Source organism: Maricaulis sp. (assembly GCF_039978735.1).
GTDB lineage: Bacteria > Pseudomonadota > Alphaproteobacteria > Caulobacterales > Maricaulaceae > Maricaulis.
In genome coordinates this window covers 1-57671 of the sequence record NZ_JBDWAS010000052.1, presented here as the reverse complement: position 1 = coordinate 57671, position 57671 = coordinate 1, and the positions used below count along the sequence as shown (strand labels likewise).

The window sequence follows — 57671 nt, the reverse complement described above, 5'->3', positions numbered from 1 at the left end:
CGCCTTCATGCCGCCCACCCTGATCAACAAGCTGGCCTCCAGTGGCGAGGCCCGCCCGGACCGCTTCCCGGCCCTGCGCCAGCTGATCTACAGCGCCGCGCCCATGCCGCCGGCCCAGATCGAGGCGGCACAGGCCGCCTTCGGCCCGCACATCGCAGCGCTCTATGGCCAGGTCGAGGCCCCGATGGCGATCACCGCCATGACGGCCTCGGACATGCAACCCGGCCTGCGGCTGCAAAGCGCCGGCCGGCCCTGCCCTTCAACGCAGGTCCGCATCAAGGATCCCGGCCCGGACGGGACCGGCGCCATCCAGGCGCGCGGTCCGCTGGTCGCCACCCGCTATCTGACGGGCGAAAACTTCCCCCTCGACGAGGGCTGGCTGGACACGGGCGATCGCGGCTTCCTGGACGAGGAGGGCTTCCTGCACATTCGCGGCCGCAGCCGCGAGATGATCATCACGGGCGGGTTCAACATCTATCCGGCGGAGATCGAACGCGTGCTCGCCGGTCTTGCCGGTGTGCAGGAAGTCTGTGTTTTCGGCGTGGCCGACGATTATTGGGGCGAGCGGATCGAGGCGGCCATCGTCGCGGATCCGCATGTCAGCGACACGGCTCTTGGCGACGCCGTGCGGGCCGCCATCGGCGCCGTTGCCGTGCCCAAGGCGTGGCACCGCACCGACGCCCTGCCGCGCAATGCGGTCGGCAAGGTCGTCCGGCGCGAGGTCGCGGAACGGTTCAGCGCGGCCGCGGCGTGATCATCATGCTCGCCGAGGCGCGCGCATGGACCCGGCCTTCGCCCGTCATCATCTCGCACTCGGCCACGGCCATGCGCCGCCCCTTGTGGACGATACGCGCCTCGACGGTGAGCGGCCCCGCATCCAGCGGCGCGGCCCGCAGATAGCGGATCTGCAAATCGGTGGTCGCGAACTGCTCGTCGGACCCGACGAGTGACAGGAGCGCGCAACCGGTCGCGGCGTCCGCCAGGCCCGCCATGACACCGCCATGCACGCCCGCCATCAGGTTTGCGTGCCGGGCGGACACGGGACACTCCAGACGCACCGTTCCTTCGCCGAACGCGACCACCTGGAAGCCCAGAAGACCCGCAAAGCCGGGCGCCAGCCCCTCATCGATCCAGCGGCGCAGGATTTCCGCGCCATCCAGACCGTTGCGCACGGCCAGGTCGAGGCTCATTGAGCCGCCTCCGCCGGGCGCGGCTCGCGGAATTGCACGATCCGGAAACGCTGGGCGACAAAGGCGAGGTCGGCCAGACAGGCATTGCCGGCCGGGTTGAGCCCGGTGACGTGATAGTCCGAATAGGCTGCCGCGAAATTGATCGGCATGCGCTGGTCCATATTGATCCACAGCGAAGCACCGGCATCGGTGAAGGCGTCCTGCGCGCGCTCGATGAAGTCGCGATCCGAGGAATAGAGATAGGAGGAGATGGCACCGCGCGTGCGCGCCAGTTCGGCGGCATGGGCCAGCGCCGCATCACGGTCCGGCTCGCGGATCAGGAAACAGACCGGCGCAAACAGCTCCTCACCGAACAGCTCGGTCTGCGAGGCCTCGACCTCGACGACCAGCGGGGTCGCGGTGCGCGCATCCGGGAAGTCCGGATGCGCATAGGCGCGGCTTTCCAGCACCACCCTGCCGCCCGCCGCGAGAACGCGGCTGCGGACATCCGCCAGGATATCGAGCGATTGCTGCGCCTGGACCGCACCGCACAGGGCGGCGGCCCGCGCCGGATCCGCCGTACGCGCCGCGATCGTGTCGGCCAGCGCCTGCCCGAAAGCTTCGAAACTCATCGAACTGCCGTCCGGCAATCCAACGCCATCGGCGGGAATATGGACGTTTTGCGGGCTGGTGCACATCTGCGCCGAGAAGCCGCAGAACCCGTTCGCCAGCCCGCCAATCATGCCGTCGGGATCGGCGAGCGACTCGACCACGACACCATTGCAGCCGGCGGTTTCGGTATAGACCAGCCGGTCGCGGCAATTCTGCTCGATCCACAGGCCGAAACGCTGGCTGCCGGTATAGTCGATAATGGCGCAGTCGGGATGCTCCAGCAGGGCGATGGTGACGGGCGCTTCGCGCTCGTCCGCCGCCATCAGCACCATGTCGGGGTCGAGACCGGCCCTGACCAGTGTCTCGCGCATCCGCGTCACCGCCATAGCGACCGGCAGGATGCCGTTCGGGTGCGGCTTCAGGATGACAGGATTGCCCGTCATCAGATTGGCGAACACGGCCGGATAGGCGTTCCAGAGCGGGAAGGTGGCGCAGCACACCACGACCGCAACGCCGCGGCCGCGCGTGCGGTAGGCCTTGTCCAGCGACACCACGCCGCTCCGCCCGAAGGACTTGCTCCAGCCCGCGCTGGCCGGCACATCCCGCAGCGCCTTGTAGGCATAGACCAGGGCCTCGACGCCCCGGTCGAGCGCGTTCGCGCCGCTGCCGGAGAACGCCATCAGATAGGCCTGCCCGGCCGTATGCATGGTGGCATGGGCATTGGCAAAGGCTTGTTCTTCCAACGCAAAGGCCATTTCGAAGCAGATCCCCGCCCGCTCCTCCGCATCCAGCGCCTGCCAGCCCTTCATCGCCCGACGCGCCGCGACGAACAGCACATCCGGGTCGCAATCGGGATAGTCGATCCCCAGCGGCTGGCCGGTATAGGGCGACACTTCATGGCCGATCCGCCCGGTCTCGCCGGGCTGGTCGAGATCATAGGGTTTGCCCAGCAAGGCCTGGAAGCGCGCCAGCCCCTCCTCGGCCCGGCCCGGCGCGTGCAGCTTGCCGCTGGGCGACTCGACAAAGGGGCTCCAATAGGCCCGGCTGGCACACGCGGCCAGCCCGGCTTCAAGATGTGCCTTGTGCTGTTCGTAGAGAGCCCGTGCGGAGGGAGACGCCATCATTCATGTCCTTGCAGCCGGACGACGGAACTCCGCCGCCCAAGTGAGTATGGTTTTGCAAGTAACATATACGCAGAGAGGTCCGGCCCGCAAGGCGGCCCCAGCTCACAGCTTCAGGGCGGGAAAACAGCCACCACTCACCCGATAAGGCGGGAAAGTCCCCAGGCCACGGCGAACCAGAAACTGCCACAGCTGAGCAGGATGAAGGCAAGTGTCCGACGAGCCGACCAACGGGGGGCCAGGCCGACCGTGTCGCTCCAGCGCGTTTCCAGTTCTTCGACCAGCGCCCGGGCCGGCGAAGCAGCCGCTGACATGGCCTCGATATCCGCGTGAAGACGTCGCGCATCCCGGACCGCTCGATCCGGCTCCACGCCGCGATGGGCTTTCTTCAGCGGATGGGACATGACGCAGGCCTTCCTGATGACGCTGCCTATCCTCGACCCCATCCCTTTAACAATTCACTGACACGCCGGGACTGGCCGAACGATTTCGCAAAAACGAATCGCAGAGTTAATGCTAGTTTAATTGGAAACTCTGTCCAGAGACTCTCGACTGATCTGACGTGAAGACAAGATATCGCGCACGGAAAAAAGTATTCAGAACATCGTCTTGGGCCTGAGCTTGCGCTTTACATGGTCCCGGCACGTCGGCCGCTCATGAGCTCGTCGAGCACGCCCCGATAGGCCCGGACCACAACCGCTTCATCGTATTCCGTTTCCATCTTGGCGCGTCCGGCCCGACCCAGCTCGGTGCGCGCGTCGTGGGACATGGCCGCAAATCGCAGACAGGCCTCGGCCAGGCTTTGCGCACTGCGGACCTCGCAAAGGAAGCCCGTATGCTCATGTGCAACGACCGAGCGGCAGCCTGGAACATCCGTTGCAATCAAGGGCCGCCCCATCGCCGCAGCTTCGATCAGGGTCCGCGGCGCCCCTTCGCGATAGGAGGGAAGAACCACGCAATGCGCCTCGGAGATTGCGGGTCGTACATCCGGCATGGTCCCCAGATATGTGATTGCGCCGTCCGCTTCCCAGGCCGCGACGGTGTCGCGGTCGATCGCTGAACGGTTCTGGGACGCCACCGCGCCGAGGACGCGGAACTCCGCCTCGGGGATTTGCTGCCGGACGAGGCGGGCGGCGTCGACATATTCGACGACCCCCTTGTCACGCAAAAGCCGCGCGATCATCAGGAATACCGGACCGATCCTGGACGACGGCAGGCCGGTGGGGGCAAAGTGCTGCAGATTGATACCCGATCCAGGCAGCAACCGCGCCTGCTCCGCACGAGCCAGCCGGCGCGAAAGGAAAAGGTCTCGATCGTCTTCATTCTGAAAAAAGACGACAGGCAAGCCGCCGAAAGCTTGCCGATAGAGCGTTTCAGCAATTCGTTGAAGCAGGCCGCCTGAAAGAAAGGCCGTACCGAGCCCGGTCACGTTGGGAACGAAAGGTATCCCGACCTCACGCGCCGCCATCGCGCCGAAGATATTGTTCTTGATGGTGTAGCTGAGCACGATGTCCGGCCGCAGCCGGCCAAATACCGAGGACAGGCGCCGGAACAGGGCGAAGTCGTCCAGCGGATTGAGCCCCTTGACGCTCATCTCCAGCGGCTCGAAGCGGCACCCCATTTGCGCCATGGCGCCGACACTGTCGTCGGGTGGGGCCAGCACTGTGACCTTATGCCCCTCGGCCAGCAACATCTCGATCACCGGCCGCCGGAAGTTCAGGACATTCCAGGCCGCGTTGACCGTTACAAGTATGTGCATCGCTGCGCCCCGCCCCAGTCCTGCCAAGCAGACGGGTCGTTTCTAGCGGGCAAAGCGACGAATTGAAATCTTTGCGACGCCCGCAGGCTTACTTTCCGCCACCGGTCTCGAAGTCAGATGGGTTCGCGCGTCGCTTGCCCGGCCGCGGTCGCAATGTTTGCATCCTGACTGGTGAGGATCTGTCCCGGCGCGATAACCCTCGCCCACTGCAGCAGGTTCTCGCCCTGCTGAAGGCTCAGCCAGCGGTACGGTGTTTCCCCGGCGGGAAGCAGATAGGGTGAGTTGTTATCGAGCACATAGTCAGCATCGGGCATCCGGAGCATCAGAACGGCATGCATACCGGTTGACCGGGACCATCCGGTGACCAGAGCCAGACGCGACGCAGGAACGCCGAGTTCCAGCAGGGCCTGACGCTTTTCGAGCGCGTAGTCTTCACAATCGCCATAGCTGACTTGCGCTTCGCTGATCGGAAGAACCCAGGCTTCGTCGGCATCCCACTGATCGCGGTCGCTGCGATAGGTAATCGCGACATTCACTCGTGCATTGACAGCATGTGCCACCGCCAGGAGTTCTTCGTCAGTCATGGCGAAAACGTCGTCGTCCTTGCCGCTCGGCGATGTCTTGGCGGCATCGTCGCCGCTTTCGCCTTCATCCGAAGCAAGGCCGCAGATATCCAGCCGGCCGATGCAGAACTCGAAAACTCCTTGTGGCGGAGCGACCAGCTCGGCGGTGGTCAGACGGGGGGCTCCTGCCGTGTGCGCCGAACAGGCAGCGGCCGAAAGACCGGCGAGCGCCGCGACAAGCGTCGGAAGAATGCGACGGCTCGGCTTGTTATTGTTGTTGTCGGCGAATTGCTGACCGCGCATCTGAAACCTCCCGTGGAAGAACACAGGAAGATTGACGCAGTCGCGATAATATATAGAAAATAGAAGTAGTTAATACTTGTTAGGGTAAACGCATGTATAACATGTATACTTAAGTATTTAATCTATTTATATTGTATCAATGCGGGATTTTTGAATTTTGTATCGTTGCTAAAGCATTAATTCGAGACACAGCCTGGATCGGCGCTCGAGCATTCGCGGACACATAGGCGCGCACTTCCCGCCGGGCCGCTGAACCGCCGTATGAAGTACTGGCCGAAGACTGGAATCAGGATGTCGAGAGGAACTCGACGCCGGCGCTATCGATCACTGCCGCCGTAAGGATACCCGTCTGGTAGGCGCCGGTATCGACACCGATGCGCCGCGCATCGCGGTGCGGCACCGACTCGGGTGTGTGACCATGCACGATAACCCGCTCCAACCGTCGCGAGTCCTCAAGAAACGACTCGCGGATCCACAGCAGGTCTTTTTCCTCCTGGACATCGAGAGGACGCGCCGGGTCGACCCCGGCATGAACAAACATGTAGCCACCGCGGTCGGCGCTGAGCTCCAGCGCGCTCAGGAATTCGGTGTGGGCGCCCGGCAATGCCGCGGCAAATGCCTGGCTGGCCGCTGCCCAGGCAGCGTCATCGCCCTTGAGGAGGGGCGGTCTGACACCGTATGACATCAGCGTTTCACCACCACCATACTGGAACCAGGCCGGACCGGCCGACGGATCCTTCAGGAAATCCATCAGCGTGGCTTCGTGGTTGCCTTTCAGGAAGGTCCAGCGAAGGCGGCTGCGCTCAGGCTTGCTCACGAGCGTTTCGACTACAGCACGCGAATCCGGTCCGCGATCGACATAGTCTCCGAGGAATACGAGTTCCGCAAAGCGATCGCCATTATGGGCCGATATACGGGCGAGCAGACGGTCGAGAAGATCCTTGCGACCGTGTATGTCGCCAATGGCATAGATCGGCCATTCGGGCGGCTCTACCGGCCGTTTTCGCGACAGGATCGATTTCAGCCAGTTCATGGCAGCAGACCTTGCGATACTTCGGCAGTCTGGAACGAGGACCTAGTCCGTATAGTAGTTCCTGTAGGAACGATAGTAGTCCCCGCCGACGTCATATCCGTAGCGCGCCTGGGCTTCGATATTCACATTGTTGAGCACAATCCCGAGAATATCGGCCTTCGACGCGCGCAACTCGTTGATCGCCTTGCGCACGATGCCAACGCCACTCTTCTTCCAGCGCGCCGCAACGATCACGCTGTCGGCAAGAGCCGAGATCGCGCGCGTGTCGGAAACGGCGAGCACCGGCGGCGTATCCAGAAGCACCAGGTCGTAACGCTCCCGAAGTTGCAGAAGAAGCGTCTCGAACGCCTGGGACCCGAATACGTCACGGGGCGTGAACGTCGTCTGGGCGAGGGGCAGCACGTCAAGATCCGTCTTCTCGTCGCGCCGCACCGTTGCAGCGATATCCGCAGAACCGCTCAGCAGCTCAAGCAGCCCGGCCTCGGGGTCGGCATCGAGAACCCCCTTCGTGAGCAGGCGGCGGCGAAGATCGCAGTCGACGACAATGGTCGAACTACCGGCCATTGCGGACACTCGGCCGAGGCACAGGGTTGTCGTGGTCTTGCCGTCGCCCGGCAGGGCCGAAGTAATCGCAACCACCTTGGTCGGCCGATCCAGGCCCGAGAGCCGGATCGCCGAGCGGATGGTCCGGAAGCTTTCGGCAAAGCCTGACATCGGTTTGTCGAGGAGATAGTTCGCGGGTTCTGCACGCCGGCGCGCCAGGCGCCCGATCAGACCGGGCTGCACGCGCGGAACGGAGGCCACATGCGGCAGCGCGAAGTGCCGTTCGATATCCGTCTCCGTTCGCAGACCGCCGTCGAGGAGTTCCAGCACGGCGACCGTGCCGACGCCGGCAATCCCCGCAAGGACGAGGCCGATGAGAAGATTGCGGGAATGGTTCGGTCCACTCGGGCTGCGCGGCAGCGGCGCTTCCGCGATCAAGCGGGCGTCCGCCTCGGTCAGGCTTTCCGCTTCATTGGTCTGGCGAAACCGCGTCAGGAAGGATTCAAACAGCGCGCGCGCCGCCTCAGCTTCACGCTCGAGCTCCCGCAAGCGAACGATCGCAGCGTTGTTCTCCGCCAGTTCGCCACGGGCGGAGCGAAGGCTCTGTTCAAGCGACCGGACCCGCTCCTGGGCGCCATCAACCTCGTTCTGCAGGTTCGACAGGATACGGGTGATACCGTCATCCAGCTGCGCCTCGATATCCGCCAGCTCCCGGTTCGCCGTCACGATCTGCGGGTGCCGGGGGCCATAGCGAGAACTGAGTTCCGCAAGCCGCGAGGAAATTTCCGAACGCTGAATCCGCAGAGCCTGGATCACTTCGGAATTGATGATGGCGCCGATCGTGTCGGGACTTACGCCACGATCAAGCTGTGCCCTTACACTATCAAGCCGCGACCGGGCCTCGGTCAGTTCAGCCCGCTGCACGGCGAGCTGATTGTTAATGTCGGCGACCTGCTGTTCAGCAAGCGTCGACCCGTCTGCATTGATCAGGTTTTGCTCTTCGCGGAAACGCGCGACGGCTTGCTCGTGCGTTCTGACTTCGGTGCGAAGCGCTTCGACACGCTCACTGAGCCATGCGTTGGCACGTTCGGTCGCCTCAAATTTCGCTTCCAGCTGCGTCTCGAGATAGGCGTCCGCATAGGCGTTCGCGACGTCACGCGCCAAGGCTGGAGCCTCGGCGGTGAAGGATATTGCGAGAATATAGGTGCCCCGGACACGCTCAACCGCGCCACGGGACAGGACCGCGTTTACAACAACTTCCCGGACGACTTCGGGATCCGGCTCGGTGGCAGCGTTTCTCGCACTGACCTGACCCGGAAGAAGAGAGCGCAACGTATCGCGCACGGACTTCCTGAAGGCATCGACACCTTCCGGCTCTCGCAAAAAGGGATTGAGTTCCGGAACGTTCACCAGATCAAGACGATCAACAACGTTTTCCGCAAGAGAGCGGCTGCGTAGAACCTCGATCTCGGTACTCACAGCGGAGGCATCGCCGGACAATCCCGACACCACCGCTTCAATGTCGATAACCTGGCTCTGCCGGACATTCAGCAGAATGTTCGACGTCGCCGTGTAGTAGGCCGTCTGCTGCGATGTGTAGAGCGTGGCAGCCACAAACACCACGGCCGCGGTAGCCAGAAACACCCAGAAGCGCCGGCGCGCGATATTCAGCAGCTCGCGAATATCGATGCCATCATCATTCTGGGACGTGTTCGAAAGTTCGGACATCGACATTCCACCCTTGCCGCCGAGCATAATCGTGCAGATTTGACCCGGCCCCGCAAGAACGGGGCCGGGTCAAATCACGCATGAATGTGCCGATTAGGGGCGCAGGACGAGCCGGACGCCAAAGACGTTGCGCTTGAAATCGCGGATGCCGGCAGAACCACCGGAGTCCTGCTCTTCATAGCTGTAGTCGGCGCGCAGCCCCACATTGGCATTGACCAGATAGGTGACGCCCGCGTTGAAACCGGTGCGCTGATCGGTACGATCGAGACCGTTGAAGCTAGATTCAGACCAGTAGACCGCTGCCGAAACGACAGTATCACGGCGCAGCTCATGGTCGACACTGGCGACAACCGAAGTGTCGAAGGTGCCCGACGCGACGTCAACCGCAGACTCGCGGATTTCACGGGTCGCCGAAAGGCCGAGCGTGGTCAGCTGGGTGGGGAACCACTCAACTGCGGCGTTAATGCTGAGCCCGCTCTCGCTGTCAAAGCTGGCACTGTCGTAATCCTGCTCGGTATAACCCACCGCCACTTCACCGCGCGCCGTACCGCGGATGTCGAAATCAGCACCGAGGTCAACGGTATAGCCGGACGAGTCTCGTTGCTCGACGACAACCGGCGGAGCCAGATCGTATTCGCGATTGTTCACCGCAGCCCGCACGAAGACCGATGTATCGGGGCTTACCGCGTAATCGCCACGAACGGCATAGACGAGGGATTCGTGATCGCGGAAATCGACGTCGAGCGGAGCACCGCCGAACAGGGTCGTATCTTCGTAGTCGATCGGCGTGAAGTCGACCTGGGCATTGGCCCGCCAGCGACCGTATTCCCGCGTCGCACCCAGGAACGCGTTATAGGTGCTGTACTCGACCGGTTCTGCGGCCTGCCCGGACGCTCCGGCAGACGTGCGAGGCTCCGTCTCGTCAGCAAAGCTGATGCCCGCCTCGAAATAGGTTCCGCGGACAACGTCAAGCCGCCCGCTCACGCCAGCCTGCCAGTCGAACGTGCTTTCGTCGGAAAAGTCCTGATATTCGCGCTGAGTAACGCCGAAGTTCGCATCGAGGCTGTGGCGCGACCACGTCGTTGTCACATCGAGCGCAGCAGCAGCCGACAGAATGGTGTCGGACTCCTCATTGGCAGCGGTGGCAAAAACATTGTCATCATGCTCCAAGCCCAGCGTCAGCTGCGGCTGGAAGATGAAAGCGCCATTCTGGAACCCGTTACCACCGTATTCGGGGCGGGCGCGCTCAAGCACGCTGATATTGTTGTCGCGCGAGAACATCCCCCCGGCGGCGCCCTCCTGAGCGTGAACGGGCGCGCTGACGGCAGCGGATGCGATGACTGTGCCAAGGCACAAGGCCAGTTTGGGAAAATTCATAACCGATTCCATGCCCTTTTGCGCAGCATATCCCCGCGTCGCTACACCCGTGTGACAGGGTGTGACTGAACGCAAAGACGGGTGCACACCCCTTGTTAGTAGTCCGAGTTTCCGCCGCTTCCGCCGCCCGGAACGCTGGAGCCGCCCAGTGCGCCATTCCCGCCTCCGCCGGCGACCGGCGGCTGCACACCTTGATCGTTCGCCACAGCCGTGATCGCAGCAATCAGCGTCTCGTCGTCAGCATTGTCGGTTGCCAAGATCGCAAGCGCTGCCGCCAAAATCAGCGGATCGGGCTCATATTCCTCAATGACTTCCTGAAGCGCCGCCTCGATATCTTCCTGGCTGGCATCTTCCGGAAGCTCGTCGACCGCTTCCTGGAACGCCGCGGCGAGGACATCGGCCGTCAGTTCGGCCGAGGCCGCCTCGACCGCAGAGTCCTGCGCCCAAGCGAAACCGGCCGCAGGAACAGTCAGCACGGCGCCGACAGCCATGATCGACGTCAGAATGAATTTTCCGTGAGACATGGTGCGCCCCCTATAAACACTACTGACTTCTTAATACCGCAGGATTGCAATCCGGTCCAACGCAAATCCCCTGATATACCGTCTTTTTCGCGATCGGAGATGCCTAAGGGACTCACATGTCACCGATTGGCAACACGGATGTCCCAGTCCGCCTGAATTGCGGGCGGTGCAATACGCGCCTCCCGACGTGCCGCCGCGCGGACATCTTCGGGCAAAAACCCCCACACCGTCGCAACGAAATCCAGCCGCCAGCGTATGACAGAGCGGTCAGCGTAAGGCATGACGAAATAGGATTGCCGCAGCGCATCAATCACCGCGGCGGGGTCTCCAGGTTGCGACAAAAGCCGTGCCATCGAAAGCTTCGCCCAGACCAGCCCGTCTCTTGGCTCCATTTCGACGGATCGTTCATAGGCCACCGCTGCGACCGAGGCCCGCCGCAACTGCATGGCCAGCGCGCGATCGCCGATTGCTGTGTAGAGCCGGGCGGAGCCTCGCACCGGCAGGACATCGCCATAGGCGGCCAAAAATTCCGTGTCGTCGAGGTTCGCAATCGACAGGGCTTGCGCGCGGTCGAGAAATGCCGATCCAGAAAGCAATGCGCCGGCCGCAAATACGGCTGAAAAGGCGATGGCAGTCCAGCGCCCCCCTGCGCGCGACGCTCGCCCGCCGCCGGTCGCCAGACCAGCACCAACCCCCAACACCCACGCGAAAAGCCACATGAAACCGGGTATCTCGAGGGCGAAATCCACCATGCCATGGCCCAGGACAAACAGCACCCCGACAGCTACTGCGCGGATCAGCGGTCTCTGACTGCGGCGGCGGTCGAGCCCCCTCAGTATGTCGCGTCCGATCAGCCCCGCAGTCACGGCGAGGCCGGCAAACCCGGCCAAACCCGCCTGCAGGATCCATTGCAAACCGACATTGTGGGCCGCATTCTGGTACATGATGGTCGCCGCATTGTCAGCGCGTGCGGATTTTGCGTTGATGAATTCGAAGCCTCCAAGGCCGTGGCCGAAAACCGGTGCGTCGCCGATTGCACGGATATAAGCATCAAACATCACGACCCGAGCGTTGCCGCCCGCATTGTCGATACCCGCGAAGAGACGCTCGGACACAACACTCCCCGACAGCCAGAAAACAGCAACGAGCACGCTCGCGACGAGCAGCCCCAATGGCGACAAGACACCTCTCCGGTCGCCCCGGCGCCATGCGGCAATAAAGGTCCACGCCAGCAACACCAGGGCTGACACGGCAAATGCGGACAGGGCTCCGCGAGACCCCGTCATCAGCATGCAGGTCAGGCAGATTATGAGCGTTACCAGCGGCAGGACGAGCGATTTCGCCCGGACGCCCCGCGCCAGCGCCTCAAGAGCGCCGCCGATCGCAAGAATTGAGAACAGTCCGAAAAACGTGCCGGCCGTATTAGGCGAGAGGAAAGGCGTCGCGAGACGGTGTGACGGATTTGGCCTGTCCAACCAGAGGATTTTTTCAGGCGTGATGACCGTGTCGTAAAACGCAATCACACCCAGCAGGAGTCCGACGAAGAGGGTCGCATTCCACAGAACCGTGGCCCGCTCCGGCGCGCGGGCGCCGGCCTGGGCGATTGCAAAGACGCCGGTGGCAGCGAAGAGACTCGCGTATTCGGCCGCCCCGGTTGATGCCCATCCGCGGACCACCGCCAGCGCATACAACAGCCCGACCAGGCAAACCATCAACCAGACAAGCCGGGATGGTCGCACCGCAGGACGAAGGCAGGCACCAGCCGTTGCCACCAGTATCAGGGAGGAAACAAGCAGCCCCGCCGCAGGCTCGTCGGCGCCAAGCATGGCGGCGGCCAGCAGGAAAAGCCCAAGGACGGCGCCCCAGGGGAACAGGACATCTAGCGGCCGGCCCGGCACTGGCTAGAAGAACCGCTCACCGATTCTCACGGTATCGCCGGGCAGCACGCGCAGATCAGCCGTCAACGGAACAGCGACTTCCGTATCGGTTCCAGCGCGCTTGACGTAGACCGTCCGCGTATTGGCGCGATAGGTAAAACCGCCTGCGCGAGCGACAAGATTGAGAATGGTAAGCCCTTCGGAGTAGGGGTATTCGCCAGAGCTGTTGACTTCACCGAGAATAAAAATCGGCCGGTAGTTTAGGATCTCCGCACTGACCCGCGGATCGTTGAGATACCCGTCGCTCAGCGCCGTTGTGACGGCGTTTCGGAATTCGTCAAGTGTCAAGCCGCCGGCGCGCACCTGGCCGACCAGCGGCATGGACACCGTACCGTCCGAACCGACGACAAACTCGCCGGACAGGCTACTCTCACCGAACACGTTGACACGAACCTCGTCGCCCGGCGCCAGATGATAGGCGCGGTCAGTATCGAGACTCTCGACACCGACGTCCGGCACGGCCCCCTGCGAGCCGGCAATCGGCCCGCCGGGCGTCCCCGCACACGCGGCGAGAGCGCTCGCAAGAATGGCACAAGCCAGCACGTAGATGAGTTTCATGGTCAGGCGTCCCCGCATTGTTTTGCTTATGGCACAGCGGTCAGAGCACATCCTTGCGAAGCACGACGTACTTGACCGTATCTGCGAGAATCCGGGCATCAAGCCGCCAGGACCAACGCGCGCCATAAAGGGCATCATAGCGGACTTTACGTTGCGCACTCAATCGGTTCCGTCCGCGGACCTGCGCCAGACCGGTCACGCCCGGCCGCGGGACCAGGGCGGCTGGACGCGTCAGCCGCGCATGAGCGGCCGGGTCGTTCACAAGCAGGGGGCGGGGGCCGACGAGGCTCATCTGCCCTACAAGCACGCAATAGAGCTGGGGAAGTTCGTCCAGGCTGCTGCTGCGTAGAAAGGCGCCGATCGGCGTCAGGAGAACATCCGCATTTTCGATGCTCTCCCGCGCCTGAACGGGAGCATCGATACGCATGGTGCGAAATTTCGGCATGGCGAAAACTTCAGCACCGCGACCGATGCGCTGAGACCAGAACAGGCTGGGACCGGGGCTCGTTGCGCGCACCAAAACGGCCAAAACCAGAAGCAAGGGAGACAGAAAAACCAGGGCGCCAGCCGAACCGGCAACATCAAACGCGCGCTTCCAGACGCCGCCCACGGATGGTAACGCAGCGCCGGGCAAGCCGGGTGCAAATCTGGATCTGAAACCCGCAAAGCGTCGATCGACGGCTTGGGGTTTTTCACCACCCATGAACATAATTTTTCCTTCGCCCCTGCACAAAACTAGGGTGTCCGATGAACGCACGTGCGTCAACCAAAGGCACCGGATTAACCGCACTACACCAGAGAATTTCAGAAAACTGATACAATACAGACACAGAATCCACACTCAAAAGCTATTTCAATTCTCTATCGGTTTGATGTGGCAGCGCAGCATTCTCAGACCTAGAACTGCCTCATCGCGACAACCTGTTATTGCAATGGCCGTGCCGCTTCAGGGAGGGCGCCTTCTCTGCCAGGGCGGCACAGGCCGCCGAGATGTCGACTCTTCGGTAACACGGCATTAAATACAGATAGCTAGCCGGTCCTGCTTTTTTAAAGCCCCCCAAGACCGGGCGCCTTGTCCCGCTTTCCGGGTCCAGTCTCAACGCGAACCCCACTCGCCGCCTCTCGCCGGAAACCAGGATGGCACACCAGACCGGAGCAAACATGCCCAGCACCGGACATATCGTCACCGTCGTCGGGGCCCGCCCAAACCTGATGAAGCTGGCGCCACTCGTCAGAGCCTTCAAAGGGCAAGCCTCAATGATCCGGCACAGCATCGTGCATTCGGGACAGCACAGCGATCCGGCGATGGATTCCGCGCTTTTCGAAGCGCTCAATATCCCCGCCCCGGCATGGCATCTCGGCGCTTGCACCTGGGAGGGGCGGGCAAACCGTCTGGCGGGCTTCATCGACGGGCTGAGCGAGGCGTTTTCCGACTTGTCCCCGGACTGGGTGGTCAGCATCGGGGACGTTGACACAGCCCTTGCCGCAGCACTGGCAGCAAAAATGCGATCCATTCCGCTGGCACACATCGAGGCCGGGGCGAGATCCGGAAACCTGGCAATGCCGGAAGAACAGAACCGGCGCCTGATCGATGCGGTCGCGGATCTTTACTTCGCCGTGGACCAACGGGATCGCGACAATCTCGTCCGGGAGGGCATATCGCCCGACGTCGTTCATGTGGTCGGTTCACTGATGGCCGATTGTGCCCTGCAGAAGATTGAACAAGCGCGCACGCGTGGCACTGCCCGGGCTCTCGGTCTTCAGCTGCAAGGCTATCTGACCCTCACCCTTCACAGACCCGAGAACGTCGACTCTGCGGAGACACTCTCCGGTCTGCTCGAGGCCATCGCGAGCGGCGCTGGCGATCTTCCCATTCTCTTCCCTGTCCACCCCCGGACCCGTCCGACACTTGAGCTTGTGCTGTCCTTGCGTCCGGGCTGGGCCGGGCAGCTGATCTTCCGGGAACCCGCCGGCTATCTCGATATGCTGGATCTGATTTCCGGATCGCGTGTGGTTGTGACCGACAGCGGCGGGCTGCAGGAAGAATGCGGTGTCCTTGCCTGCCCCTGTGTCGTCGTACGCGACCATGTCGAACGGCCCGAAATGCTGGAACTCCCGAGCCAGTACAAGGGAAGCACCAATCCGGAGCAGCTCGCCCGCGCGATCCGGAAGGCGATGACGCAGCCGGCGGAAAGCCGGCCCCATCTCCAGCCCTTCGCGGCGTTGGACGGCAGGGCTGCCGAACGGATTGCCGGTATATTCCGGACGTTGTTCGAAGGCCGCTGAAGTGATGGAACCCGTTCGCTGACAATCAGATTTCACGAAAAGTAGACAAATTGCATCTGGCAAGCGGTGGCGGATTGTGCGCATTACCTCCGCAACTGGCGCGATTTTTGCGTCTGCAGCACAAAACTGCACCTGTGTGACGTTGCCTACTGGAGCTTCAACCACCCGATGACGCGCGTATTGATCACAGGCACGGCCGGCTTCATCGGCTTCCATCTGGCGAAGCTCCTGCTCGAAGAGGGCGTGGAGGTGTGCGGCTATGACGGGATGACCGATTACTACGATGTTGCGCTGAAGCGGAACCGGCATTCGATGCTTGGCGAGCACGACGGCTTCTGCGCAACAGAAGCCTTGCTGGAGGACCGTGATGCGCTGGACCAGACAGCTGACGCGTTCCGCCCAGACGTGATTGTGCATCTGGCTGCACAGGCCGGTGTTCGCTACAGCCTCGAAAATCCGCGTGCCTATGTCGACTCTAATGTCGTGGGCACGCTGAATGTGATGGAGGCCGCGCGGCGGCTCGAGGTGCGGCATCTCCTGATGGCGTCAACGTCATCGGTCTACGGTGCCAATACGGACATGCCGTTTGGCGAATGCCAGAAAGCCGATACCCAGCTGACCATCTATGCTGCGACCAAGAAGGCGAACGAGAGCATGGGCCATGCCTATGCCCATCTGTGGAACCTGCCGACCACCATGTTCCGCTTCTTTACCGTCTACGGTCCCTGGGGCCGGCCGGACCTGGCGCTTTTCAAGTTTGTCGACGCCATCCTCGATGACCGCCCGATCGACATCTACAATCATGGCGAGATGTATCGCGACTTCACCTATGTGGACGATCTGGTGCGCGCCATCCGGATGCTCATCGATGTCCCGCCGGTACGCCCCGAGACGGAAGCGTCAATCGAGCCAGGAGACAGCCTGTCTCCCGTTGCACCCTACCGCGTCGTGAATATCGGAAACTCGGACAAGGTCCGCCTTCTCGACTTCATCGATGCCATCGAGGCCAGCCTCGGCAAACCGGCGATCCGCAACTACATGCCGATGCAGATGGGGGACGTGCCGGCGACTTGGGCCGATGCCAGCCTGCTGCAACGGCTTACCGGCTACCGGCCGCAAACAGACTTCCGCGACGGCATCGACAGATTCGTTCGCTGGTTCAGGGACTATTACGGCAAGTAGCTTGCCTTTTGGGGGACAGGTTCATGTCAGTACAATCAGAGACGATCGCCGTTATCGGTCTGGGCTATGTCGGCCTGCCGCTGGCCGTGGAGTTCGGAAAGCACCGGCCGACAGTGGGCTTTGATATCAAGGCCGACCGGATTGCCGAACTGCGCGCGGGTCACGATCATACACGCGAAGTCGATGCGGAAGAACTGGCGCAGGCCCGTCATCTGCGTTTCGCCAGCGACGTCGCCGATATCGCGAACGCCTCGATCTACATCGTCACTGTTCCCACGCCGATCGACGATCACAAGCGCCCCGACCTGACACCGCTCATCAAGGCCTCCGAGACCGTGGGCCGCGTCCTCAAGCCGGGCGACCTGGTGATCTATGAAAGCACCGTCTATCCAGGCGCGACCGAAGAAGAGTGCGTTCCGGTCCTGGAACGGGTTTCCGGCCTGTCCTTCAACAAGGACTTCTTCTGCGGCTATTCACCGGAAAGGATCAATCCGGGCGACAAGGCCCATCGCCTGACGACAATCCTGAAGGTTACCTCCGGCTCGACACCGGACATCGCCGACCGGGTCGACGCACTCTACGCATCGATCATCACGGCGGGGACCTACAAGGCCGAGAGCATTCGCGTCGCCGAGGCGGCCAAGGTGATCGAGAACACCCAGCGGGATCTCAACATCGCGCTGATCAACGAACTCGCCATCATCTTCAACCGGCTCGGGATCGATACCGAGGCGGTCCTCAAGGCGGCCGGAACCAAGTGGAACTTCCTCAACTTCCGCCCTGGCCTGGTCGGCGGTCACTGTATCGGCGTCGATCCCTATTACCTGACCTACAAGGCGGAAAGCCTGAACTATCATCCCCAGGTCATCCTGGCAGGACGGCGGATCAATGACGGCATGGGCGCCTATGTCGCCGGCCAGATGATCAAGGCGATGCTGAACCGCCGGATCCAGGTGAACGGATCGCGTGTTCTGGTGCTGGGCCTGGCTTTCAAGGAAAACTGTCCGGACCTGCGCAATACGCGTGTCGTCGATGTGGTGCAGGAATTGCGTGACTATGGCGTCAATGTCGACGTCCACGACCCGTGGGTCGACCCGGCCGAAGCCCGGGAAGAATACGGGCTGGAGATTGTGACCGAACTGCAGGAGGGGGTTTATGACGGGATTGTCCTGGCCGTCGCCCACCAGGGCTATCGCGATGGCGGGGAAGCCCCCCTGCGGGCGCTCGGCACGCCGTCCCATGTCTTCTTCGACCTCAAATCGGTCTTCCCGCCTGCGGCATCCGATCTCAGGCTGTAGGTCGATGCGGCGGCAGATCCCATACCCCACGCGCCACCGCAGGGACGGTTGGACGCAGCCATGAGCCGGAAACATATCCTCCTGACCGGCGGCGCGGGGTATATCGGCTCGCATTGCGCCGCCGAACTCCTAGAGCACGGCCATGAAGTCGTCATCCTCGACAATTTCTCGAACGCGCGCCGGGATGTCGTGGACCGTATCGGCCAGGCCGCCGGACGCCCCGCTCCCCGTGTCGTCGAAGCGGATATCCGCGACAGGACTGCGATCCATGATCTGATGGAGCGCTCGCAATTCGATGCCGTGATGCATTTCGCCGGGCTCAAATCGGTGTCTGACAGCGTCTCGCGTCCGGCCGAGTATTTCGACGTGAATGTCGGCGGTCTGGTCACCGTAATTCAGGCCATGAAATCCAATGGTGTTCGCAAACTGGTCTTCTCGTCGTCGGCGACGGTGTATGATCTGGGCGCCGGCCAGGGCGCGATCCGCGAAGATGCCCCGTTCGGCCCCAACAATCCTTACGGCCAGAGCAAGCTGATGGCGGAACAGGTCCTGCAGGCCCAGGAAGCGGCGGCCCCGGACTGGTCGGTCGGCATCCTGCGCTATTTCAATCCGGCGGGCGCCCATCCCTCGGGCCTGATCGGCGAATGTCCGGCAGACCCGCCCGACAATCTTCTGCCCTATATCGCTCAGGTCGCGGCAGGGCAGCGGCAGTATCTGGGCATATTCGGCGACGACTGGGATACGCCCGACGGGACCGGTGTGCGCGACTATGTCCACATAACCGACCTGGCACGGGGACATCTGGCCTCACTGGACGCACTCGAGCGTGACGGACACGGGCATGTCGTCAATCTCGGCACGGGCCGCGGCCTGTCGGTACAGGACGTCCGCCGCGCCTATGAACACGCCTGCGGCCGCGAGATACCCTTCCGTATCCTGCCGCGGCGGCCCGGCGATGTTGCCAGCTGCTATTGCGACACGCAGCGTGCACGGGACGTGCTCGGCTTCGAGGCCAGGCAGGATGTCGATGCCATCTGCGCGTCGAGCTGGAAGTGGGTCCGCCATCTGTATCCGGAGGTGTCCCCGTCATGACGCCACCGGATACACCCGATGTCGGATACTTCCAGTCCCTGCGGATCGTCTGGCATCACCTGACCGGGCGCCGCCGGCGCCAGCTCGCGCTTCTGGGCGGGCTGACAATCGTGGCGACCTTCGCCGAAATGCTGTCGATCGCCGCGATCCTGCCCTTCCTGTCGCTGCTCGCCGCGCCCCAGCGCGTGATGGAGAGCCCCTACACGCGGCCCCTGCTTGAAGCGCTGAACATCGCCGGACCGCAGGATCTGCTCCTGCCCCTGACGGCCTTCTTCGTTGTCGCCGCCGCCGTCTCCGGCGCCCTGCGGCTGACAATGTCCTGGGCCCAGGCCCGCCTGTCGCACGCAATCGGCATCGATCTGTCGGTCGAAATCTACGAGCGGACGCTGTACCAGCCCTATTCTGTGCACGCCGCCAACAATACCAGCCGCGTCCTGACGGTTGTGAGCAACAAGAGTCTCAAACTGGTCATCGGCATCATCCTGCCGACGCTGAATCTGATCGCCGGAGCGTCGCTCTTCCTGGCCATCACCCTCGTCCTTCTCGCTTTCGCGCCCGGCCTCGCCCTGTCCCTGATCGGAAGTCTCGGCGTGATCTATGGCCTGGTTCTGTTGCTGCTGCGGGCCCGCGTCCGTGCCAATGGCGACCTGATCGCCCGGGAAATGTCGCGGTCGATGCAGGTCTTGCAGGAAGGCCTGGGCGGCATCCGGGATGTCCTGCTCGACGGTTCCCAGCCGATGCATGTCCGCCGGCTGGCGGCATCCATCACGCCGATGCGGCGCGCGACGGCCGACAATACCTTTCTCGGCGCGGCGCCCCGGTTCGTGATCGAGACGATCGGGCTGATCGTCCTTGCCGGCGTCGCCTTCATGATCGCCCAGCGGCCCGGCGGCATCGAGGCGGCCCTGCCTGTCTTGGGCACGATCGCCCTGGCCGCCCAGCGCCTCCTGCCTGTCGCCCAGCAGGCTTATTCTGCCTGGACGCTGATCCGCGGGTCCCGCAAGGCGGTGTCCGAATGCCTTGAGTATCTCGCCTTCCCCCTCCCCGACGCAGCCGATGAGCGCGCACCCAGCCTGCCCTTCCAGCGTTCGATCCGGTTCGAGGCTGTCGATTTCAGCTACAGCCCGGACACACCCGCCGCGCTGAAGTCCGTCTATCTCGAACTGCCGCGCGGCATCCGCGTCGGCATCATCGGACCGACGGGTAGCGGCAAGAGTACGCTGGTGGACATATTGATGGGTCTGCTTTCACCGACCGGCGGCGCGCTGACCGTCGACGGCACGCCGATTGACGCGACCACCCGACGGGCATGGCAGAAGCATATCGCCCACGTGCCCCAGGCCATTTTCCTGACTGACAGCACACTGGCCTCGAACATCGCATTCGGAGTCCCGGCCGACCAGATCGACATGGACCGGGTCCGCGAGGTCGTCGAACGCGCCCAGCTGTCCGAGACCGTCGCGCGGCTTCCGGAAGGCCTCGACACCGTGATCGGCGAGCGCGGCATCCGCCTCTCCGGCGGTCAGCGGCAACGCATCGGCATCGCCCGCGCGCTCTACCGCCAGGCCGATGTGATCGTGTTCGACGAGGCGACGAGCGCTCTGGACACCGAAACCGAACAGCGCGTCATGCAGGCCATCGAAAGCCTGGATCGCGACCTCACCCTGATCATGATCGCCCACCGGGTCTCCACGCTGCGCAATTGCGATCTCATCGTACAGATCGAAGACGGCCGCATCGCCCGAACGGGCAGCGCGGCGGCGTTGCTGGCGGAGGCCAGCACAAATGCCACCGCCCCTAAGCACCAAGTTCAATAGCCAGGCTTCTCATGCGCAACACTTCTCACACCACAACTCTCGACACCGAAAGCCTCGAAAAGCTGGCGACCCTCCGTCAGTCGAAGCGGTTTGCGCGCAATACGGGCAAAGGGGGAAAGCTGGTTCACGTCGTGGGCGCGCGGCCGAATTTCGTGAAGCTTGCCCCGCTTCATCGCGCACTCGATGGAGTTCGACAGGAAGTCATACATACCGGCCAGCACTATGATCGCCGCATGTCCGGTTCCTTTTTCGAGACACTGGAAATCCCCGAGCCCGACATCAATCTCGGCCTCGGTGGCGGCACACACGCCGTCCAGACGGCCCGCATTATGACGGGACTGGAGGAGTGTTTCGAAGCCAGCCGCCCCGCGGCCGTAATCGTATATGGCGACGTCAACTCGACACTCGCGGCCAGCCTGGTTGCAACCAAGATGCACATCCCGTGCATACACGTCGAAGCCGGGTTGAGATCGGGCGATCGCGACATGCCGGAAGAGGTCAACCGGCTGGTCACGGACCGGTTGTCAGACCTCCTCCTGACGCCCTCCCGGGAAGCCGACGAAACCTTGCTGCGGGAAGGCACGCCGCGCGAAGCGATCCACTTCGTCGGCAATATCATGATCGACTCATTAGCCCGGCTGCTGCCACGGCTCGATGCGATGCCGGCCGCGGTTCCCGATCTCCCCGACCGCTTCGTTCTGGTCACATTGCACCGGCCCTCCAATGTGGACGATCCGGTCAAGCTCACTGAAATCGTGCGCGAACTTGACCGAATTGCCGGCGACATCGAGGTGGTTTTCCCTGTTCACCCCAGAACACGCGCGCGGCTCGACGCGTTGGAACAAAGCGCGCCAACGCAACGCCTGCGCCTTATCGATCCGCTCGACTATCCGTCCTTCATCGCACTGCAACGCAGTTCTGTCGCAGTGGTGACAGACTCCGGCGGAATCCAAGAAGAAACCACCTGGCTTGGACGTCCGTGCCTGACCTTGCGCGATACGACGGAGCGACCGGTCACGATCGACGTCGGGACCAACATCCTGCTCGGCGACGCACCGTCCCGTATCCATCCTCATGTGAGCGAAATCCTGGCGGGCCGCGGCAAGACAGGTTCGATTCCAGAGTTCTGGGACGGCCAGACCGCACAGCGCATCCGCGCAATCCTCGAAGCACTTGATCTGTGCACTGCGGCATGAAGGGGCTCTACGTCGCACGACTGGATCTGAATCAGGCTCACCTTGCCGGTGTCGCCCGAAAGATCGAGGCGCAGATCGGTGCGCTGGCTGAAGCTGGCGCACCAGCAGACCTGCTTTGCCTTCGCGACGGTGCCGTCAGTCTGTCCGAAACCACGATCATTCCGTCAAACGGCCGCTGGGCGACACGTTGGAACCACCACATCTCGTTCCACAACCAGATCGTAGACGCGGCGACTTCGGCGGATTTCCTCATTATCCGGTATCAAGGGGCACCGCCGTCATTTATCTCCGCCTTGGCGAAGTTGAAGCAACGACGCCCTGACCTTCCAATCGCGCTCGAAATCCCATCCTGGCCATTTTCCACAGAGAGGAAAGGGCTGCGCGCGCAGCTCCTCGGTGCATTCGAGGATACCGGCAACACCCGCCTGCACCACTATATCGATCGCATCATCACGTTTTCGCAGGCCGACGAGATATTCGGAATACCAACACTTCGGACAGACAATGGGGTAAACGTCAGCACCATCCCAACACCGTCATCCCCACCGCCCGTCGAAACGACATTGCGGCTCACAGGAGTCGCAAATCTATCTTTCTGGCACGGCTATGACCGTGTTATCGCAGGGCTTGCAAGCTACCAGAAGGACGGGTGCGGGCGACCGGTCAGGTTCGAGATCGTCGGCAGCGGAGCCGAGGAGTCACGCTTGCGGCAGCAGGCCGAACGGGCCGGTCTGGGTAACGCCGTACACTTCCTCGGGCCGCTTCATGGAAGCGCCCTCGACCAGCACATGGCAGGATGCCACATCGGCATTTCGAGTATCGGGATGCACCGTCTTGATGTGGACACCTCGAACATCAAGTCCCGCGAATTCTGCGCTCGCGGCTTGCCGTTCGTCATTGGCTACCCTGACAGGGATTTTCCGCAGACGCTGCCCTTCGTTCTGCACCTGCCGGCTGACGACACCGCGGTCGACATTGCCACGCTCGTCCGGTGGTATGAGAAACTACGCACGGACCGGCCGGACCCGGTACCTGAAATGCGCGCTTACGCCGAGGCCAATCTCACCTGGCATGCCAAATTCAAGCCTGTCGTCGACTGGCTCCACACGCGCATCGTGGAACCGGCCCCGTGAAAACCTCCGTCGCCCTGGCCTGCTGGCGCGGTACGGCGCATCTGACCGAACAGCTGAACAGCCTGGCCGGGCAGACGCGGCTGCCGGACGAGGTTGTCGCCGTCGACGACGCCTCCGGCGATGAAACGGCAGCGCTTCTCAGGACCTTCGCGGAAACGGCGCCTTTCGAGATGCGGGTTGTCGAGAACCCGTCAAATCTGGGATATGCCCGTAATTTCGCCAGAGCGCTTGAGGAAACCACCGGAGACCTCGTCTTCCTGTGCGATCAGGACGATGCCTGGTTTCCCGAAAAGATGGAGCGCATGGCCGGCTGGGCTGATGCCGCACCGGACAAACAGATTTTCGCCTGCGATGCCGAACTTGCCGATGGTGGCCTAACCCCGTCCGGCGTTACCAAGCGCGGACAGATCGCCGCCGCCGGGCTTCCCGAGCGTGCCTTTGTCATGGGGTGCTGCCTGGCGATCCGCCGCGACTACCTTTCGCTGATGCTACCTTTCCCGGCGTCCGTGCGGGCCCACGATACGTGGCTGGTCGAACTGGCCGACCGTCTTGATCTCGTCGCCCGGCACACGGCCGTGCTCCAGTACTACCGCCAGCATGGCGCCAACGCGTCCGACTTCTTCGTCAACACGACACGCCGGCTCGGGCCGGTCGAACGTGTGCACCACGCCGCCCGCAGCCTGGCCCGCCGGCTGGCCAGCGATGGCGGTCTGGTGCGGGAAAGGCAGAGCATATCCTGTCAGCACGACTGGCTGACCGCACGTCAGGACGACTTTGCCGGCATTTGCGGCGCAGACGCTGCACAACGTGCCCGTGCCGGCCTGGCCGAAGATCTCGCACGTCTGACCGCCCGGCTCGAAGCACGCATGGCGTCTCCTCTGGCCCGGCCGGGGCTGGTCTTCGACTTGTGGCGGCGCGGGGTATACAGACGCTCCGGCGGCGTTCTCGGTGCGCTGCGGGACGTGACGGCTTGGCATCAGGCTCCTTGACGACTGCCGACGCACCCGACCTTGCCCACCCAATCTGGAACGAGTGAATATCCGATCGTGACCCCCCGGCCGAAAATACTCCAGATCCTCTACTCCGGCCTCGGCGGGCATTCGGCCGTCTCCACGACGCTTGTCGAAGCCGGCGGCGACACTGATCCATGGGCGCATCACTTCCTGTTCTTCGGGATCGAGCCGGTTGCGCCGGCCTATGTCGAGGATTGCCAGCGACAAGGCGTGCCGTTTGACTATGTCGCCGCCCGGCAGGGCCGCCCCTGGGAAGCCTGGCCGGCCCTGGCGAGAACCGTGAAAGCGATCGCCCCGGATGCGATAATCCTGCATTCGATCAAGGCCATCCTGCCGGTACGGCTGGCCGCAGGCCCGCGCCCGCTGGTCGCGGTTGAACACCAGGCCAACGCCCTGAAAACCCGCGCCGAATGGATCGCAAGCGGATTGGCACAGCACCTGGCGGACCGGGTCGTGACCCTGAGCCCCGACTACCGCGCCACCCTCCGCTCCAGGCTGGGACCGCTGTTCTCGGACAGGCGGACCCGCCTGGTCCGGACCGGTATCCACCTGCCGCCGGCCGGCAGCGCCCCCGCATCCATATTGTCGTCATCGACCTGCCGGATCGGCATGGCCAGCCGCTTCACGCCGACAAAGGCGCAGGAAGACCTCGTCGCCGCAATGGCCCGGTTGCGCGATACGCATCCCGGTCTCGATTTCCGCCTGGCACTCGCCGGAGACGGCCCCCGTCTTCCCGCCGTTCGCGAGGCCGTGCGCAAAGCCGGGCTGGAGGACCGCGTCGAGCTTCCCGGACACCTGCCGCCGGACCAATTGCCGGACTGGTTTGCCAGCCTGGACATCTATGCACAGGCCTCGGACGGCGAAACGCTGAGTACGGCGCTGCTGCAGGCAATGGCGGCCGGCATCCCGGTCGTCGGCTCCGATGTCCCCGGGATTTCGGATCTTCTCGGGTCGCAGGCGCCCGGCGAGGCTCCGCTCGGGCGGCTGGTTCCGGCCCGCAATGCCGACGCGCTGGCAACCGCTTTCGCCGAACTTGCCGGAGACCCCGCCGCAGCCCGGGACCAGGCGGACCGTGCCCGGGTGCACGTCACCCGTCATCACAGCCCCCAGGCCATGCGGGCGGGTTATGCGGAAGTGCTCGAGGAATTATGGCCCGCAAAGTAATCCATCTGATGCCCTATGACGGGATCGGCGGCGTCGAGCTCGCCGCCGCGACGGCTGAGGGGCGCAGCCGGAACGGTATCCGTCTGGAACGCATGTTCGTGTTCGAGACCGTGCGCGACCGGTCCGGCCGCGGCGCAACCTTCGACCCGCGCGCGTTCTGGCGTGCGGCCGGTCGGCTGGCCGTGGCAGAACCCGATCTGGTCATCCTGTCGCTGTGGCGGGCCGTGATCGTCGGCGCCCTGGCGCGCCTGCGCGGCTGCCGCGCTCCGATGGTGCTCTTCCTGCACAATGCCCGCGACGCCCACAGGCTCGACCGCTGGACAACGCGCCTGGCGGCCCGCCATGCCGCAGCGATCTGGGCGGATTCCCGCACCACGCTGGACACACGCCTGACAATCCCTGACGGCAAGCCGGCGCGTGTCATCTCCTATCTGACACGACGGCTGGAACCGGTCCGCGCGTCCGAACCGGCACCCACACCCGACTTCGTCTTCTGGGGACGCCTGGCCGACCAGAAAGCCCCCCTGCGCACACTGGCGCTGTTCCGGCGCATTCACCGGCAACGCCCCGACGCGCGGCTTGTGATGATGGGTCCCGATGGCGGACTGCGTAAACAGCTGGAGACCGCCATCGCGGAAGCGGGGCCGCAGGAAGCGGTCGCCTTGCCGGGCCCGGCGAGTGCGGACGAGATTGCCGCGCGCGCGTCAAAGGCCAGCTTCTACCTCCAGACCAGCCGCTATGAAGGCATGGCCCTGTCGGTGGTCGAAGCGATGCAGCTTGGCCTGGTGCCGGCCGTAACCCCCGTCGGCGAGATTTCGCGCTACACGCAGGACGGCCGCGACGCGATCTGGATCGATCCCGATCCGGCTCGGGACGATGAGGCTGCACGAGCCATTCTCGCACTCATCGACGCCCCCGACACGTGGCGCCAGATGCAACAGCGTGCATTGACACGCTGGACCGGGAATGCGCTCTACGCCGATGATATTCTGGCGGCGGCGGAAAGCGTCCTCGCCGGGGAAGAGTAAGCCGTTGACCTACTACATAGTATTCGCAGTGCTGCTGATGATCCGGCTGGTCGATAACGGACGCAAGCCTATCGGCTTCTACTGGCCTGTCCTGATCGGGCTCTACGTCTTCTCGGCCTTCCGGTTCGAGGTCGGCTGTGACTGGGGCAATTATCTCGGCAATTTCTGGTTCCAGGAGGGGCGGAGCTTTCAGGACGCCGCCCAGAGCATCAATCCCGGACACTGGATGCTAATCGAGACGCTGCACGAGCTGGGCCTGGGCTATTACTGGCTGAACTTCGTCACGTCGGCGATCTTCTTCGCCGGCTTGCACGCCGTCGCGAGACGCAGTCCGGCGCCGATGACGATCCTCGTTCTCGCCTTCCCGGTGCTCATCCTCAACATGCCGATGGCCGCCGTGAAACAGGCTGCCGCGATCGGCTTCCTGTGTTTTGCCTTCAACGCCTTTATCGACCGGCGCATGATCCGCTTCCTGATCTGGACGGCCCTGGCGGCCGCTTTCCACGGCAGCGCCATCGTCTTCCTGATGCTGCTGCCCTTCTGGAGCGGGATCTACACGACACGCAGTTTCATCTATGCCGGCATCCTCGCCATACCGGCTGCGGGCATCATCCTGTCCAGCGACTCCGTGGAGGTCGCCACGACGCGCTATATCGTCGGCGATGCGGACTCTGGCGGCGCGATTTTCCGGGTCGGCCTGCTGTTCGCGACGGGCGTCTTCTACGTCACGATGCTGTCCAAGCGCTGGGCCAAGGCGCTCCCGAAAAGCCACGCACTGATCAGCCTGCTGGCCTTCGGCATGATCGGCACGGCCGTGCTGATCCCGGTCTCGACCGTTATCGCCGACCGTCTGGGCTATTTCCTTATCGTGCCGCAACTGATGATCTTCGCGGCCCTGCCGACGCTCTATCCGGGACGCAAGGCCTTGCTGATCAAGCTGGCGCCTTACGCAGCACTGGCCCTGCTTTTCGTCGCCTGGACCCTGCTCTCCAGCCACTATCGCTGGTGCTACGTGCCCTATTCGATGACGTTCTGATCAGCCGGGCGTCTCCAGATCCAGGCCGGCGGTGCCGATGCGGGAGCGGGCGGTCAGCAGGCGGGAGGCGGTGTAGTCGCGCTCGCGCACCGTGCTGACGCCGACATAGTCCGCCTCGATCTCGTCGCGGCGGGCGGTGATCAGGATGAAGCCGCGCTCGCGCACATTGGTGAAGCGGATATCGCGATTGGTCTCGACCAGCGCCCGCTGGGCAATGGCGTAGATCGTGTCCTTGTCGCCATTGATATAGCTGTAGCCGGTCGGCGAGGTGATGCCGGTCGTACCGAACTCGATCCCCACCCGTTCGCCATCGGCCGGGTGGTGCAGCTCATTGGCCCAGAACATGTGACTGTCGCCGGACAGGACGACGAGATTGGCGTCCGCAGCACGGGCTGCGTCGTAGAGGCGGGTGCGCGCGGCCGGATAACCGTCCCAGCTGTCCAGACCGATCGGCAGGCCGAGCCGCGAGCGCTCCAGCCAGGCCGCGGCATAGCCGCCGGCCTGCAGCGTCGCGGTCACCACATCTTCCGGGAAGTGGCGCATATAATCCGGCGAACGCATCTGGGCCATCACGGTCTGGTTGGCCAGGATCTGCCAGGCGATACCGCGCTCGCGCGAAGCCTGCATCTGTGCGGCCAGCCAGGCTTCCTGCGGCGCGCCCAGCATGCTGCGTGACGGATCGCCGAGCACCTCGCGCTCGAAGCGGGCGATATCGGGCTCACCGTCGAGCACGGGCATGTCGCTATAGCTGAGCTGTTCGTCGCGGCCGGTCAGACGGCTCTCGATCACCAGCACCGTACCGACCTGGCCGAAATCATAGACCCGGTTGAGACGTTCGGCCGCCTGGCCGGCCTCGGGATCGCGCATCGGCATCCATTCGAAATAGGCGGTCAGCGCGGCATCGCGGCGAGCCAGCCAGCGGCCCTCGGTTTCCGGATCGTGATTGCCGGCACCGTCGACCCAGCTGTTGTTCGCCGTCTCGTGATCGTCCCAGATGGTGATGAAGGGCGCGGCCGCGTGGGCGGCCTGCAGGTCCGGATCGCGGCGGTAAAGCGCAAAGCGCGCGCGGTAATCCTCCAGCGTGACGATCTCGTGCTGCGGCTCCAGCAAGCGGCCGAGCTCGCGCCCGGTGGCGCCGTCATACCCGTCCTGGCCGTACTCGTAGATATAGTCGCCGACATGGATCACGGCGTCGAGCTCGCCGGCTTCGGCGATCTCGCGATAGGCGTTGTAGAAGCCGGAGACATAATTCGCACACGAGGCCAGCGCGAGGCGGACCGGCGCATCCCCGCCAGCCGGCAGGGTTCGCGTGCGGCCGGCGGCCGATACGGCCCCGCCGGCATGGAAGCGGTAGAAATAGGTGCGGCCCGCAGCCAGGCCGCGCACGTCCAGCTTCACGGTGAAGTCGCGGGCGGCGGAGGTTTCCGCGGCGCCCTGGCGCACAATGCGGGCGAAGCCCTCATCCTCGGCGAGTTCGAAACCGACGGTGAGAGAGCGGACATCGTCTTCCGGCACGGCCCGCGTCCAAAGGACGACACTGTCGGACCGCGGATCGCCGCTGGCCACACCCCAGTCGAAACGGGCGGGACTGTCGGCTCGTGCCTGTGAGGGCAGGCCGCCGCCCAGCACGGCAAAGCCGCCGCCGAGAACACCCAGCACGCCGCGGCGTGTGGCAGACAGGAAGGCAGGAGAGGTCGGGCGGGAGCCGGTCATGGCAGTCTCCGGAAGTCGTGAAAGGCAAAGGGAAAGGGAAAGGCGGGCCGGGCGGCGATGCGCCCGGCCCGGCCGGATCAGAAGTCGTAGCTGAGATTGATGCGGAAGATGCGGGGCAGGCCCGGCATCACGGCCACTTCCTTGTAGACCTCCGCCGACGGCGTGAAATAGCGCTCGTCGAAGAGGTTATCGATATTGGCCGAGACGGTGAACGCGCCGACTTCCAGGAAGCCCGACATGCGGGCCAGCGTATAGGCCGGCAGCTCGATATCGCCGGTCATGATACCGCCGGTCTCCGAGACATGGGTCGCACCGGCCGTGATGCCGGCGAGCATGTCGTGACCGCCATAGCTGAACGGGTCGGTGGTGTAGGTCCCGAACACGCTGAACACGGTTTCCGGGATGGTGTTCAGCTCGTAGCCGTCGGCGAGATCGGCAAAATAGCCGGCATTGTTGAAGGCAAAGGTGCCGCCATAGCCGGCCACCGGATCGACGCCGAACAGGTCCGGACGCACCTGCAGGTACTCACCATTGCCGGCGCCGGGCGCATCGACCCGCGTCTGCTGGATGGTGGCCGAGCCGATGAAGGCCAGATTGTCGGTCGCCAGCCAGTGAACCTCGGCCTCGAACCCTTCCGCCGTGGTGCCGTCGACATTGCCGAACATGTCGGCCTGGCGGCGGTGCTGCTCGTAATAGGCCAGGCCGCCGAAGAGATTGCCGTCGAGCAGCGAGAACTTCACGCCGACTTCACGCAGTTCGGACGGCGAGATGTAGAGGCCGGCCTCAATCGTCCCGACGCTGACACCGCCGGTCTGGGTGGATTCCAGGGCGCGCGGCTCGGCATAGGTGATGTAGGGCGTGAGGCCGAAGGGCGTCTCGTAACGCACCGACAGCGACCAGGTCATCGCGCCGTCGCTGTCCGAAACCAGCGTGTTGGCCGTGCCGAACACCGTGGCGCCGGTATTGATCGCCTCGACGTCGAAATGGTCGTAGCGCAGACCGGCCAGGACACTCAGACGCTGGAACAGGGTGATGTCGGAGACAGCGAAGACCGCCTGCGAATTCCACTCCATGTCATGGCGCGAGTCCCAGATGATCTCGCCGCTGGCATCGCGCGGCAGCGCGATCCGGTCGGTCGCCGTCGGGCCCTGCGAGAGATCGCGGCGGTCCAGGGCGATATAACCCGACAGGAAGCTCTCATACTGCTGGGCTTCATGCGTGCGGTAGGCGGCCCCCACCACGCTGTCGGCGCGCAGGTTCTCGCCCATCTCGGAATGGAAGCTGTAGCTGCCGCGCAGCTCGACTGCCGTCGCTTCATAGTCCGCACCAAAGCCGAAACTGTTATAGCGCTGGTTCTCGATGTGGTCGCGGAAGATCTCGACGGCGAAACGGTTGCCGTTTTCGGCCTCGTGCGCGAGCGAGGCGTAGCCGGTCAGGGTTTCGCTGTCATTGTAATCGCCCGGATCGGCGAAGATATGGCTGCCGTCGAGCGTCGTCGTGCCGACACCGGTATCGAGCGCAAACTCGGGACGGTTGGCGCCGCCGTATTCCGCGATCTGACGCAGGTTGGACAGGCCCCAGCTGGCACCGATGACCGCATCGATCTCCGAATAGCTCAGATAGCCATCGCCATCGATGTCCTGCAGGTCGGTGTCCCGGCCGGTGATATAGGTGCCATCGTCGATCAGCGCCTGGGTGACGCGGTTCCAGCCCGGCGTCTGGATCTGGCCGGACTCGTCGAAATACATGGCGTTGAGCTCGACGCTCCAGTTGCGGCCCAGATCGGACACATAGGTCGCCTGGATATTGGTGTGTTCCGGCTCGATGAAATTATAGTAGGAACCGGAATCCTCGAACTCGCCGAACAGGTGGAAACCGCCCTGGCCGGCCGGGATCGCGACTTCGCCCGACACGACACGGCGGTCATGGGAACCGCCGGAGACGGTCACCGAACCGGTCACGGTATCGACATAACGACCGTCGACGCCGTCGCGGGCCGTGCGCGGAATGAAGTTGAGCAGGCCGCCCACCTTGCCCGGACCGTAGATCGGCGAGGACGGGCCGCGCAGCACTTCCACATAGGCCGCCGCGCTGAGATTGGACGAGAAATTGCCCCGGTTCTCGATGCGCTTGAAGCCCTGGAAATAGGTGTCAGCCAGGGTGCCGCGCACATTCAGATTGCCCGGAACGCCGAAGAAGCTGGCCGTGAACGTGCCCGGCACGGCGGCCAGCAGATCGTCGACGTCTTCCATGCCGAAACGGTCGATGGTGATCTCGCTGACCCGGCTCGCCGAGCGCGGCGTTTCCAGCAGCGAACGCGACAGGCCGGTGAGCGAGTCGGTGGCCTCGGTCTGCAGCTGGTTGAGCGGATCGACGCGGGTGCCGGTGACCTGGATCGCCTCGACCTCGTTCTCGCGGATCTCGCGCGAGGGCTGGCCGGTCAGCGGCTCGATCACCACGGCGCCGTCGGCCGTGATCCGATAGCCCAGATTGGTACCGCGCAGCAGGATGCCCAGCGCCTCGAACGGTTCGGACACACCGGACACGGAGGCCGAGCGCAGCCCGTCCAGCAGCGGTCCCGGTGCGACGATGACGAGGCCGGTCTGCGAGGCCAGCGCATCGATGGCGCTGTCCAGCGGCTGGGCCGCGATGCGGATCTCGCTATTGGCCGCCGGCGCATCCTGCGCGGCGGCGCTGGTTGCAGCCAGCAGGGCTGCCGCCAGCGCGGTGGAAAGAAGCCGGACGCGCCGTCCCGTGTGTCCGTTACTCATGGTGAAACCCCTCTCAAAAGGAAGCCCGGCGGGCTTGATCGAAACCAGGCAGACCGGCCTTGCCGTCCGGTCTGCCCCCTTTTGACGGGGAGCTGTGTCAGCTCTTTTCACCTGTGGGAGAAGTTTCGCAAAAACTTCTTATTCAGCGGCCCCGGGACGCCGGATGACGAAGCCGCCATCCCCGGTCCGCACGAGCTCCAGACCATGGCTCAGCGCGATGCCGGACAGGGCCGTCTCGAGCTGGTCGATGCGGAAGGAAGAGGTCACGCGCAGGGCGCCGAGATCGGCACTGCCCAGACGCACACCGCCGGCATGATAGCGGTTCACATCGGCGACGATGTCGACGAGCGGCGTATCGCGATAGGCGAGCCGGGTCTGCATCCAGCGGGCCGCCTGGTCCGGCTGCATCTGCTCGCGCTGCCAGGGTGCGCCGGCCTCGGCGACAATGCGGTCGCCGGCCTGCAGCACAGCATCGCCGCCACCCTGTCCCTGCACCCTCACCCGGCCTTCCACGACACCCACCGCCGTGGTGCCGGAGCTGCGATTGACCTCGAACACGGTGCCCAGCACCGTCGCCGACAGGGTGCCGGCCTGCACCGTGAAGGGCCGGCTTTCGTCGCGCGCGACCTCGAACAGCGCATCGCCGCCGGATACCAGGCGCACGGCCCGCGCATCGCGGCCGAAATCGACCCGGATCGCCGTACGCCCGCCCAGCGTGACCCGGCTGCCATCGGCCAGTTCGACCTCGCGGATTTCACCGATGGCGGTCTGATAAACCTGCGTCTGCCCGGCGCCCGGCGCTGTCACACGCGGATCGCCCGGCAGGGTGAACAACACCGCCAGCGCCAGCGCCACAGCCAGCAGGCCCGCGCCGCCCGCAGCCAGAAGGCCCCGGGGACGCAGAACGGCCTGCAACCAGGACCGCAGGCCACCGCCGCCACGCACAGCCCGCCGTTCACGCGCCGCAGCGCGGTCCAACGCCTGGCCATTGAGGGTCTCGTCCCAGCCCAGATCCGACCACAGCGCCCCGACCTGTGCAAAGGCTTCGGCATGCGCCGCCGACGCTTCGAGCCAGTCGCGCAGTGCCTCCGCCTCGGCCGGGCTCAGCCCGGCGAGCTGACGGACATGCCAGTCGCGCGCCTGTGAGGCGATCAGGGTGTCGTCGGCTGCGCTCATTCTTCCCCATCCGTCGCGAGTGCGGCCTGCAGGGCCGTCAGGGCCCGGGCGATCTCGCGGCTGATACCCGCTTGCGACAGACCAGTCTCCTGCGCAATCTGCCGGTAGCTCAACTCCTCGATACGGCTCATCACGATCAGTGTGCGCTGGCGCTCGGGCAGAGCCCGGATCGCCGCGTTGAGACGCGAAAACCGCTCCTTGGAAGATAAGACGTTTTCGGCCGTCCTTTCTTCCACCCGGGCAAGAAGCGGGTCGGTTTTCTGCCGTTCGGCATGGCGCTGGCGCACGCCCATCTTGCGCAGCTCGTCGATCATCCAGTTGCGCGCCATGGCAAACAGGAAGGCCCGCGGCCGTTCGACACGCGCCGCCGCGCCCAGCTCGATATATTTTTCGAAAGCGATCTGGATGGCGTCGTCGGGATCGGGCGGGCCGTCTCCGAAACGCCAGCGCAACGCCTGGCCAAGCGCGGCGCTGTGCTGTGCGTAGAGACGTTCCAGTGCGGCCTTCATGGACAGGGCTCCCGCCGATCGCGCTGCCCATATCAAGCCGCCGCACCGCCCGCAATGGCGGCGTCAGGGGTATCGCACCGGCGTGCAACCCCCTGATGTCATGCGCTCAGCCGTCTTGCCCACGCCAGTCGAGCACGATCTGCGCTGCGCCGTCCTCGCGCTCGGCTTCGAGCGGATAAATCGTCGTCACGGCCGACAGGAAGTTCTCGACCGAACCCGCCCAGAACGTGCCGCTGACACGCAGATCGCCCAGATCCTCGTCCGCAAGACCGATCTGCTGGCGCGAGTAGCGATTGACTTCGGCGACAGCGGCCGACAGCGGCTCGTTCTCGAATACCAGACGCCCGCGCCGCCAGCTCATCGCCCGGTCGAGGCTTTCCGCATCCACCTGTTCGGCCACAACATCGCGGCCGGCCAGGCGCTGGCCCGGTTCCAGCTCGACCACACGGCCGGCCTCCTCACCATCACGGGTGACGACTTCGGCAACCTCGACACGCCCTTCCAGCAGCGTCACCGACACATCATCGCCATCGATCCGCACCTCGAACTCGGTGCCGATGGCCGTGATCCGGCGATCGCCGGCCAGCACCACGAAGGGACGTTCGGGATCGTGCGAGACGTTGAAGACGGCCTGACCACGCAACATCACGACTTCACGCTGTTGCGGACTGAAGGCCAGGCGGACCTCGGTGGAGGTGTTCAGCTCGACCTGCGAGCCGTCTTCCAGCGGCACCGTCGAACGCTCGCCAACAATCGTCTCGATCGTGTGTTCCGGTGACGGCATGCGGACCGACGCCATCTCCGCCACGACGGTTTCGCCGGCGCTTTCCAGACCGGTGCCCATGCGCCAGCCCGGCTGCATGAAGAGCGCCGCGCCGATCATCATCACCAGACCGGCCGCCAGGGCCATCGCCCAGACCGGCGGCCGCGCGCGCCGGCGGCGCACGCTCTCGATCAGCGCGTCGCGCCGCAGCGCCTCGAAGACCGGCGAGTGCTCGAGCGCGGCGCTGGCGCTCCAGGCGTGGCGCACGGCGTCATAGGCCGAGCGGTTGGCGTCGCTCTCTTCCATCCAGATGCGGAACGCCTTGCGGGTCGCAGCCGAACAGTCGGCCTTGCGCATCTGGACGAGCCAGTAGGAGGCCTGCTCGTGCCGGTCGGCGGCGGGATAGTTCACGGCCGTGCTCATACCGTCCGTCCCTTCATGCGACGGGTGATGGCAGCCAGTGCCTTGATCATGTGTTTTTCGACCGTACTCACGGAAAGACCCATTGCATCAGCGATTTCTCGATACTTCAGACCATCCAGACGATGCAACAGAAAGATTGTTCGAGTCTTCTTCGGCAACCTCTGGAGAGCCGCCTCGATGCGGCGCAGATCGTCGCGCACGACGGCCATCCGCTCCGGCGAACCGCCCCCTTCCCCGTGAAAGGCCTCGTCGAAGGGTTCGTGCATCTCGCTCTGGCGGACGCGCGCCCGGCGCGCCTTGTCGCGCAGGAGATTGACGGCGATCTGGAAGATATAGGCCTGCGGATTGTCCATCCGCGAGGCATCCTCCATCTGCGCGAGCCGGGCGAACACCTCCTGGACCAGGTCCTCGGCATCGGACGGCGATCCGGTGCGGCGCAGGAAGAAACCGTTCAGCGCGCCGGAATAGTCCGCAGCGACGGTTTCCAGCCAGCGCTCGGATGTTCCCGGCATTGCTTGTGTCAGTCGAGGCGCCTTCATTGCCGCCGTCCCTTTTCCCTGCGCCTGAAAGCGCAAGTCAGCGCGGGCCGGAAAGCCCACGCTGACAGTGCTTGCGACCGTGCATCCGGTCTCATGATCGGTCTCCCGGACCGCATGCGGTCAGAAGGTGGCGCGAACGCCAACCGTGAATGTCCGTCCGCCATTGAACTGCAGACGGGTCGGGAAGAAGAAGTCCGGGGACCCTTCACCACCGTAGGACCCGGTCCCGTTCGTGACTTCCGCATCATCGCCGCTGGCGAGCAGATTGTCGCCCTCGAGGAAGAAGATGTAGCGCGCACCGCCACGCTCGAGCGTGTAGCTGGCCATCAGGTCCAGCGTCTCGAACTCCGGCACGATCGTATTCAGATTGAATTCGTCATACGAGGTCACGAGCTCGGACTGGTAGGTGTAGAGCAAACGCCCGGAGAAACCGCCAGCCTCATAGCCGACCGACAGATTGCCGGCCCATTCGGCCTGGTTGGCCAGCGGCCGGTCAAGATTGAGCGAGATCGTGTCACCGTTCTCGTCCCGCGCCGACACATCGGTTCCGAAGGCTGCCTCGGTCCAGGTGACATTGCCCATCACCTGAACGTTTTCCAGGAATGCCGGCCAGCTGGCGGGCAGGAAGTCGAGATTGGTCGCCGCTTCCAGTTCGAACCCGTAGATCTCGCCACCCTCGCCATTCTCGGGACGTTGCAGGTAGAACTGCGTGTCCGGCGACAGGGCCAGGTCGGGGCGAACGGCCACAAGTGGCTGCAGGAAGGCATTCACGCGGTCTTCAACATCGGCCAGCCCGGCCACCTGCAGCACATTGGTGATATTGCCGGAGATATCCTTGTAGAAGATCGCGCCTTTCACATAGGCCGGGCGGTCGCCGAAATAGCGTTCCAGACCGATCTCGAAATTATCGTTGATCTCCGGATCCAGCTCGGGATTGCCTTCCCGGATCGTCGCCGTCTCGTTGCCCGGCCGCTGGTCTATCACGACAGTCAGCGGACGATTCACGGCAATGAGGGACGGGCTGAAAATAGTCCGGTTATAGGCAAAACGCCCGACCCAGTTGTCACCCGGACGATAGGTGGCAACCACACTCGGCAGGAATTTGTCGTTCTGGCCGGAATTGTCGAAGTAATCGATCAGACCCGTATCCATGAACTCGCCGCGGTCCACATAGACACCATTGGCCTGGCGGTAGATGGGCGAACTGATCGCGTTGCCGACGGTCTCGATCTGTTCAAGCCGCGCACCGCCGGTCACCGTCAGGTCGCCGATCTCGACCTCGGCCTGGAGATAAGCCGCAAGCCGCGTTTCGTCTGTACGGGCAGTCGACAAGGCGCCAGCGCTTTCACGCGGATCGACGCGATTGTCGGTGACGCGGTAAGAGCCGGGATTCGCCGCCGCGTAAGCAGCGACACCATCAAAGATTGTCCGGGCGGAGCCGCTGCGCAGGCTCGGCAGGACCAAGCCGCCGGCGCCGATAACGCCGAAATCAAAGTCGCCGAAAATCCCCCCGCCAAACTCGCTGATACCCTGACGCGTCGAGCCCGTGCGTGAATAGTAGAACGCCGTCGGCGCATTGGTCGACAGAACGTCATCCGAGTTGGTGCGGGAGGAGTCGTCGTACTTGATGCCCGCCTTCACACTACTGAGGAAAGTCGAGACGAAATCGTACTGCGCGTCGAAGGCTGCGGTGAACAGTTCGGACGAATTGCTGCCCTCGTTCTCGGTCGCGGACGTGACGTAGTGCGTGTCAGGATCGAACAACAGGTCCCGGCCTGCCTGCGAGAGCGCCAGTGCGGGAATGCCATCGCCGTAGAAGTCGACCACGCCACCGACGATCCGGTCCGTACCGTTGGCGTCGGGATTGACGACATAGCTGCCCGGATCCAGCAGGTTGAACACGTCGGTGTTGATGTCCGCGAGCGTGGCAATGGTGGTTCGGCTGATATCGCGGGTCGTGTTGGAGTAGCCAGCCTTGTACTCGAAGGTCCAGCGGTCGAACACCGTATCGCCGCGCACGCTGAACACGTCGGTCGTGGTGGTCTCGACCGAATCGGAAATTCCCATTGTCGGGCGCAGCGCACGGATATAGGTCCGGCGACGCTCCTCACCGCCCAGTTCCGGTATAGGCATATCGGTCGACGAGGTCAGGGTCGACGAGGTCATCCGCGCAACGCTGCTCGTGTCCTCGTTGGAAATATGCTGGTACTCGGCCCGCAACCGCGTGGAATCATTGACGTCCCAGGCTGCAAATACCGATCCGGTTATATTCTCTACGGAGCGGTCGCGGATGAAGTGGTTCGCACCGGTAATCAAACGGTCCGGAAGGGCTTCATCGAAGGGAAAATTGTAGGTGTAGGGCAGCGAATAGAAGCTGGTGTAGCCCGCAGGCAGCACCGGAGCATCCACACCGATGAAAGCCACATCGAAATTGCGCCGGTCGGAATTGCGGTACTGGATATTGCCGCCGATACCGATCCGGTCGTTGACCTGGAACACCGCCGACGCATTGTACTGGCTCTCATTGCCGAACACGTCGCCATCGGGCATTTCGTGCTCTGCGCCGACACTGAAATGACGCTCGCCATAGTCCAGCGCGCTGCGCGTCTCGATCTCGATCAGGCCGCCATTGGCCGTGCCCTCGTTTTCCGGCAGCAGGCTCTTCTGGATGGTGATCTGGCTGATATTGTCAGCGAGATAGCCGGTCAGGTCGACGGCGCGCTCGATGCCCGTGCCCTGCAGCTGCAGCCCGTTCAGCTGGATATTGATCGCTTCGGACGTGATGCCGCGCACCGACACCCGGTCGCCCTCACCCGTCTCGGAATCCCGCTCGAAGGAGATGCCGGGAACCCGGCGCAGGGCCTCGGCGACGGACTCGGCGGGAAACGTGCCCAGCAAGTCGGCCGAGATGACCGTCTGGTTGTTCTCCGCATTGCGCTGCTGGTTCAGGGCCTGCAGAAAACCGCCGCGATTGCCCATCACGACGATGGTTTCGGTACCGCTGGGATTGAGCGTGAAGTCCTGGTCGACCTCCTCGCCGGACCCGACCCGGATCGTCAGGCTCTCCTGCCCGGCACCGACATATTCGGCGACGATCTCGTAGTTTCCCGGCGGCACGGCCGGCATGCGGTAGAAACCGCGCTGGTCGGTCACCGTGCGGATCGAAGTGTTGGCCAGGCGGATGACCGCACCGGCCAGGCCGGTACCCGTATTGCTGTCGGTCAGGCGCCCCTCGATGGAGCCCGGTGCGCCGGTTTCCTGAAAGCTGGCAGCCTCTTGCTGCTCCTCCGGACCTGTCCGGTTAGCGTCCGGCGTGCGGGCATTGCCGCCGGTTTCCGGCGGATCGGTCACCACGAAGACATCCGGCCGTGTCTGCTGTACCGCCAGGCCCGTACCGGCGAGCATTTCCTGCAGCATGGCCTCCGGCGAGGCGCCGGCAGAGACAGAACCGGCGTGCTTGCCCGCAACGACGTCGGGAGAATACAGGATCTCCACATTCTGCGTGTTCGCCACGCGGTTCAGCGCGGCCGCGAGATCTTCCCCCTCGCGCACATCCTGACCATAGGCCGGCGACAGCGCGGCCAGCGCGAGCGATCCCGCCAGTGCCGTCGAGGCCAGGAGTTTGTTGAAAGCAGCCATTATCAGTCCCCATTTATCTGTAGCTGACCCCCTGAAACGCGGCGTATGCGGAATACCTCCATTTTTTTTCACTGCAGCTGCAGACTTTCTGCACCGGGCGCAGTGTCGATGAAGTTTTTATGGAGGGAAGTACGCGATGCAGCGTCTTGCTGAGCATCCACACTGAAACGACGCTTGTACCCAAGGAGTCCCGATGTCGCCTTCACGATCCCTCGCCGCCCTGCTCGCGGTGACGACGATGCTGACCGCGCCTGCGCTCGCTCAGACTGCATCCGCCGAACGCCCGGGCTTCGCCCATACCGGCAGCGACCTGCCGCACGATCCGCGTATCCATTATGGCGAGCTGGACAATGGCGTGCGCTTTGCCGTGATGCAGAATGACAGCCCGTCCGGCACCGCCTCGATCCGCCTGCGCATCGCTGCCGGTTCCCTGGCCGAAGCCGAGAGAGAGGGCGGTATCGCCCACTATCTCGAACACATGGCCTTCAACGGTTCGGAGAATTTCGAGGAAGGCGAGATGGTGAGAACCCTCGAGCGCCACGGCCTGTCCTTCGGCGGCGACACCAATGCCCATACCAGCTTCGACGAGACGGTCTACAAGCTGAACCTGCCCAATACCGACGAAGACACGTTCGACGTCGCCATGATGCTGATGCGCGAGACGGCCGAATACCTTACGCTGGCCGACGAGGCGATCGACCGCGAGCGCGGCATCATCCTGTCGGAAATGCGCAGCCGCAACACGCTGCAATATCGCGAGATCCTGGCCAACTGGTCCTTCCTGACGCCGGACAGCGGGCTGGTGGAAAGCATGCCGATCGGCACGCATGAATCCGTCTCAGGCCTGACCTCGGAACAGATCCGCGGCTTCTATCACACGCACTACCACCCGCAGCGCGCCTTCGTGGTGATTGTCGGCGACCTGCCGGTCGAGCGGGCGCAGGCCTATGTCGAGCAATGGTTCGGCGACTGGGAAAGCCCGCGCGAACCCGGACCGATCGTGCGCGCCGCGGCCCCGTCGGCGATGACGCCGGGCGCCGTTGCCCAGTTCGCCGATCCCGACGTGATGCCGTCGGTGTCGATCGCGGTCCAGCACCCCTATGTCGACGAGCCGGACAATGCCGCAACGCGTCGCCAGACCCTGGTCGAACAGCTGGGCAACCGTATTCTCTCCCAGCGCTTCCGCGTGCTCTCGCACGAGCCGGATGCCACCGTCCAGCGCGGCTTCGTGCGTTCCGGCAAGCTGCAGGGTTCAGTCGAGACCGCGACGATCGAGATCGGCGGGCACCAGGAAAACTGGCAGGCCAATCTCGCCCTCGCCGAGCAGGAGCTGCGCCGTGCCCTGCAGCACGGTTTCAGCGAGGCGGAGCTCGCGCGCGAACTCGTCGAACTGCGCGCCCACTATGAGAGCGAAGCCGATGCTGCCGACTCCGCCGAGACCCATTCGCGCTTCGGCGGCCTGACGCGCGAGATCATCCAGGCCTATGACAATGACCGGGTGATGATGCACCCGGCCGACCAGCTCGCCTGGTTCGAAACGGCCTCGCAGGATGTCACCGCCGAAGAGGTGACCGCCGCATTCCGGGCCAACTGGACCGGTTACGAGAATCCGCTGGTCTTCCTCTCCACGACGCAGGAAGTGGAAGATCTGGAAACACAGGTCGCGAACATCCTGGCAGAGAGCCGGTCGGTCGCCGTGGAGGCGCCCGAGGACGATGGCGATCTGGAGTTTGCCTATACCGATTTCGGCGATCCGGGCACGGTCGTGTCCGATGTCACGCTGGACGAGGAGGATGCCCGCCTCGTGCGCTTTGCCAATAATGTGCATCTCAACATCAAGCGCACCGACTATACCGAGGGCGAGGTGCAGGTGGTGGCGCGTGTGGGCGACGGCGCCCTCTCCCTGCCGCGCCGTGACGAGGGCCTGCGCCGGCTGGCGCTGAACCTGCTCAACAGCGGCGGCCTGGAGGCCCATACCAGTCTCGAAATCGACCGCATCCTGGCCGGCTCCGGCATCGGATCGCGCCTCTTCTTTGCCGAAGACAGTTCGAGCATCCGCCTGTCCGGCACGGCCCCGGTCGACCGCATGCCCGACCTGCTCAACCTGCTCACCGCCTACACCACGGCGCCGGGCATGCGTGAAGACGCCGGCGAGCGCTACAAGGACCGGCTGAGCACCTGGTATCCCACCCACGACTCCACGCCCATGGGCGTCGCAAACCGCGAAATTCCGCGCCTCATCCGCTCCGGCGACCGGCGCTTCGGCTTCGACGATCTGGACAATTTCCTCGACGCCGACCACGCCGAAGCGGCGGCCTGGCTGGAGGAACAGCTGACCCAGGGTGCGATCGAGCTGACCGTGATCGGCGATGTCGACCCCGATGCCGTGATCGCCGAAGTCGCGCGCACTTTCGGTGCGGTCAATGCCCGCCCCGAGACGCGCGGCAGCTATCCCGAGCAGACGGCACTGGTCTTCCCGGACGGCAATGAAACCCCGGTCACCTTCACCCATACCGGTGAAGCCGACCAGGCGCTGCTGCGGGTCTACTGGCCCACGCCGGACGGAACGGACGCCCAGACGACACGCGAGATGCGTGTCCTGCGCGGCCTGGTCCGCAACCGCATGGTCGACGAGATCCGCGAGCGCACCGGTGCGGCCTATTCACCGGGCGTCGGCATGTATTCCGATCCGGAATTCCCGGGCTATGGCTACATCTTTGTCCACCTCGAGCTGGAGCCGGAAGGCGTTCCCGGCGTGCTCGAACAGGTCGACATGGTGGCTTCGGAGCTTCGCGCGGCCAGTATCGGCGAGGATGAGTTCCAGCGGGCGCTCCGGCCGATCACGGGCGATCTGGAATCCTCCACCCAGAGCAATGGCTATTGGGATTATGTCCTGTCCGACGCCCAGTCCGGCGGCTGGGGCCTCGGCGATCACCGCACACGGGCCTCCGGCTATGAGGCGGTAACCCTGGAAGACGTGCAGGAACTCGCCCGTCAGGTCTTTGCCCAGGGCAATGCCCTGCGTGTGCAGATCCTGCCCGAAGACGAAACCGGCGATGCCGGCGACAGCGCCGACGGCGTCTACTGACCCCCCACGGCCGTCACAACGGCCACGGAAAGCCCCCGCCGCACCCTCCGCGGCGGGGGCTTTTTACTGGATCAATATCAATGCGCCGGGTTCCACACCGGCTGGACCGCTTCGCCCGCTGCATTGCGATAAATCACGCCGGTCAGTTCCCGGCCGTCATGGCTGTAGCGGACCTCGGCAAAGCCCCAGACCGCATGATCGACGGACTGGCCGGCGGCGTCGCTGAAGCGCTCTCCGGTCTGCCGGCCCGCATGGTCGAACCGGATATGCCGCCGCGCATAACCCGTCGCCGGATCGGTTACCGGTTCGCCCACCAGGTTCACGGACACGGTCTCGACAATCCGCCCGGCATCATCAATGCGGCTGCGATAGGCGTGGATGCCGGTATCCGAACGGGCCACGGCGTTACCATCCGCATCGAAATACGCGTCTTCCAGCAGCACCGCCCCATCGTCCGTCCAGCGCGAGCGGACCTGGGCCGTACCATTGTTGACGGTGACGCGTGCGCCATCCGCATCGAGAAAGCGCCGCTCGACCGGATTGCCGAACCGGTCGAATGAATAGGCGACCGTATGAGCGCCCCAGCGGGTTGCCTGCGGCGACCCGTCGGCATCGATGAAATCGGCCCGCTGCTCACTGTAGTAGGGCCCGGGATCGTAGCGGATCTCGGCGATCGCGCTCATGCCGCGCCGAGCCTGGCCGTCCTCGCCCAGATTGCGCCAGCGCGTGAACTGGGCGTGGTCATTATAGCGGATTTCCGTCGCCACAATGCCGGCATCGTCCGGTACCGGCGCGACACCGTCCTCGCCCCAGTTTTCCATCCGGCGCAACAGGCCGTCGGCATCGAAATGGAAGCGCGTGACGAAATAGCCGAAGCCGGGCCGGTTGCGGGTGATATTGCCGGCGATGTCGTAGCGGTGCTCGGTCACCACGGCGTGCGGGTCGACCGACCAGGCGTAGCGCGCAATGCCGAAATGGTCCTCGACGGCCTCGCCCTCGATGCCGAAAAAGCGCGCCGTCAGCCGCTCATTCTCGTCCGACAGCGTGAAGCGTGTTTCGTAGACATTGCCCGACACGAGGGTCCGGTTGCCATGTTCGTCATAGTACCGGCGGATTTCCAGTCCCGGTTCGTAGGCGATGCGGATCATCGGCGCCCGGACGAAACGGCCCTCATGGGCCCTCAGCGCGCCGTTCTGCCGGAAGCTGACCTCGACCAGGCGGCCGGCAGCGTCGTAGGACAGCCGGAAATATTTCCGGTCGCCCAGCGCGTCCGGCGCCAGCTCACGGGCGCATCGCATGTCGGAAAACGGTGTCTCCCGGAAAGTCATCGACGCGCAGAACTGGTGGCGCGACACATCCGGCTCTGCCGGACTGGCAAGCATTGCAGCGGCGGCGGCAAGGCCGGGTATGACGATCATGCTTTTTCCTTCTTCAGTGGCATCTTGAATGCGGTGCGGCGGGCCGGCCCGAGAGTGGGGATACCGTGGCCGGCCCGCCGCTTATGTCCTCGCGGTCTATTGCGAGGCCATCTGGTCGAACCAGGCGCGGTACATCGGCGCCACGGCATCGCCGTAGTAGAGGAATTCCGGCTCGTCGCGGCGCAGGGCGACATTGTCGTCGGCAAAGGCCACGAAGACCGGTGTGTCGTGGGTCGGCGTGCCGTGTGCGGCACGCAGGGCGGCCAGGTGCGTGGCTTCTTCGGCCGCATCGGTCAGCACCCAGATGAAGACCAGGCTGTCATCGGCAAAGACGAATTCGGCCAGACGCCCGGCGCCGGCGTGATCGAAGCCGCGGCAATCGACCTGGACATGGCTGGTTTCGGCGACCGGCAGGTCGGCCGGATCGAGCGTGCGGACATCATAGTCGTCGCACAGCCGGTCGAAGGCCGGCGACATCGCCTCGAGGCCGGCGCCAAAGCTGACATCGGCGGGCAGCGCGGTGCCTTCGGCATAGGCCGTGGCGCAGCCCGCGTTGAAGAAGGCCAGGGACAGGGCGGCAAGGCTGAGGAGGTTTTGAGGACGCATGGATTTTCCTTTCGCGTGGATCGCGTTTGAACACGCCGGCGGTTTTCGGGCCGGCCTGCCCCTCCTGTCGTCCCATTGCGCGATCCCGGTCGTCCCGAAACCTGTTTCGGGACCGATTAGTTGCTCCGTGGCTCTTTTTTCGTTGTTCCCGCTCCGCCCGGCCCGCGCCTGCCGCTGCGCCCCGTGCCGGAGTCGATGCTCGCCTGGAACGCGCTCAGGGTTGCAGGGCCCGCGTACCGCTCCGCCCGGCCCGCGCGTCCTCAAAGGCCTCGGTCGGGGTTTTTCCGGTCACCTCGCGATAGATCCGGTTGAAGGTGGACTTCGAATTGAAGCCGGCCTCGTAGGCGAGCTCCATGATGGTCCGGCCGGCATTGTCCGGGTCCGCCATCAGCACATCGATGGCGCGGACCCGGTAGCCGTTGATGAAGCGGGCGAAACTGGCCCGGCCGTGCAGGTTGATGGCCCGCGAGACGTCGCGCGGGCTCAGCCGGAGCCGGGTCGCCAGATCGGTCAGCGACAGGCGCGGCTCCTGCCAGGCAGCCTCGCGTTCGATCAGCTGGCCGATCCGCGCAAACGCCTCGGCATAGCGGGTCTCATCCTCGTCGGCCGGCGGGCGCGGCGCCGTCAGGGCGATGTCGGGCAGCGCGCCCCGCTTGTCGTCATGCGACCGCGCAGCCCGCGTCATCAGGGTCAGGAGCGCGACCACCGCGACAATGATCACCGCCAGGGCCAGATCGTCCGGGATGGCCTGCGAGGTGAAGCCGATCACTTCACGGCCGATATCCAGCAGCGCCAGCGCGATGAAGGCAACAAGCGCCGCATGGACCCAGTCCAGCGAAATGGCCAGATCGTCCGAGCGCCATTCTGCCCTTTGCCGCCCGTGCCGGTAGAGCTGCTGCAGCGCCAGGCCGATATAGATGACCAGGCTGGGCAAGCCGAACAGGTAGGGGATGGGCGGTTCGGGCTGCCAGATCGCGATGACGAGCGCGGGCAGCGCGTGAAGGGCCGTGACCGGTTGCCAGCGGAAAGCCTCTGCCGCCACGCCCCGGACGAACAGGTAGAAAGCCGGGCCGTAGACCAGACCGAACGCACTGGTGATGTCGAAGGCCGGCCCGATCACGCCCAGGCCGACGCCCAGATTGAAGGCCATGTGGACGGAAAAGGTGGCGCACAACAGGGTCAGCCCGCGCAGGCGCGGCCGCGAGAGGAGAAGACAGGCCAGGATCGCGCAATGATAGGCGGCGATCAGCTGGGTGATATCGAGCGTCGACAGATACATGGGCACCCGGTTGGCAGCAGCACCGGACAGGCGCGCTGAAGATGGCGGCCAGCCTGCCCCTCTCTAGGAGCGCCATGCCGGCAGCCGATAACACCCACCGAGATTATCAGCCCGTTGCCGCGCATGTCGTTAAATTCAATCCAGCTTATCCGGGCACCCCGGCCACACGGCAAAGGTGTCGTCTCCGTCTTCCCTGACCCCCACGAGACACATCATGTTCAAGACCCGCCTGCTGGCCTCTGCAATTCTGGCGCTTTCCGCCTCGGCTCCCGCCCTCGCCCAGGACAATGCCGACTACCGGCATCTGATGTTCCGCGAGTCGCCCTACGCCCCCTATCGCGGCATCCATCCGATCGAGCCCGAAGAGGCCGAGGCCGTCGCGCATTACGACTTCTCCTACGACGCTCAGGGACGGGTGACGCGGATCGCCTACCAGATCGGCGACACGCCGATCGGCGATAACGGCGTCTTCGACACCTTCATCTGGTTCGCACCGGAAGTGCGGATTGCCTATGAGGACGGCCGCGAGATCCACACCTATTACGGCCGCAGCGGCGAGCAGATCTCGGCCCATGGCGATGTCTACCGGGCGGTCTATACGCTCGACGAGACCGGCGCCCGCACCGCGCTGGAATTCTTCGACGAAAGCGGCGCGCCCTCCCAGAACGCCTGGGGCGTTCACCGCTATAGCTGGCGGCCGTCCGATGACGGGCACATTTTCGAGAACCGCTACGATCTGGCCGGCGAGATGGTGGCGATGCGGCCCGAGCTGGAATTCTACGAGATCAAGCTGGAATACGATCGCGACGGGCGTCTCGCCTTCATGCGCAATTATGGCCGCAATGGCGAGCCGACCAACAATCCCACCGGTGCCGGTATCGACCGCATCACCTATGACCTCGCCGGTAATTTCATCCGCTGGCAGGTCTATGATCATGCCGGCAATGCGGTCGAGGGCAACACCCCCGGCGTGCATCTGGGCGAGCATCTCTACGACGCAAACGGCAACAAGATCGGCATGCGCGGCTTTGACCGGCACGGCAATGTCCAGACCTTCTCCTGGGGCACGGTGCTCAACCGCGTGCGCTATGACGAACACGGCAATCGCGCCGAGATATGGAATTACGGCCCGGACTGGAACGAAACCATCCGCCTCCAGTGGACCTGGTCGGAGGACGGCACCCGTGTCACCGCCATCCGGTCGCTGACGCCGGAGGGCGAGCTGGTCGCACACGCCGCAATGGGCGGCGCGGCCCTCCTGCGCTTCGAACGCAACGAGGACGGCAGTGTTTCGCGCCAGGCCTTCGACGCAAACATGGCGCCACTGGAGCTGCAATGATGCGACCCGAGTTCGCCATGATCGGCGTGCTGATCGGGTCCATCATACTGGCGGCGGCGGTCCAGAGCGGCCGCCCCCGTCCCGAGCCGGTCCTCACCGACCCGGCATCGGTCGACTATGGGTTCAGCCTGTCGCCCGATGGACGGCAGGCCTTCTACACCCATGCGAACCCCGAGCGAACGGAGCGCCATCTGTATCGGGCCGAAATGCTGGCCGGGCAGATCGTCAACGCGTCACCGCTGCTCCTGGACGGCAAGACCGTGCCGGGCGGCGATGTGCAGATCGCACCCGATGGCGAGCGGCTGGTCTTCTATAGTCGCGACCTGCCGGCCGGCGGCGTTCGGACCCCTGATGGCGACATCTTCATGGCACACCGCGAGGCGAATGGCTGGAGTGCGCCTCTTGCCCTGCCGGCGCAGATCAATACCAGCCATGACGAATACTATCCGGTGCTGACCGACAGCGGAAACCTCTATTTTTCCCGCAACCTGCCCGGTACCGGCTATGACATCTTCGTCGCGCGCTGGATCGACGGCGCCTGGCAGGACGCCGAGCGCCTGCCCGGAACGATCAATACCGGTCTGCTGGAATCTGATGCCTATATCGCGCCGGACGAGAGTTTCATGATCTTCGTGCGGATGAATGGGTCCGACGGTCTGGGCAGTTCCGATCTCTACATCAGCTGCCGCAATGACGGGATCTGGTCGGCCGCCGTCAATCTGGACCGGCCGTTCAATTTCGAGGGGGTGGATGGCAGCCCCTTCGTCACCGCGGACCGGGAATGGCTTTACTACACCTCGAACCGGACGAGCACCGATCCCGCCGTGTTCGACGGCCATCTGGGCATCTACCGCATTCGCCTCGGCCCCGGGCGGATCGAGCGCTTGTGCGCGGCCGCCAGGACCTCGAGCGCGATCAGGTGAGGCGGGAACCGGTTCACCGGTTCGATCACGCGACCACTCAAGAACCTGGTCTAGTCGTCCAGTTCCCGCACGACCGTGCGGAATCCGATGTGGCTGGCCGAAAAATCCCATTCCTGGGGCTGACGGGCAGCCGGGCGGAAGCGGGCGCAGAAGTCCGAGGCGCACAGATAGGAACCGCCGCGGATCGTGCCCGCCGCGCCGCTCGCGTCGAACGGGCTGGCGGTCCACTCCCAGACATTGCCGATCATGTCGAAAGCGCCGAACGGATTGGCCTCATAGCAGGCGACCGGCGACAGTCCGGCAAACCCGTCATCGCCGCGATCGATGACCGGGAAGACGCCCTGCCAGGTGTTTGCCCGCCAGTCCCCACCCGGCCGGAACTCCTCGCCCCAGGCATAATCGGTGCCGTGACCGCCCCCGCGCGCCGCGATCTCCCATTCGTCCTCGTCCGGCAGATCGGCGCCGGCCCAGTCGGCATAGGCACGGGCGTCGGCAAAGGCGACATGGACGACCGGATAGCCCGCGCGGCCCTCGATATCGCTGCCGGGCCCCTCCGGATGACGCCAGCTCGCACCCGGCACGAAGCGCCACCAGTATCCCGTCCCGGCATCGACGCCGAACACGGCCGAACCCGGCTCCAGCAGGGCCGGATCGATATCGGGATAGTCGGCCGGATCGGGCTGGCGCTCGGCGACGGTGATATAGCCCGTCGCCTCCACGAAGGCCGCGAACTGGGCATTGGTGACCTCGTGCGCATCGATACCGAAGCCCGGCGTGGTGACCGTCCGTTCGGGCCGTTCTTCCGGATTGCGCACCGGGCCGCCGATCAGATACTCGCCGGCCGGAATGGCGACGCGTTCGCCCGGCGTGACCGGACGGCAGGCCTCGGCGTGCGGCGCGGGCGCGGAGGCGCCGCCACCCCCGCCGCATCCCCCCAGCACAAAGGCCAGCACACAAGCCAAGCCCAGGACTGGCGGCAGGCGGGAGATCATAGCCAATGCGCAAACTCCACCGCATCCGACCCGGCAGGCAGCTGGATCACATCGCCATCGCGGGCCAGGCGCACCGGCCCGTCGAACCGCGCCCGCGCCTCGCGCAGGAAGGCCGGCTCCATCAGCCGCGACGGCACCGGCGGCACGACATGGGTCAGCACGAGGGCGCGCGTGCCGCTGGCAGTCGCGGCCTCGGCGGCGCCGGCCGGCGTGGTGTGATAATCGAGAATATCCACCGTGATCGTCGCCAGATTATCCAGCCCGCGATCCGATGCGGCCCGGGTGATCGGTGCCACCATGCGCGGCTCCAGCGCCTCGACGATCAGCACGTCGGCGCCTTCGGCCAGGACCGCAAAGCCCGGCGAGCGCCCGGCATGCAGATCGCCGCTGATCACCAGCGAGCGGCCGGCATAATCGAACCGGTAGGCCACGGCCGGATCGGCCGGTGCATGATCGACCCGCACGGCGCGCACGACCAGACCGGCCTCTTCATAAACCGTGACGGGTACCGAGCCGTCGCCGGGTTCGAAAACCCGGGCCACCAGACCGCGTCCGGCAGGCGGGGCGATGGCGGCGCCGTGATGGCCGGTGCGATAGGTGCTGTCGAGCGCATAGGCGGCGTTGAACCCGTCGACCACGGCCTCGACTCCCGGCGGACCGTGCACCGGCAGCGGCGCTTCGGCGGCGCGGCCGATCCAGCGCTGCAGGCCCAGATCGCCCAGATCGCTGAGATGGTCGGAGTGGAAATGGGTGAGGAAGGCCGCCTCGATCGCGCCGGCCGGCAGGCCGGACAGGAGCAGGTTCGCCACCGATCCCGAGCCGCTGTCGACCACGAAGACCCGCTCGCCCGCGATCACCGCGACACAGGCCTGCGCCCGCGTCGGATCGGGCAGCGGCGAGCCGGTGCCGCAGAACATCACATGCAGCCCGTCGGGCAATTCGCCCAGCCGGTCGCGGCCCACGCGTTCGGAGACCTGCCGGGCAAAGGCGCGCTCGCCCAGGCCGGGCAGAAAGGCCTTCGCCGACACGGCCAGCAGCGCCAGCACACCCAGAACCACCGCCGCGACAAGGATCAGACGTTTCATGTGCTGTGCTCCGCCATGTGTTGAAGCGCGTCCTCGACCACCCAGAGCCGGTCCTGGCCCCAGACGGCGCAATCGCCGACCCGGTAGCTGGGCACGCCCCACAGGCCGAGACCGGCCAGTTCGGTACGGTGACGCTCGGCGACCGCCCGCCAGCTCTCGTCCGCCAGGGCGGCATCGACATCGGTGCGGTCCAGCCCCGCGCGTTCGGCCATGATCCGCAGGCCGCGATCGCTGCCGCCATCGAGCCCTTCCGACCAGGCCCCGCGCAGGAAGCTCAGCAGGAAGGCCTCGCCCTTGCCCTGCCCGATCGCGCGATGCAGCACGGCCAGGCCGCGCTCGGTCGGCCGTCCCAGCGGATCGGAGATATCGCCGAAGGGCAGGCCGAGCCGCTGAGCCTCGCGGGCGCAATCCTTGAGGAAATAGACGCCCTTGCGGCGCGGCACCGGCAGGCTGCGCATCACCATGGGCAGGACGAAGTGGATATCGACCTCGACATTCCAGCGCCGCGCCAGCGCGAACACGCGCTCGGCCGCAAGATAGGTGTAGGGGCTGCGCAGGGAGGGAAAGAAGGTCAGCCGCGCACCACCGCAATCGCCCGTGCGGCCACTTTCATGCAGTACCGGGATTTGCGGGGTGAGGCCCGCATCACCTGTCTCGCCGATCAGCCGCGCCTCGAGATGGTGCAGCCGGTCGGCCGCCCAGTACCATTCGCCCTCATACCACAGCGTCGCCGACTGGAAATGCCCAAGCCGGTCGCGCAGCGCCTCGCCGGCCTGACGGGCCGCCGCGGCCCGGCCCCCGCCCGGCGGCAGATCCCTGCCGCTCCACAGGGCCGTATCGATGGCAGCAATCCGCTCCAGCGCATCGGGAGCACCCAGACTTTCAGCCGCCGCCGCTTCGGCCGCCGCGATCCGCTCGGCCGTTGGCGGAGTTGCCAGGCTTGGCACATCCAGGCCCAGACGCTGCGCCAGCCGGACGCTGTCGGCGAGGGCGAAGGCGTCGAGCTGGTCCGGCTCCGGCGCCACGGCGGCTTCGGGCAGGCCGACGAGATGGCAGACAATGTCGGCCTCGAAGCGCTCGGCGAGCGCGCGCACCAGGCCCGGCATCAGCACGCTGGCCGGATCGCCGAAGCGGTGGAAGTAGAGGAATTGCCGGCGCGCGCCCCGGGCCTGCCGTTGGCGCCGGGCCGACAGGCGGGCCGCATCGCGCCGCTTCAGGCTGGTGATCCGGCGATAGACGAGACGTTTGAGCCAGTTACGCATGCCGGTCCTCAATTGGGCCAGTGGACATATTCGTCGTCCGCCGTGCGCGGCTCCAGCAGGTGCCGGTCGATGAAGACGGGCGGCTCGACGAGGCTGGGCCAGATCGGTTCGGCCTGTTCGGCGTCGAGTGCTTCCAGCCGGGCCATCATCGCAGCCAGGCGCGCCGGCTCGGCGTCGGCCAGATCGGTCTGCTCGGTCGGGTCCTCGGCCAGGTTGAACAGCCAGGTGCGTTGCGGATGTTCGGAGACCTGCAGCTTCCAGCCCTCGTGCATGAGCACGCGATAATGGCCGGACCGCCAGAACAGGGCGCGATCGGGTGCCGGACCGCCCGTAGCGACATCGATCAGGTCGATACCGTCAATCGTCCGGTCGCCCGGCAGGTCGGCCCCGGCGGCGCGCGCCGCCGTGGTGAAGAGATCGACATGGGCGGCGGGCGCCTCGATGACGGTGCCCGGCGTCACCCGCGCCGGCCATTCCACCAGCATGGGCACACGGATACCACCCTCGAAGAAGGTCGCCTTCCAGCCACGATAAGGCGCGTTGAGATCGGGAAAGCCGATATAGCCCGGTGCGCCATTATCGGAGGAGAAGACGATGATCGTATTCTCCGCCAGCCCCTCCTCCGCCAGGGTCTCGCGCACCCGGCCCACGGCCCGGTCGATCGCCCGGATCATGGCGGCATAGATGCGCAGCCGCTCATCCTCGACATGCGCCAGCGCCTCGACGTCCGAACGCAGCGCCTGCAGCGGCGTGTGCGGGGCGTTGAGGGCAAGATAGAGAAAGAAGGGCCGGTTGCGGTTGGCCTGGATGGCATTGACCGTCTGATCGGCGAAATAGTCGGTCATGTAGCCGTCCGGCGCAAAGCGCTGCGAACCGTTCCAGCGCACGGCGTAATTCAGATTGGCCCAGAGGAAGGGATCGATCGGATCGAAATCCTGGCGCAGATTGACCGCGTCAGGATGGTCCGGCGGCAGGAAGAGCGCGGCGCCGGGATAGAAGCCGACCCATTCGTCGAAGCCCTGGTTTTGCGGCTGGAAGGGTTCTGCGGCACCCAGATGCCATTTGCCGATGAACAGGGTGCGGTAGCCGCTGTCGCGCAGGATTTCCGCCATGGTGATCTCTTCCGGCGGCAGGCCCTGCTGGTCGGTCGGGATCGCTTCGGCAACCCGGTCCTCATGGAAGATCGCCTCGCGCGGGCCATAGTCGAACGAGCCGATCAGGCGGTGGAAGGCAACCGGCGCCGGTGTGAATTCGAAGCCGAACCGCGTGGCATAGCGGCCGGTCATGATCGCCGCGCGCGAGGGGGCGCAGGTGGCATTGCCGGCATAGCCGTTGACGAAGACCGCACCATTGGCGGCGATGGCGTCGATATTCGGCGTCGGCACATCGCCGGCGGCCAGCCCGCCGCCGAATGTGGTGATGTCATTGATGCCCAGATCGTCGACCAGGATGACGATGACATTCGGCGACCGCTCGCCCGGGGCGGTATCGGCCGTCTGCGGCCCCTGGTCCCAGACGACCTGTTGCGTCTCGCCGATCGGATCGCGCCAGCGGTCGAGCATGCCCGGCAGCGCAATCCGGTGAGGCCAGGCCAGCGCCAGCGCGCCAGCCAGAAGAACGACGATACCGCCAAGGATCAAAAGCCAGCGCATCTCAGTCGTCCTTGCCCGTTGTCACGATGGTGCGTGCACCGCGCACGAAGGTCTCGGCCTTGTTCTTCGCCTCGCTGCCGCCCAGCAGTTCGGAGATATCGACCGGCACCTTGATCCCTGCCTGCGCGGCGGGCCGGTCCTCGATCTGGGCGATCCAGCGATTGAGATGGGGGAAGGGCTCGCGGTCGACGCCTGACCAGAAGGCCGTGCGCGCCCAGCACCAGTTGGCGATATCGGCGATGGAGTAATCCCCGGCCAGATACTCGTTCTGCGCCAGCTGGCCGTCGAGCACACCGAACAGGCGCGCCGTCTCGGCCTGGTAGCGCTGGATGGCCGCTTCGATCTTCTCCGGCATGTAGCGGTAGAAGACATTCGCCTGGCCCATCATCGGGCCCAGCCCGCCCATCTGGAACATCAGCCATTGCAGCACGGCCATGCGCTGTTTCGTGTCCGACGGCATGAAGCGGCCGGATTTTTCGGCCAGATAGATCAGGATGGCGCCGGATTCGAAGATCGTCAGATCGGCCTCGCGATCGACGATGACCGGGATGCGGCCGTTCGGATTGAGGGCGAGGAATTCCGGGGTCTTCTGCTGGCCCTTCATCAGATCGACCGGGTGCACCTCATAGGGCAGCCCCGTCTCCTCGAGCATGACCGACACTTTCCAGCCGTTCGGCGTCGGCGCTGTGTAGAGATCGATCATCGCGGTCCTCCCCGGAATTTCGTCCTGCTCCAGCAGGCGATTTGACGTGACGCTAGATTGTGGCATTGTGCGTGTCAATTGTTTGCGTTCGAGCGGGAGATGCCTGGCATGCTGCAACCCATTCTTCGTGCGACGACCGGCCTGGCCGGCGCCGGTCTTGTCTTTCTGGGCCTTCTGGCCCTGCTGGTGCCGATGCGGCTGATGCCCCATGTCGGGCTGGAAAGCCCCGAGGCGCTGGGCCTCAACTTCATGCGCGGCGATGTCGCCGCCTCGCTCGGACTGATCGGGCTTCTTGCCCTGCGCGCCGCGCTGGCGGGCGATGGCCGGCGTCTGGACATTCCGCTCGCCTGGGCCGGTCTCGTGATCGTGGGACGCCTTCTCGGACTGGTGCTGGATGACGGCGCCATGGCGCACGCCTCCGCCCTCGTGCCGGGTCTCTTCCTCTTCGCCCTGATGATGCCCGCCCGTCTGTGGCTGCGCCCGGCCGGGGCGGCCGCATGACCCGTCCCGCTCCCACCGACGGACGTCATGCCCGGCGCAATGCCAGCCGCGAAAAGATCACGCGCGCCTTCCTGGAATTCGTCCGTGAAGGGGTGAACGAACCCGGCGCCCAGTCCGTCGCCGAACGCGCCGGGGTCAGCGTGCGCACCGTCTTCCGCTGTTTCGAGGACATGGAAGCGCTCTATCAGGAACTCTCCGCGGCCGTGCGCGCCGAATTCCTGCCGCGCGCCGTGCTGGATCTCAACACGGCCGACCGGATGGAGCGCCTGAAACGCCTCGTGGCCAACCGGGTGTCGATGTTCGGCGAGATGGAGCCCTATCGCCTGGCCGCCGAGGATTATCGCGGCCGCTACGAGACCTTCGAGGACGACTACCACTTCCTGATCGCCAAGGAGCGCGAGCGCCTGGAGATCGCCATCAATCCGGACGGCGCGCTGTCGACCGAGCTCTTCGATGCCCTCACCTCCGTCACCGGCTTCGGCTATTGGCGCCGCCTTCGCTTCGATCTGGATCTCACCCGGGCCGGGGCCGCCCGCGTGATGGAGATGTCGGCCTGCGCCATCCTCGACACGCTGGACCGCATTCCACCGGTCGAGGATGAAGGCGGGGTGCGATGAGCGCCCCCCTTACACTTTACGGCGTGCCGGCCTCCTACTTTTCCGGCAAGGCCCGCGCATATCTGCGCAAGCAGGGCATTGCCTTCGAGGAGTATTCCAGCGCGCATCCGGGCTATGGCGAGCGCATCTTCCCGGCGATCGGGCGTTTCGTCCTGCCGGTACTGGAAACGCCTGACGGCACGATCGTCCAGGATTCCGACGACATTATCGGCTGGCTGGAAACCCACGCGACGCCGCGCCTGAGCTGTCATCCACCCGGACCGGTGCAGCGCGTGCTGTCGCACTTTTTCAACCTGGCGGGCAGCGAAGGCCTGATCCGCATGGCGATGCATTACCGCTGGAGCTATCTGGACCGGCAGGACCCGTTCATCGCCGCCGGTTTCATTCACGGCATCGCACCGGAGAGCCCCGCCGACGAGGCCGACGCCCTCGCCCGCCCCATGATGGGCAAGCTGTCGGGCTATCTCGGCATTCTCGGCGTCAATCCCGACAGCATTGAGCACATCGAGGCCAGTTATCACCGGCTGCTCGACGCCTTCCAGGCCCATCTGGCGCACCATCCCTGCCTGTTCGGCGCCTGGCCGAGCCTGGGCGATTACGGGCTTTACGGTCCGCTCTTTGCCCATCTCGGACGCGATCCGGTGCCCGCCTTCGAGATGAAGCAGCGCGCACCCCGCGTGTTCCGATGGACCGAGCGCGTTGGTGCGCCCAATCTGGATATCCTGGAATATCCCAGCTATCCGCATCACGGCTTCCTGCCGGACGATGCGGTGCCGGACACGCTGCTGGCGATCGGGCAGGTTCTGGCCGGCGAGCTCCTGCCGGAGATCACCGATCAGGTCGACGCCTTCAATCGCTGGGCATCCGAGCAGACCGGCGGCGCCGGTTCGCGCCTGCTCGACAAGCCGCACAAGCGGGCCGTCGGCACCACGACAGCACGCTGTTACGGTATCGACTTCACCTCCGGCGTCTCGCCCTACCGCGTCTACCTGCTGCAAAGACTGCGGGACGCGCTGGCCGCCCTCGATGACGGGCCGCGCCAGCGCGCTGCCGGCTGGTTCGAGGCCGCCGGGCTGACACCCCTGTTCGACGCGAAGATCGACCGCCGCATTGCCCGGAAAGGCAATGTCGAGGTCTGGGAGAGCGACTGATCATGACCCGCCACATCCTCACCACCGTCCTGGCCGTTCTGGGCCTTCTTGCCGCAAGCCCCGGCACGGCCCCCGCCCAGGAAGCGGACACGCGGCCGAACATACTGGTCGTGGTGGTGGACGATGCGGCCTTCATGGATTTCGGCGCCTATGGCGGGGAGGCCCGCACTCCGGCCATCGACGCCCTCGCCCGGCGCGGCATGCTGTTCACCGCCCACCGTTCGACACCGCTTTGCGCCCCCTCGCGTGCCATGCTGCTGACCGGTCTGGACGCACACCGGGCCGGCGTCGGCACCATTCCCGAAGTGATCCCGCCGGAACATCGCGGCGCGCCGGGCTATCGCCTGTCGCTCGACCCGTCGGTCGCCACCATTGCGGAAAGCCTGCAGGAGGCCGGCTATTTCACGGCGATGACCGGCAAATGGCATCTGGGCCATGGCGCGGGCGAGACGCCGGACGCCCAGGGGTTCGAGCGCTCCTTTGCACTCGACGCCTCCGGGGCCGATAACTGGGAACAGAAATCCTACATGCCGTACTATCGCGGCGCGCCCTGGTTCGAGGACGGGCAACCGGCAACGCTGCCGGAGGACTTCTACTCCTCGCGCTTCATCGTCGACCGCATGATCGACTATCTCGATACGCCGGAGCGGGACGGCCGGCCCTTCTTTGCCTATGTCGCCTTCCAGGCGATCCACATCCCGCTGCAGGTCGACCCGGCCTATACCGACGCCTATGTCGACACCTATGCCGGCGGCTGGGATGCGCTGCGCGAAGACCGGCTGCAACGCGCCATCGATCTCGGCCTCGTCGCGCCGGACACGGTGCTGGCGGAAACACCCGGCAGGCTGCGCCCCTGGGACAGTCTCACCGACGAGCAACGCACCCTCTATACCCGCTCCATGGCCGTGAATGCCGGCATGCTGGAGGCGATGGACGCGCATCTGGGCCGGCTGATCGATCATCTCGACGCGACCGGCGCGCTGGACAATACGCTGATCGTCATCACGTCCGACAACGGTCCCGAACCCAGCCATCCGGTCGGCGAGCCGGGCTTCCGCTTCTGGATGTTCCGCAACGGCATCAGCTGGGATGTCGAGACGCTGGGCGAGCCGGGCACGACCGCCTTCATCGGGCCGGAATGGGCCTTCGCCGCAGCATCGCCGTTCAACCTGTTCAAATTCTACGCCTCGGAAGGCGGGCTGCGCGTGCCGCTGGTGATAGCCGGACCGGGCATTGCGCAGGGCGGGCGGGTCGGTGCCGCGACCAGTGTCGCCGATATCGCCCCCACCCTCGCCGACGCTGCCGGGCTCGACACCGACCCGGCCCGCTTTGCCGGACGCTCGCTGGCCGGCCTGCTGGCCGGAGCGCCAGACACGGGTTTCGCCGAAAGGAGTATCGGGTTCGAGGTCTCCGGCAATGCCGCCTTCGTGCAGGGGCGCTGGAAGCTCGTGCGCAATCTGGCGCCCTGGGGCAGTGGTGCGTGGCAATTGTTCGATATCGAGGCCGACCCCGGCGAGACCGTCGATCTGGGGGATAGCGAGCCTCTTATCCTCGCCCGCATGATCGCATCGTATAATGACTGGGCCGAGACCGCCGGCGTCCTGCCCATGCCAGAGGGCTACAGCGTGCACCGGCAGATTTTCCGCAACGCGATCCGCCGCCAGCTCAGCTTCTACTGGCCCTGGCTGGCCGGTATCGCCCTGGTCCTGGTGGGAGGCATCGGCATGATCGTCTTCAGCCGCCGCCGCAAAACACACGGCGGCTGAGCACGAGCGGGGTCACAAGGGGGGCGCTATGTCCCTCTTGTGTGCACCCTGTGTCATGCCAATGGCGCAGGTGTGCATGGTTCCGATTTCCCGACACCCCGGCCCGTGTGCCCCCGCTAGCGGCCCAGCGACAGCGGGAGTCTGAGATTGATCCGCGCCGAATTGGCCTCGAAGTCTCCGTCACCGATGCCGGCGAGGCTGACTTCCAGGCCGAGCATGGCGCCATTGGCGAAGACTGCGCCGGCGCCGAAGCGGCCATCGGCGCGCAGATCGCTCTGCCCGCC

The 57671-nt window shown here is 64.9% G+C and carries 46 protein-coding genes (1 of these 46 running past the window's edge); 19 read left to right on the top strand and 27 right to left on the bottom strand.

The window, feature by feature from the left end:
• Nucleotides 1-754, top strand: partial view of an AMP-binding protein gene (locus ABJO18_RS15505; RefSeq protein WP_348507750.1) — the 3' portion only. 719 nt of this gene lie to the left of the window's left edge; 754 of the gene's 1473 nt are visible here — the last part of the coding sequence; the start codon falls outside the window, past its left edge; it ends in the stop codon at nt 752-754.
• Here the strand turns inward: ABJO18_RS15505 and ABJO18_RS15500 are convergent.
• The 12 genes from ABJO18_RS15500 to ABJO18_RS15445 form a co-directional block, all read right to left on the bottom strand.
• Nucleotides 735-1190 carry a PaaI family thioesterase gene (locus ABJO18_RS15500; RefSeq protein WP_348507751.1) on the bottom strand — a complete coding sequence of 152 codons (456 nt, stop codon included), beginning with the start codon at nt 1188-1190 and terminating at the stop codon, nt 735-737. The genes ABJO18_RS15505 and ABJO18_RS15500 overlap by 20 nt on opposite strands.
• The gene (locus ABJO18_RS15495) at nt 1187-2902 is read right to left on the bottom strand and encodes an aldehyde dehydrogenase family protein (RefSeq protein ID WP_348507752.1); all 1716 of its coding nucleotides are present in this window, start codon (nt 2900-2902) and stop codon (nt 1187-1189) included. The genes ABJO18_RS15500 and ABJO18_RS15495 overlap by 4 nt, the downstream gene beginning before the upstream one ends.
• A 137-nt stretch (nt 2903-3039) precedes the next feature.
• Nucleotides 3040-3306 (bottom strand): hypothetical protein, encoded by a 267-nt coding sequence (locus tag ABJO18_RS15490; RefSeq protein WP_348507753.1) that lies wholly within the window; start codon nt 3304-3306, stop codon nt 3040-3042.
• 224 nt (nt 3307-3530) lie between these two features.
• A complete protein-coding gene (locus ABJO18_RS15485; RefSeq protein ID WP_348507754.1) occupies nt 3531-4688 on the bottom strand; it encodes a glycosyltransferase family 4 protein in 1158 nt (385 codons plus the stop codon).
• An 86-nt stretch (nt 4689-4774) separates the two neighbouring features.
• Nucleotides 4775-5527: a transglutaminase-like cysteine peptidase gene (locus tag ABJO18_RS15480; protein ID WP_348507755.1), complete on the bottom strand. Its 753-nt coding sequence runs from the start codon at nt 5525-5527 to the stop codon at nt 4775-4777.
• Nucleotides 5528-5813: 286 nt separating this feature from the next.
• A complete protein-coding gene (locus ABJO18_RS15475; RefSeq protein ID WP_348507756.1) occupies nt 5814-6560 on the bottom strand; it encodes a metallophosphoesterase family protein in 747 nt (248 codons plus the stop codon).
• A gap of 42 nt (nt 6561-6602) precedes the next feature.
• Nucleotides 6603-8831, bottom strand: coding sequence for a polysaccharide biosynthesis tyrosine autokinase (locus ABJO18_RS15470; protein ID WP_348507757.1), 2229 nt, complete (start codon nt 8829-8831; stop codon nt 6603-6605).
• A 93-nt stretch (nt 8832-8924) separates the two neighbouring features.
• Complete coding sequence (locus tag ABJO18_RS15465; RefSeq protein WP_348507758.1) at nt 8925-10208, bottom strand: outer membrane beta-barrel protein; 1284 nt, start codon at nt 10206-10208, stop codon at nt 8925-8927.
• A gap of 95 nt (nt 10209-10303) precedes the next feature.
• The gene (locus ABJO18_RS15460; RefSeq protein ID WP_348507759.1) at nt 10304-10699 is read right to left on the bottom strand and encodes a hypothetical protein; all 396 of its coding nucleotides are present in this window, start codon (nt 10697-10699) and stop codon (nt 10304-10306) included.
• A 152-nt stretch (nt 10700-10851) separates the two neighbouring features.
• Nucleotides 10852-12558 (bottom strand): O-antigen ligase family protein, encoded by a 1707-nt coding sequence (locus ABJO18_RS15455; RefSeq protein ID WP_348507760.1) that lies wholly within the window; start codon nt 12556-12558, stop codon nt 10852-10854.
• A 75-nt stretch (nt 12559-12633) separates the two neighbouring features.
• Nucleotides 12634-13227 (bottom strand): polysaccharide biosynthesis/export family protein, encoded by a 594-nt coding sequence (locus ABJO18_RS15450; RefSeq protein WP_348507761.1) that lies wholly within the window; start codon nt 13225-13227, stop codon nt 12634-12636.
• 40 nt (nt 13228-13267) lie between these two features.
• A complete protein-coding gene (locus tag ABJO18_RS15445; protein ID WP_348507762.1) occupies nt 13268-13936 on the bottom strand; it encodes a sugar transferase in 669 nt (222 codons plus the stop codon).
• A gap of 428 nt (nt 13937-14364) precedes the next feature.
• On the opposite strand from ABJO18_RS15445, the gene wecB (ABJO18_RS15440) reads away from it, so the two are divergent.
• The 11 genes from wecB (ABJO18_RS15440) to ABJO18_RS15390 all read left to right on the top strand — a co-directional run bounded on the left by wecB (ABJO18_RS15440) (nt 14365) and on the right by ABJO18_RS15390 (nt 27472).
• Complete coding sequence (gene wecB / locus ABJO18_RS15440; protein WP_348507763.1) at nt 14365-15513, top strand: UDP-N-acetylglucosamine 2-epimerase (non-hydrolyzing); 1149 nt, start codon at nt 14365-14367, stop codon at nt 15511-15513.
• 168 nt (nt 15514-15681) lie between these two features.
• On the top strand, nt 15682-16695 hold the full coding sequence (locus tag ABJO18_RS15435; RefSeq protein WP_348507764.1) for an NAD-dependent epimerase/dehydratase family protein: 1014 nt from the start codon (nt 15682-15684) through the stop codon (nt 16693-16695).
• Between the two features lie 23 nt (nt 16696-16718).
• A complete protein-coding gene (tviB, locus tag ABJO18_RS15430; RefSeq protein WP_348507765.1) occupies nt 16719-17993 on the top strand; it encodes a Vi polysaccharide biosynthesis UDP-N-acetylglucosamine C-6 dehydrogenase TviB in 1275 nt (424 codons plus the stop codon).
• 60 nt (nt 17994-18053) lie between these two features.
• A complete protein-coding gene (galE, locus tag ABJO18_RS15425; RefSeq protein WP_348515996.1) occupies nt 18054-19085 on the top strand; it encodes a UDP-glucose 4-epimerase GalE in 1032 nt (343 codons plus the stop codon).
• A complete protein-coding gene (locus ABJO18_RS15420) occupies nt 19082-20902 on the top strand; it encodes an ABC transporter ATP-binding protein (protein ID WP_348507575.1) in 1821 nt (606 codons plus the stop codon). The genes galE and ABJO18_RS15420 overlap by 4 nt, the downstream gene beginning before the upstream one ends.
• 11 nt (nt 20903-20913) lie before the next feature.
• Entirely contained in the window at nt 20914-22098 is a 1185-nt protein-coding gene (gene wecB / locus ABJO18_RS15415) for a UDP-N-acetylglucosamine 2-epimerase (non-hydrolyzing) (protein ID WP_348507574.1), read from the top strand.
• Nucleotides 22095-23231, top strand: a complete 1137-nt coding sequence (locus ABJO18_RS15410) for a glycosyltransferase (RefSeq protein WP_348507573.1) — start codon at nt 22095-22097, stop codon at nt 23229-23231. Before wecB (ABJO18_RS15415) ends, ABJO18_RS15410 begins: the two co-directional genes overlap by 4 nt.
• Nucleotides 23228-24220, top strand: a complete 993-nt coding sequence (locus ABJO18_RS15405; RefSeq protein ID WP_348507572.1) for a glycosyltransferase — start codon at nt 23228-23230, stop codon at nt 24218-24220. Before ABJO18_RS15410 ends, ABJO18_RS15405 begins: the two co-directional genes overlap by 4 nt.
• Before the next feature lie 57 nt (nt 24221-24277).
• Nucleotides 24278-25408, top strand: coding sequence for a glycosyltransferase family 4 protein (locus ABJO18_RS15400; protein WP_348507571.1), 1131 nt, complete (start codon nt 24278-24280; stop codon nt 25406-25408).
• Nucleotides 25393-26436, top strand: a complete 1044-nt coding sequence (locus ABJO18_RS15395) for a glycosyltransferase family 4 protein (protein ID WP_348507570.1) — start codon at nt 25393-25395, stop codon at nt 26434-26436. Before ABJO18_RS15400 ends, ABJO18_RS15395 begins: the two co-directional genes overlap by 16 nt.
• A 4-nt stretch (nt 26437-26440) precedes the next feature.
• The gene (locus ABJO18_RS15390; protein WP_348507569.1) at nt 26441-27472 is read left to right on the top strand and encodes an EpsG family protein; all 1032 of its coding nucleotides are present in this window, start codon (nt 26441-26443) and stop codon (nt 27470-27472) included.
• On the opposite strand, the gene ABJO18_RS15385 is transcribed toward ABJO18_RS15390, so the two are convergent.
• The 7 genes from ABJO18_RS15385 to ABJO18_RS15355 form a co-directional block, all read right to left on the bottom strand.
• Complete coding sequence (locus ABJO18_RS15385) at nt 27473-29185, bottom strand: alkaline phosphatase D family protein (protein WP_348507568.1); 1713 nt, start codon at nt 29183-29185, stop codon at nt 27473-27475.
• Nucleotides 29186-29262: 77 nt separating this feature from the next.
• On the bottom strand, nt 29263-31956 hold the full coding sequence (locus ABJO18_RS15380; RefSeq protein ID WP_348507567.1) for a TonB-dependent receptor: 2694 nt from the start codon (nt 31954-31956) through the stop codon (nt 29263-29265).
• Between the two features lie 138 nt (nt 31957-32094).
• Complete coding sequence (locus ABJO18_RS15375) at nt 32095-33132, bottom strand: FecR domain-containing protein (RefSeq protein WP_348507566.1); 1038 nt, start codon at nt 33130-33132, stop codon at nt 32095-32097.
• Complete coding sequence (locus ABJO18_RS15370; protein ID WP_348507565.1) at nt 33129-33641, bottom strand: sigma-70 family RNA polymerase sigma factor; 513 nt, start codon at nt 33639-33641, stop codon at nt 33129-33131. The genes ABJO18_RS15375 and ABJO18_RS15370 overlap by 4 nt, the downstream gene beginning before the upstream one ends.
• A 106-nt stretch (nt 33642-33747) precedes the next feature.
• On the bottom strand, nt 33748-34827 hold the full coding sequence (locus ABJO18_RS15365) for a FecR domain-containing protein (protein WP_348507564.1): 1080 nt from the start codon (nt 34825-34827) through the stop codon (nt 33748-33750).
• Complete coding sequence (locus ABJO18_RS15360; protein WP_348507563.1) at nt 34824-35339, bottom strand: RNA polymerase sigma factor; 516 nt, start codon at nt 35337-35339, stop codon at nt 34824-34826. Before ABJO18_RS15360 ends, ABJO18_RS15365 begins: the two co-directional genes overlap by 4 nt.
• Before the next feature lie 147 nt (nt 35340-35486).
• Nucleotides 35487-39005: a TonB-dependent receptor gene (locus tag ABJO18_RS15355; protein WP_348507562.1), complete on the bottom strand. Its 3519-nt coding sequence runs from the start codon at nt 39003-39005 to the stop codon at nt 35487-35489.
• A gap of 193 nt (nt 39006-39198) precedes the next feature.
• Between ABJO18_RS15355 and ABJO18_RS15350 the strand changes: the two genes are divergently transcribed.
• Complete coding sequence (locus ABJO18_RS15350) at nt 39199-42093, top strand: insulinase family protein (RefSeq protein ID WP_348507561.1); 2895 nt, start codon at nt 39199-39201, stop codon at nt 42091-42093.
• A 77-nt stretch (nt 42094-42170) separates the two neighbouring features.
• Here the strand turns inward: ABJO18_RS15350 and ABJO18_RS15345 are convergent, their stop codons facing one another.
• From ABJO18_RS15345 to ABJO18_RS15335, 3 genes are all read right to left on the bottom strand, one after another.
• Nucleotides 42171-43511 (bottom strand): hypothetical protein, encoded by a 1341-nt coding sequence (locus tag ABJO18_RS15345; protein ID WP_348507560.1) that lies wholly within the window; start codon nt 43509-43511, stop codon nt 42171-42173.
• Between the two features lie 96 nt (nt 43512-43607).
• A complete protein-coding gene (locus ABJO18_RS15340; RefSeq protein ID WP_348507559.1) occupies nt 43608-44117 on the bottom strand; it encodes a hypothetical protein in 510 nt (169 codons plus the stop codon).
• Nucleotides 44118-44331: 214 nt separating this feature from the next.
• Nucleotides 44332-45396, bottom strand: a complete 1065-nt coding sequence (locus ABJO18_RS15335; protein WP_348507558.1) for a helix-turn-helix domain-containing protein — start codon at nt 45394-45396, stop codon at nt 44332-44334.
• 214 nt (nt 45397-45610) lie between these two features.
• Between ABJO18_RS15335 and ABJO18_RS15330 the strand changes: the two genes are divergently transcribed.
• A complete protein-coding gene (locus tag ABJO18_RS15330) occupies nt 45611-46735 on the top strand; it encodes a hypothetical protein (RefSeq protein WP_348507557.1) in 1125 nt (374 codons plus the stop codon).
• A complete protein-coding gene (locus ABJO18_RS15325) occupies nt 46732-47658 on the top strand; it encodes a hypothetical protein (RefSeq protein ID WP_348507556.1) in 927 nt (308 codons plus the stop codon). The genes ABJO18_RS15330 and ABJO18_RS15325 overlap by 4 nt, the downstream gene beginning before the upstream one ends.
• A 50-nt stretch (nt 47659-47708) precedes the next feature.
• Here ABJO18_RS15325 and ABJO18_RS15320 read toward each other — a convergent pair whose 3' ends face one another.
• From ABJO18_RS15320 to ABJO18_RS15300, 5 genes are read right to left on the bottom strand one after another with little or no spacing between them, the layout of a single operon-like run.
• Entirely contained in the window at nt 47709-48650 is a 942-nt protein-coding gene (locus ABJO18_RS15320) for a formylglycine-generating enzyme family protein (protein WP_348507577.1), read from the bottom strand.
• Nucleotides 48647-49735, bottom strand: a complete 1089-nt coding sequence (locus ABJO18_RS15315; protein WP_348507555.1) for an MBL fold metallo-hydrolase — start codon at nt 49733-49735, stop codon at nt 48647-48649. The genes ABJO18_RS15320 and ABJO18_RS15315 overlap by 4 nt, the downstream gene beginning before the upstream one ends.
• Entirely contained in the window at nt 49732-50997 is a 1266-nt protein-coding gene (locus tag ABJO18_RS15310) for a DsbA family protein (RefSeq protein WP_348507554.1), read from the bottom strand. The genes ABJO18_RS15315 and ABJO18_RS15310 overlap by 4 nt, the downstream gene beginning before the upstream one ends.
• An 8-nt stretch (nt 50998-51005) precedes the next feature.
• Nucleotides 51006-52649, bottom strand: coding sequence for a sulfatase-like hydrolase/transferase (locus tag ABJO18_RS15305; protein ID WP_348507553.1), 1644 nt, complete (start codon nt 52647-52649; stop codon nt 51006-51008).
• 1 nt (nt 52650) lies between these two features.
• Nucleotides 52651-53352, bottom strand: a complete 702-nt coding sequence (locus ABJO18_RS15300) for a glutathione S-transferase N-terminal domain-containing protein (protein WP_348507552.1) — start codon at nt 53350-53352, stop codon at nt 52651-52653.
• Between the two features lie 108 nt (nt 53353-53460).
• On the opposite strand from ABJO18_RS15300, the gene ABJO18_RS15295 reads away from it, so the two are divergent.
• From ABJO18_RS15295 to ABJO18_RS15280, 4 genes are read left to right on the top strand one after another with little or no spacing between them, the layout of a single operon-like run.
• Nucleotides 53461-53853: a hypothetical protein gene (locus ABJO18_RS15295; protein WP_348507551.1), complete on the top strand. Its 393-nt coding sequence runs from the start codon at nt 53461-53463 to the stop codon at nt 53851-53853.
• Nucleotides 53850-54470, top strand: a complete 621-nt coding sequence (locus ABJO18_RS15290; protein WP_348507550.1) for a TetR/AcrR family transcriptional regulator — start codon at nt 53850-53852, stop codon at nt 54468-54470. Before ABJO18_RS15295 ends, ABJO18_RS15290 begins: the two co-directional genes overlap by 4 nt.
• Complete coding sequence (locus tag ABJO18_RS15285; protein ID WP_348507549.1) at nt 54467-55621, top strand: glutathione S-transferase family protein; 1155 nt, start codon at nt 54467-54469, stop codon at nt 55619-55621. Before ABJO18_RS15290 ends, ABJO18_RS15285 begins: the two co-directional genes overlap by 4 nt.
• A gap of 2 nt (nt 55622-55623) precedes the next feature.
• Nucleotides 55624-57387, top strand: a complete 1764-nt coding sequence (locus ABJO18_RS15280) for an arylsulfatase (protein ID WP_348507548.1) — start codon at nt 55624-55626, stop codon at nt 57385-57387.
• Nucleotides 57388-57671 lie beyond the last annotated feature (284 nt).

What these genes read in the sequence shown, in the direction of transcription:
- tviB (WP_348507765.1), top strand. Translation starts at nt 16,719, where the DNA reads ATGTCAGTACAATCAGAGACGATCGCCGTTATCGGTCTGGGCTATGTC.
- ABJO18_RS15495 (WP_348507752.1), bottom strand. Translation starts at nt 2,902, where the DNA reads ATGGCGTCTCCCTCCGCACGGGCTCTCTACGAACAGCACAAGGCACAT.
- ABJO18_RS15445 (WP_348507762.1), bottom strand. Translation starts at nt 13,936, where the DNA reads ATGTTCATGGGTGGTGAAAAACCCCAAGCCGTCGATCGACGCTTTGCG.
- ABJO18_RS15280 (WP_348507548.1), top strand. Translation starts at nt 55,624, where the DNA reads ATGACCCGCCACATCCTCACCACCGTCCTGGCCGTTCTGGGCCTTCTT.
- ABJO18_RS15460 (WP_348507759.1), bottom strand. Translation starts at nt 10,699, where the DNA reads ATGGCTGTCGGCGCCGTGCTGACTGTTCCTGCGGCCGGTTTCGCTTGG.
- wecB (WP_348507763.1), top strand. Translation starts at nt 14,365, where the DNA reads ATGGCACACCAGACCGGAGCAAACATGCCCAGCACCGGACATATCGTC.
- ABJO18_RS15395 (WP_348507570.1), top strand. Translation starts at nt 25,393, where the DNA reads ATGGCCCGCAAAGTAATCCATCTGATGCCCTATGACGGGATCGGCGGC.
- ABJO18_RS15410 (WP_348507573.1), top strand. Translation starts at nt 22,095, where the DNA reads ATGAAGGGGCTCTACGTCGCACGACTGGATCTGAATCAGGCTCACCTT.
- ABJO18_RS15305 (WP_348507553.1), bottom strand. Translation starts at nt 52,649, where the DNA reads ATGCGCTGGCTTTTGATCCTTGGCGGTATCGTCGTTCTTCTGGCTGGC.
- ABJO18_RS15465 (WP_348507758.1), bottom strand. Translation starts at nt 10,208, where the DNA reads ATGAATTTTCCCAAACTGGCCTTGTGCCTTGGCACAGTCATCGCATCC.
- ABJO18_RS15325 (WP_348507556.1), top strand. Translation starts at nt 46,732, where the DNA reads ATGATGCGACCCGAGTTCGCCATGATCGGCGTGCTGATCGGGTCCATC.
- ABJO18_RS15350 (WP_348507561.1), top strand. Translation starts at nt 39,199, where the DNA reads ATGTCGCCTTCACGATCCCTCGCCGCCCTGCTCGCGGTGACGACGATG.
- ABJO18_RS15435 (WP_348507764.1), top strand. Translation starts at nt 15,682, where the DNA reads ATGACGCGCGTATTGATCACAGGCACGGCCGGCTTCATCGGCTTCCAT.
- ABJO18_RS15355 (WP_348507562.1), bottom strand. Translation starts at nt 39,005, where the DNA reads ATGGCTGCTTTCAACAAACTCCTGGCCTCGACGGCACTGGCGGGATCG.
- ABJO18_RS15360 (WP_348507563.1), bottom strand. Translation starts at nt 35,339, where the DNA reads ATGCCGGGAACATCCGAGCGCTGGCTGGAAACCGTCGCTGCGGACTAT.
- ABJO18_RS15300 (WP_348507552.1), bottom strand. Translation starts at nt 53,352, where the DNA reads ATGATCGATCTCTACACAGCGCCGACGCCGAACGGCTGGAAAGTGTCG.
- ABJO18_RS15285 (WP_348507549.1), top strand. Translation starts at nt 54,467, where the DNA reads ATGAGCGCCCCCCTTACACTTTACGGCGTGCCGGCCTCCTACTTTTCC.
- ABJO18_RS15420 (WP_348507575.1), top strand. Translation starts at nt 19,082, where the DNA reads ATGACGCCACCGGATACACCCGATGTCGGATACTTCCAGTCCCTGCGG.
- ABJO18_RS15470 (WP_348507757.1), bottom strand. Translation starts at nt 8,831, where the DNA reads ATGTCCGAACTTTCGAACACGTCCCAGAATGATGATGGCATCGATATT.
- ABJO18_RS15345 (WP_348507560.1), bottom strand. Translation starts at nt 43,511, where the DNA reads ATGATCGTCATACCCGGCCTTGCCGCCGCCGCTGCAATGCTTGCCAGT.
- ABJO18_RS15455 (WP_348507760.1), bottom strand. Translation starts at nt 12,558, where the DNA reads ATGCTTGGCGCCGACGAGCCTGCGGCGGGGCTGCTTGTTTCCTCCCTG.
- ABJO18_RS15365 (WP_348507564.1), bottom strand. Translation starts at nt 34,827, where the DNA reads ATGAGCACGGCCGTGAACTATCCCGCCGCCGACCGGCACGAGCAGGCC.
- ABJO18_RS15295 (WP_348507551.1), top strand. Translation starts at nt 53,461, where the DNA reads ATGCTGCAACCCATTCTTCGTGCGACGACCGGCCTGGCCGGCGCCGGT.
- ABJO18_RS15320 (WP_348507577.1), bottom strand. Translation starts at nt 48,650, where the DNA reads ATGATCTCCCGCCTGCCGCCAGTCCTGGGCTTGGCTTGTGTGCTGGCC.
- ABJO18_RS15490 (WP_348507753.1), bottom strand. Translation starts at nt 3,306, where the DNA reads ATGTCCCATCCGCTGAAGAAAGCCCATCGCGGCGTGGAGCCGGATCGA.
- galE (WP_348515996.1), top strand. Translation starts at nt 18,054, where the DNA reads ATGAGCCGGAAACATATCCTCCTGACCGGCGGCGCGGGGTATATCGGC.
- ABJO18_RS15375 (WP_348507566.1), bottom strand. Translation starts at nt 33,132, where the DNA reads ATGAGCGCAGCCGACGACACCCTGATCGCCTCACAGGCGCGCGACTGG.
- ABJO18_RS15385 (WP_348507568.1), bottom strand. Translation starts at nt 29,185, where the DNA reads ATGACCGGCTCCCGCCCGACCTCTCCTGCCTTCCTGTCTGCCACACGC.
- ABJO18_RS15310 (WP_348507554.1), bottom strand. Translation starts at nt 50,997, where the DNA reads ATGCGTAACTGGCTCAAACGTCTCGTCTATCGCCGGATCACCAGCCTG.
- ABJO18_RS15370 (WP_348507565.1), bottom strand. Translation starts at nt 33,641, where the DNA reads ATGAAGGCCGCACTGGAACGTCTCTACGCACAGCACAGCGCCGCGCTT.
- ABJO18_RS15315 (WP_348507555.1), bottom strand. Translation starts at nt 49,735, where the DNA reads ATGAAACGTCTGATCCTTGTCGCGGCGGTGGTTCTGGGTGTGCTGGCG.
- ABJO18_RS15340 (WP_348507559.1), bottom strand. Translation starts at nt 44,117, where the DNA reads ATGCGTCCTCAAAACCTCCTCAGCCTTGCCGCCCTGTCCCTGGCCTTC.
- ABJO18_RS15380 (WP_348507567.1), bottom strand. Translation starts at nt 31,956, where the DNA reads ATGAGTAACGGACACACGGGACGGCGCGTCCGGCTTCTTTCCACCGCG.
- ABJO18_RS15500 (WP_348507751.1), bottom strand. Translation starts at nt 1,190, where the DNA reads ATGAGCCTCGACCTGGCCGTGCGCAACGGTCTGGATGGCGCGGAAATC.
- ABJO18_RS15330 (WP_348507557.1), top strand. Translation starts at nt 45,611, where the DNA reads ATGTTCAAGACCCGCCTGCTGGCCTCTGCAATTCTGGCGCTTTCCGCC.
- ABJO18_RS15335 (WP_348507558.1), bottom strand. Translation starts at nt 45,396, where the DNA reads ATGTATCTGTCGACGCTCGATATCACCCAGCTGATCGCCGCCTATCAT.
- ABJO18_RS15290 (WP_348507550.1), top strand. Translation starts at nt 53,850, where the DNA reads ATGACCCGTCCCGCTCCCACCGACGGACGTCATGCCCGGCGCAATGCC.
- ABJO18_RS15475 (WP_348507756.1), bottom strand. Translation starts at nt 6,560, where the DNA reads ATGAACTGGCTGAAATCGATCCTGTCGCGAAAACGGCCGGTAGAGCCG.
- ABJO18_RS15450 (WP_348507761.1), bottom strand. Translation starts at nt 13,227, where the DNA reads ATGAAACTCATCTACGTGCTGGCTTGTGCCATTCTTGCGAGCGCTCTC.
- wecB (WP_348507574.1), top strand. Translation starts at nt 20,914, where the DNA reads ATGCGCAACACTTCTCACACCACAACTCTCGACACCGAAAGCCTCGAA.
- ABJO18_RS15480 (WP_348507755.1), bottom strand. Translation starts at nt 5,527, where the DNA reads ATGCGCGGTCAGCAATTCGCCGACAACAACAATAACAAGCCGAGCCGT.